Here is a 56,336-nt window from a genome sequence, read left to right as displayed (position 1 = left end):
GCTGGTTGGGGGAGTCCACGCCTGAGAATCCCTTCGGAAGGTGGGGGACAGGGCGGAAGGTGATCACAGCTTCCTTGCGTCGGCGTCCCAGGGCCTTGCCCGAGCGAAGGATGAACGGAACACCCTTCCACCGCCAGTTGTCGATCTCCACCCGGACTTCGGCCAGGGTTTCGGTATTGCGGGAAGGGTCTACACCCTCTTCGGCAGCGTAATCCGGAACTGTCCGTTCGCCGAGTGTTCCCGCCGTGTAGCGGGCGCGGCCAGTGGATTCGCTGTACGGAGCTTTGATGCTGCTGGCCCGCAGGACGGTTGCCACGGCGTCACGCAGGTCCCGTTCCTCGATGGTGGCCGGGGCGTCGATCGCCAGGAATGCCATGATGTGCAGCAGATGGCTCTGGATCATGTCCCGCAGGGCGCCGGCAGTGTCGTAATACCGGGCCCGGCCCTCCAGTGCCAGGTCCTCATCAAAAATGACCTCCACCTTTTCTATGTGGTCCCGGTTCCAGACGGGCTCCAGGAACCTGTTGGCGAAGCGTAGTCCCAGGACGTTCAGTACAGTGGCTTTACCCAGGAAGTGGTCCACACGGTGGATGTGGTCCTCGGGAACCAGCTCAGCAAGTGTTTTATTGAGCTCGTGCGCAGATTCTGATCCCGAGCCAAATGGCTTTTCCATCACCAGGCGCGTTCCAGGGGGTAGCTGATCCCGGTGGAGGACCTCGCAGGCCTTTTGGCTGACGTGCGGGGGCAGAGCGAAGTAGATGGCAATGGGCCCCTCCAGCTGCGCGAGCAGGTCCGCCAAGGGGCCGTCGGCGGTGACATCCACCTGATGGTATTCAGTGCTGGAGGCGACAGCAGCCACGTCAGCGCGCCCCTCGGCATCGGCGGTAGCTGACGCCGCAGCGAAGGCGCCATTGACCCGCTCCTGCCACTGTTCGGGGGACCAGGGGTCAGAACCCGCCCCCACCAATCGCAGGCCGGGCGCCCGGCCGGTAGCCAGGAGTCCGGCCAGGCCGGGCAGAAGCAGCCGGCCCGTCAGGTCCCCGGACGCGCCGAGGATGAGCAACGTTTTTACAGTTGTTTTGCTGGTCACTGTGCCAGCATGCCATCTTGCAGGTGCGACTTGGTACCCTAGATAGTCGAGTCCCGTAGTCGAAACAGAATTGTTGGCTGAGGCAGGTTTGCCGGGGCAAGAATGATCAGGACTATGGCGTGCCGCATTGGCCGCCATTCGTAGACCATCGAAAGAAGTGCACGGCGCGTGTTCAATTCACTCTCTGACCGGTTGACAGCAACCTTCAAGAACCTTCGTGGCAAGGGCCGCCTCACCGAGGCTGACGTCGATGCCACAGTTCGTGAAATTCGCCGTGCCTTGCTGGATGCGGACGTTGCAGTTTCCGTGGTCCGCGAGTTCACAGGCCGCATCCGCGAACGTGCCCTCGGCGCCGAAGTCTCGGGAGCGTTGAACCCGAGCCAGCAGATCGTCAAGATCGTCAACGAGGAACTCAAGGAGATCCTCGGCGGCGAAACGCGCCGTATTCGTTTGGCCAAGACCGGCCCCACCATCATCATGCTCGCCGGCCTCCAGGGTGCCGGTAAGACCACTCTTGCAGGCAAGCTATCCAAGTGGCTCAAGTCCCAGGGCCACAGCCCCATGCTGGTGGCTTGTGATCTCCAGCGCCCCAATGCCGTGACCCAGCTCCAAGTGGTGGGACAGCGCGCGGGCGTCCCGGTGTTCGCTCCGCACCCCGGTGCAACGTCCGAGCTCGAGCACCCTGCGGGCGACCCCGTAGCCGTCGCCAAGGCCGGTGTTGAGGAAGCACGTCAGAAGTTGCACGACGTCGTGATTGTTGACACCGCCGGTCGTCTCGGCGTCGACGCCGAGATGATGGATCAGGCCCGCCGCATCCGTCAGGCGATCATCCCCAACGAAGTTCTCTTCGTTATCGACTCCATGATTGGCCAGGACGCCGTTAACACGGCGATGGCCTTCGATGAAGGCGTTAACTTCACGGGCATCGTTCTGTCCAAGCTCGACGGCGACGCCCGCGGCGGTGCCGCGCTTTCGGTCGCGTCCGTCACTGGTAAGCCGGTGATGTTTGCCTCCACCGGTGAAGGCCTGGATGATTTCGAGCTCTTCCACCCGGACCGTATGGCTTCCCGCATCCTGGACATGGGCGACGTCCTCACCCTGATTGAACAGGCCGAGAGGTCGTGGGACAAAGACGAAGCCGCCCGGATGGCGAAGAAGTTCGCTGATCAGGAAGACTTCACCCTGGACGACTTCCTCGCCCAGATGCAGCAAATCCGCAACATGGGCTCCATGAAGAAGATGCTCATGATGATGCCGGGTGCGCAGAACATCCGTCAGCAGCTGGAGAACTTCGACGAAAAAGAGATCGACCGCGTTGAGGCGATCGTCCGCTCCATGACTCCGCATGAGCGTGTTGCTCCGAAGATCATCAACGGCTCACGCCGTGCCCGTATCGCCAGGGGTTCCGGTGTGCACGTGTCCGAGGTCAATGGCCTGTTGGAGCGGTTCGCGCAGGCCCAGAAGATGATGAAGAAGCTCGCTCAGGGCGGCGGCATGCCGGGTATGCCCGGGATGCCTGGTCTCGGTGGTCCTGGCGGCGGGCGCAAAAACGGGAAGAACGCCCCTAAGAAGAAGGCTCGTTCGGGCAACCCCGCAAAGGCGGCACAGGAACTGCGTGACGCTGAGGCCAAGCGGGCCAACGCGGCCTCGGCAGCACCCACGGGCGCGGCTTTTGGACAGGGTGCCGCGGACTTCGATCCGTCGTCCCTGAATCTCCCCAAGGGCTTCGACAAGTTCCTCGGAAAGTAAGTAGTGCTTCCCAAGGAGCCGGGATTTCCGGCCCTTGGGATGTCAGAGCCGTGGAATAGGCTGAACCAATGCATAAGCAGCGCGTAGTCTTCGTTCACGGCCTGGGCAGTTTCGGTGCTGCGGCATGGCCGAAGCAACATGGCATGGCCCTCGCTTATGATGCCCTCTTCCTTCGGCGGCACGGCTTTGATGCCGTCGCCGAACCAACGGAATCCAATGTGGCGGCGGACGTTGCCATTGTGATCAATGCCTTGATTGACTCCGGTGGAGGCCACATCGTGGCACACGAGCAAGGCGCCATCTCCGCCATGCTGGCAGCAATCGAACGCCCCGAGCTGGTGCATTCACTCACTTTGGTGGAGCCAGCATGTTTGTCCCTGACTGCTGAGCTTCCGGCTACGGGTTCCCACCGGGCACTCATGGAACCGCTGTTCGACGCCCGCACGCAGCTCAATGACGCCGATTACCAGCGTGAATATTTCCGCCGTGCTTTCTCTGCTGAAACGGGTGGGCTGGACACTGCGGAAGCCCGGCGTTCCGCCCGCAGGCTCAGGCTCCAGGCGCCACCATGGGAGGCCCCGCTCCACATTGTTCCCGGGGTTCCCACTTTGGTTCTCACCGGCGGATGGGAGCCGCTTTACGAGGAAATTGCCGGCTACCTCCAGGAAACCGGTGCCCTCCGCCGCGTGGCAGCGGGCGGACACCGGCCCCAGGATTCCGTTGATGGCGACCAGGCTATCCGCTCGTTCATCGCGGATGTGGGCCGGGCGATGTCAGTTCAGGCCTCCTGACCTGCTGCCTTGGTTCGCGGGGACGTGAAGCTCCGGCAGGTACACCTTTCCCCCTGAAGCCAGGAACTCCTCGCTCTTTTCGCGCATCCCGTTATACATTCCTGCGATTGCAGCCTGGGATTCTGCCGAACCGTATTCGTCGCGGATGTCCTGGCTGATGCGCATCGAACAGAACTTAGGTCCGCACATGGAGCAGAAATGAGCGGTTTTTGCCGGTTCTGCCGGCAGCGTCTCGTCGTGGAAAGCTTCTGCGGTGACAGGGTCCAGGGACAAGGCGAACTGGTCCCTCCAGCGGAACTCGAACCGCGCCTTGGACAGCGCATCATCACGTTCATGAGCTCCCGGATGTCCCTTGGCGAGGTCAGCCGCGTGCGCCGCGATTTTGTACGTGATGACGCCAGTCTTGACGTCATCCTTGTTGGGCAGCCCCAAGTGCTCCTTCGGAGTCACGTAACAGAGCATCGCGGTGCCGTAGCGTGCAATTTCCGTGGCGCCGATGGCCGAGGTGATGTGGTCATAGCCGGGGGCGATGTCGGTAACCAGTGGACCCAAGGTGTAGAACGGCGCACCCTTGCACAGTTCCTGCTGGCGCTCAACATTCTCCCGCACCAGGTGGAAGGGAATATGCCCGGGGCCTTCCACCATCACCTGGACGTCGAACTCCCACGCCCGCTGCGTCAGCTCTGCGAGGGTGTCCAACTCGGCGAACTGCGCGGCGTCGTTTGCGTCCGCAATGGAACCGGGACGCAGCCCGTCTCCCAAGGAGAACGCGACATCGTACCGGGCAAAGATTTCGCAGAGCTCGTCAAAGTGCGTGTAAAGAAAGTTCTCCCTGTGGTGCGCCAGACACCAACCGGCCATGATGGACCCGCCGCGCGAAACGATGCCCGTGACCCGGTTGGCGGTCAACGGCACGTACCTCAGCAAAACGCCCGCATGGATGGTCATATAGTCCACGCCTTGCTCGCATTGCTCAATGACGGTATCGCGGAAGATTTCCCACGTCAGCTTGTTGGCCTCGCCGTTAACCTTTTCAAGGGCCTGATAGATAGGGACTGTTCCGATCGGGACAGGTGAGTTGCGGATGATCCATTCACGCGTCGTGTGGATGTCGTCCCCCGTGGAGAGATCCATCACCGTGTCAGCGCCCCACTTGGCAGCCCACTGCAGCTTGTCCACTTCCTCGGCGATGGAGCTGGTGACCGCTGAGTTTCCGATGTTGGCGTTGATCTTGACCAGGAAAGCTTTGCCGATGATCATTGGTTCGGATTCGGGGTGGTTGATGTTGTTCGGGATGATCGCCCTTCCCGCGGCAACTTCGCTGCGGACGAGTTCAACATCGCAGTTCTCCCGCAAGGCGACGAACTGCATTTCAGGAGTTACTACTCCCTGCTTCGCGTAGTACATCTGCGTGACAGTCCTACCTTCCACGGCGCGGCGCGGCACGGGTTGCGCGCCCTTCCACTCCGCTGACGCTGCCCCACGCCGGACCGCGGACTTGCCGTCGTCGAGCAGGCTCCGCTGCCGACCGGAATAGGCTTCCGTATCTCCGCGGGCTTCGATCCACGGTGCACGGAACGGCTCCAACCCCACCACCGGATCGCTGCCCGGGCCTGCTGTTCGGTAAACCTGCAAAGGTGGATTGGCTTGCCCGTTGGGGGAGGGCTCCAAGGCGATCGCGGTGACGGGGACGCGTATGCCGTTGTCCGGATCTTCCAGCCACGCCAACGAGTGGGACTGCAACGATTGCGTGACGGACTGTTTTTGGTCCATGCCGAACTGATTTTGGACAGGGCTGTGCTGTGTTTCTGCGGTGCTCAAGGGAATACTCACTTCCTTCGCCGGCATTACCCGGACAGGTTCAACGGTCGCAGACTGCATCAGTCCGATCTCAGCCCCTGCAAGGGCTCCCGTGTGGTCGTAGACGAAGCTACCACAGCTACGAACCACCGCCCAGTCACATGGTGGGAACCGGCTCTGCCATGCCACCCCGGCTACGCTTTTGCCATGGCCAACATCATCGAATTCAGTGGACCCGTGCTCGTCTCGGCGGACGAAGAGCGCCAGGGGCTATGGTCAGTGGACGGCACCTTGACGTTCCAGCGTCCCGCTTCTGCGCCGGACAGAGTGCTGGACGGTTGGGTCCTGCCGGGTTTGGTTGACGCTCACTGCCATGTCGGACTCGGTGTTGGAGGAGCCGTTGATGAGCACGCCACGCTGGCCCAAGCCCAAGCAGACCTCGACGCCGGGACGCTGTTAATCCGCGATTGCGGATCGCCCTCGGACACCCGCTGGGTACAGCAGCGATCGGACTTGCCCCGCTTGATCCGTTCAGGCCGGCATATTGCGCGGAGCCGGCGGTACCTCCGCGGCCTGGGGCATGAAATTGAGCCCGCTGAACTGGTTGAGACCGTACGAAAGGAAGCCCGGGACGGCGATGGCTGGGTGAAACTAGTGGGCGATTGGATAGATCGCGACGTCGGTGACCTCGCGGTTTCCTTCCCGGCCAGGACCGTGAAGGATGCCATCTCAGCGGCGCATGATGAAGGTGCCAGGGTCACGGCTCACTGTTTCGCTGAGGACACCATTGACGACATGCTCGATGCCAATATCGATTGCATTGAGCACGCTACCGGTCTCCTCCCGAGGCACCTTCCCCGCTTGGTGGAGCAGTCGGTGCCGATTGTTCCAACGTTGGTCAATATCGCTACCTTTCCCGATATTGCCGCGCAGGCAGAGCCAAAGTTTCCGAAGTACGCGGACCACATGCTGCGTCTGTGGGAGCGTCGCCATGAGCGTGTGTTGTCGGCCTTCGAAGCGGGGGTTTCGATCTATGCCGGGACTGATGCCGGCAGCGTCATCAGGCACGGCCGGATTGCGGAGGAGATGAAGGAACTGCACGACGCCGGCCTTCCGCCGGCGGCGGTCCTGAACGCCGCATCCTGGGGTGCCCGTGCGTGGCTGGGAGCCGAGGGCATCAGTGAAGGGGCCAGCGCCGACGTCGTGCTCTGCAGTGAGGATCCGCGGCGTCAGCTGCGGACTATGGACGAACTCCGGCACATCGTGATTCGAGGGAACGTCGTGCGTTAGGAATAAATTGAAGCTTCAAGTAATTTAGATAGGTAAGAAGGTGCCGATAAGCGGCCACCTCGGAACCGGGAGCTTCACATGACCTCATCATCCAGCCAGGATCTTCTGCCTGCCGAACTCACCATGGGCACCGTCATGCTCAAGGTGGGCGACATGAAGGTCATGAGTGACTACTACCAGCGGGCCCTTGGCCTGGACGTGGTGGCCGAGCAAGACGGCGGGCTGTATTTGGGGCGTGTCGGCAAGCCGGTCGTCCACCTCGCTCCCGCGGCTGGCCTGCAGATTCCGGGTCGGGGCGAAGCCGGCCTGTTCCACACGGCCATTCTGTTCGAGGACCAGCCCTCATTGGCCGCCACCATTGCCACGGCAGCCGAATACGAACCCCGCGCGTTCGCAGGCAGCGCCGATCATTTGGTCAGTGAAGCGTTCTACTTCACCGACCCCGAAGGCAACGGCATTGAGCTGTACTACGACAAGCCCCGTGACCTCTGGAAGTGGGATGGCAAGAACGTTGTCATGGACAACGTTGCTCTCCCGCCGCAGCGATTCCTGCAGCAGCACCTGAGTGAAGCTGCCGTGACCGGGCAGCGTGAGTCGGCGGCCGGCGTCGGGCACGTTCACCTGCAGGTGGGTGACGTGGAGACCGCGCAAAAGTTCTACGTTGAAACCCTGGGCTTCGAGCGCACCGCAGGCTGGCACGGCCAGGCGCTTTTCGTCTCCGCGGGCGGCTACCACCACCACATGGCCATGAACGTCTGGAACAGCCGTGGAGCGGGCCCGCGAAAGGACACGCTGGGCCTGGGGGAGGTCCTGATTCAAGTCCCCGGCGCCGATGACGTGGCCGCGCTTGCTGATCGCCTCAAGGTTGCCGGTGTGCAGAGCCACCATACCGGTGCCGAGCTGCGCTTTGATGATCCTTGGCGGAACAAGCTGCGCGTCACCGTGCGCTGAGGACCAGTCCGCGCCCCCGGCTGCACTAGGCTTGGCATGACGGCACGGAACCTCCGGGATCCTGTGCCGCCGCCCCGTCAGCACGAAGGAATGAGAGTACTTTCCATGGGCTTTGCCGAAGTTTTTGTAGCCACCCACGATGAAGCGCTCAAGCGGGCTGCAGCCTTGGAGAAGGGTGCAGGTGTAACCGGCCCGGCCGTTCGGATTGACGGCATCACCGATTTCGAAGTCGAACAACTGGGCGACCTCGCAGGACAGGCTGTTCACGCCGCCGGAGCTGACTACGAGCTTGCCCTGGTTGACGTCACAAGCGACGCCCTCCTGGGTGTCCCTGAAGCCATGGTGCGGGCCCTTGCCGAACTGCTCACCTATGAGAGCGAAGGCGACGCCAACGTTCTTGACGACGTTGCCGCTGCATGGGCTGAACAGGACGATATGCCTTTCGATGCCGCGCAATCGCGCCAGTATGTCCAGCAGTTGGCTGCCCTCGCGACGGACGTCGAGAAGGCGGAGCGCGCCGGGCTTTACGTCTGGTCCGAATGACGCCCCTGTTCGCTTGAGGCTGCAGCATTAACCGCGGGAGTGGGCAAGAACACGCCGGGTAGGGGGACCGGAGTCGTATTTGCTCCGGGCATCTGGCACAATAGACAGGTACTCGATCGGTGCGGCCCCTCTCTCCGTGCTCGTATCTTGTCCTTCGAACCGTCTAGTACGGCCCGCCCCACGGGTGCAGAACGTCGGGTTCAACCTCGTTTCAGAAACAGGAGTGACCACAAAAGTGGCCGTAAAGATTCGCCTTAAGCGCTTCGGTAAGATGCGCGCACCGTACTACCGCATCGTCGTCATGGATGCCCGCGCCAAGCGCGATGGCCGTGCCATTGAAGAAATCGGCAAGTACCACCCCACCGAAGAGCCGTCGTACATCGAGGTCGCTTCCGAGCGTGCCCAGTACTGGCTTTCCGTTGGTGCCCAGCCCACCGAGCAGGTTGCGGCGATCCTCAAGATCACCGGTGACTGGCAGAAGTTCAAGGGCCTGCCGGGCCAGGAAGGCACCCTGAAGACCAAAGCTCCGAAGGAAGCTTTCGTAGCCCCGGAGAAGGGTTCCGTTATCATTCCGGAAGCCATCACCAAGAAGGCCAAGAAGGACGAAGCCGAAGCTCCGGCCGAGGCTGAAGCAGAGACCACCGAGGCTGAGTAAGTTGCTGGCAGAAGCGCTCGAGCACTTGGTCCGTGGGATCGTTGACAGCCCTGAGGATGTCAAGGTCAGTGCCAAGAACAACCGCCGCGGGGAATCCCTCGAGGTGCGAGTTCACCAGGAGGACCTCGGACGGGTGATCGGCCGACAGGGACGCACCGCGCGTGCATTGCGCACGGTGGTTGCAGCCCTGGCCGGTGGCGAGCAGGTCAGGGTCGACGTCGTCGACACCGACCGTCGCCGGTAACGCGCTCAGCACTACTTGTCTTAGATCCGGCCCCTTCACCGAATATGGTGGAGGGGCCGGATTGCTTTATCCACAATTTCCTGTCTTTGCCGCCGCGCGGCGCAGGCACTATAAGAATTCAGAGGAACCCATGCAGCTCCAGGTGGCCCGGATCGGCAAACCGCACGGTATTCGCGGCGAGGTAACGGTGCAGGTACTCACCGACGCGCCTTCCGAGCGTTTCGTCGCTGGAACCGAGTTCGTTGTGGAGCCCGCCTCCGCTGGCCCATTGACCATCCGCAGTGCCCGGTGGAATAAGGACATCCTCCTGCTTGGCTTCGAAGAAATTGCCGACCGCAATGCTGCCGAGGTCATCCGGGGAGCGAAGCTCTTCATCGAAACCGAGGAACTCGACGACGAAGACGACGACGAGGGCTGGTACGAGCATGAGCTGGTTGGCCTGGAGGCCCGCGTTGGCTCGCAGGTAGTGGGCAAAGTAGCTGCTCTCACCACCCTTCCAGTCCAGGACCTGCTGACGGTCGAGGCTGCCGATGGCAAGGAAATCCTCATTCCCTTCGTCGATGAAATCGTTCCCGAGGTCAACGTCGAGGAAGGCTACATCCTCATCACCCCACCATCAGGCCTGTTTGAGATCAACGACGAGAACGTCAAGGAGCCCAAGGATGGCGCCGGGGATGATGCCTAAATGAGGATCGATGTTGTCAGCATTTTTCCTGAGTACCTCGCCCCGCTGGAGCTCTCGCTCATAGGCAAGGCCCGGCAGGACGGGTTGCTGGAGCTGAACGTCCACGATCTGCGCACGTACACGACGGACAGGCACCGGACGGTGGATGACACCCCGTATGGTGGCGGCGCCGGTATGGTCATGAAACCTGAACCGTGGGCGCAGGCCCTGGAATCAGTCGCAACCGTCCGCGAAGGCTCACAACCGGTGCTGATAGTTCCGTCGCCGGCAGGGGAGAAGTTCAACCAAGCCCTGGCGTATGAGCTCGCCGAAGAGCAACACCTGGTCTTCGCCTGTGGCCGATATGAAGGCATTGACGAACGCGTCATCGAGTGGGCCCAGGATCATTTCACCGTCCGGCCTGTCAGCCTCGGCGACTACGTCCTCAACGGCGGTGAAGTGGCAGTGTTGGCCATGGTTGAAGCCATTGGACGCCTTCTTCCAGGGGTGGTTGGCAATCCGGAATCGCTGGTTGAGGAATCCCACTCGGATGGCCTTTTGGAGTATCCCGTGTACACCAAGCCCTCAGCGTGGCGGGACCACGACGTCCCTCCGATCCTGCTCAGCGGCAACCACGGCAAGATTGCCCAGTGGCGGCGCCATGAGCAATTCCGCCGGACGGCGGAGCGCAGGCCGGATCTTATGGAAGGTTTCGACGCCGGCGGGTTGAGTCGCGCGGACCGGCAGGCCCTCGCGGAGCTCGGGTACGACGTCGTCGATGGGCGCCTGCGTGCCAAGCCCGGCGGCAACGCCGGGAACTAAGTCACGTCCCGCCGTCGAAAGGTGCGGGGCGCCGGGCGGTTGGCCGGATGGCAGCACATATGGCAGAATTAACCCTTGTGTCTGCTGGGCTGACACCTGCCACAGGGGGAGTTCAGCCAACAGTCGGACAACCCGGTGACGCCAATCAGTGGCGGAACCGGACACTAAGAAACTTCGGCGGAGATTTCCGGTAGGCCTTTGTGCCCCGGGCTTGTCCGCCGTAACCCAAAGTGAATGACCTGTGGCGTTCACCAGGAGTGGATTAATGCATATCCTCGATAGCGTAGATGCAGCCTCGCTGCGTAACGATGTTCCTGAGTTCCGCGCGGGCGACACCCTCAAGGTTCACGTCAACATCATCGAAGGCAAGAACTCCCGTGTTCAGGTATTCCAGGGCTTCGTCCTGGGCCGCCAGGGCGATGGCGTTCGCGAAACCTTCACCGTGCGCAAGGTTTCCTTCGGTGTCGGCGTAGAGCGTACCTTCCCGGTACACTCCCCGATCATCGACAAGATCGAGGTCGTCACCAAGGGTGACGTCCGCCGCGCCAAGCTTTACTACATGCGCGCACTGCGCGGTAAGGCTGCGAAGATCAAGGAAAAGCGCGACTTCGCCAAGTAAGTCCTCCGACTTACGTAAGGGGTCCAGGATTCGTGCCCGGTTGTTCCGGAGCAATCCGCAACGCAACAGGGATACGAGTCATGGACACATCAGAACGCCAGCCCCGGAAACAGGGCTGGCGTTTTGTTTTGCTCGCACTAGTGCTGGCCGTTGCGATCAGCGGCCTGGTCCGGTCCTTGTGGCTGGATGTGTACTACATTCCCTCCGAATCCATGGAACCCCTTCTTGAAGAAGGGGACCGGATCCTGGTCTCTCGGACGGCCTTCGCCTCTGAACCGATTCGCCGCGGGGACATTGTGGTTTTCGACGGCCGCGGTTCCTTCGACCCCCTGAGCAGCGGACAGGGTCCTTTTGTTGATGCGGTGTCCGCCGCCAGCCAATGGTTTGGGCTCACCGGCAGCGACACCACGTACGTGAAGCGTGTCATAGGGGTGGGCGGCGACCACGTCCAGTGCTGCGACACGGCAGGGCACCTCACGGTGAATGGTCAGGTTCTTGAGGAACCCTATCTGTATCCCGGGGACGAGCCCAGCAAACAGAAGTTCGACGTCGTGGTCCCTGATGGTCGCCTCTGGCTCATGGGTGACCACCGTTCACGTTCCGCTGACTCGCGCGGGCTGCTGGGTGCCCCGGGTGGCGGCATGGTTCCCGTGGATCGGGTTGTAGGCCGACCGGTCCGGATCGTCTGGCCACTTGATAGATTTGCAGAGATGCCTCGCTCAGAGCAGGCCGAAACACCACCGAAGAACGGACAGTAAATGCCGGACAAAGCTCCAGAGAACCCCGAGCGTTACGACGACGACGCCCGGCTCTCGGATGGAACGGCCAGTGCCGCCGGCACGGCTGAGTCCCGCCCGGATGACGACGTGACGCCTCGGCCCGAAGAATCGGACGGGCCTCGTGCCAGGGACTCCGAAGGAGGCTCCCACGCAGCCGAGAAACCACGCAAAAACCCCGTGCTTGTGTGGGTCAAGGAAATCGTCACCGTTGTGGCGATTGCGCTGGTGCTGTCCTTCCTGCTCAAGACTTTCCTGTTCAGGGCGTTTTACATCCCCTCCGAGTCCATGGAAAGCACGTTGGACGTCAATGACCGCATCTTCATCAACCTCCTGGTGCCAGGGCCCTTCGACCTCGAACGCGGGGATGTTGTGGTGTTCAGGGACGCTCAGGCTTGGTTGCCGCCAGTAGCCACGAAGCCGGCCGGACCCATGGACTGGGTGGGAGACGGCCTGGAATTCGTCGGCCTGGCTCCTGACAACAATGATCAGCACCTGGTCAAGCGCATCATCGGGCTCCCGGGGGACCGGGTGTCCTGTTGTGATGCAGAAGGCAGGCTTTCCATCAACGGTGTGCCTGTGAACGAGACTTACATCAATCCGGCCGAGGTGCCGCAGCCGAAGCCCTTCGATATTGTTGTTCCGGAAGGAAAAGTTTGGGTGATGGGGGATAACCGCAACCACTCCGAGGATTCCCGGATGCATCAGGAAGTCAACGGCGGATTTATCAACATCGAGGATGTTGAAGGTAAAGCCACCGTTATTGCCTGGCCGATCAACCGATGGACCATCCTCGATAACTATCAGGACGTTTTCCGTGACGTCCCTGACGGCACCCCGGCTAAGTAAGGCACTTGGGCACAGCAATGGCATCAACGGCTACCGGCTCCAAGGTCAAGGCGCAGAGTAGGACACAGAGCAAGGCAACGGCTAAATCCACTAAGAAGGCCAAGAGCCCTGTGGGTGTCCCCACCCTCGATGTCGAACGGTCTTTCTTATCCTCCGGCGTCCGTTTGCTCGCAGGAGTGGACGAGGTTGGGCGGGGAGCCTTGGCCGGACCGGTCAGCGTTGGCATTGCCGTAGTAGACCTTGCCGAGCATGGCCTGCTGGCTGACGTCAAGGACAGCAAGCTGCTCAAACCCGAGGATCGGGACAGACTGGAGCCTCTTGTTCGACAGTGGGCTGCGGCCTCCGCCGTCGGGCATGCATCGTCCCGGGAGATTGACGAAATCGGCATCATCGCCGCCTTGCGGCTGGCCGGAACCCGTGCTTGGTTTGAAATCCTTGAAGGCGGCATCACTCCGGATGTTGTGCTGTTGGACGGCAGCCACAATTGGCTTTCGCCGGACGTTCAGGCCTCGCTCTTCGACAGTCCCGACCCCGGCCCTTGGTGCGAGGCGCCAGTGCATACCAGGATCAAAGCGGATATGAGTTGTCTCAGTGTTGCCGCCGCCAGTGTCCTGGCCAAAGTTGCCCGCGACCGGATTATGGTGGACCTGCATTCGGAAATTCCCTCCTATGGCTGGAACGTCAATAAGGGTTACGCCACTTCCGCTCACCGTGAAGTCATTCGCTCGCAAGGCCCCAGTGCCCATCACCGGACCAGCTGGAACCTCACCGGTCCTGATCTGGCCTGATGCCTCAGACCCACGCCGCCATCCCATGTGGCGCTTGCTGCCCGGCTGATAGTGCAAGATGGAACTATGAGCGCCGAGGACCTTGAGAACTATGAAACCGATATGGAGCTTCAGCTCTACCGCGAGTACCGGGATGTTGTCGGTCTGTTCAGCTACGTAGTGGAAACCGAGCGGCGTTTCTATCTGGCCAACCACGTGGACCTTCAGGCCCGCAGTGCGGACGGGGAAGTCTACTTTGACCTCACGCTTCAGGACGCCTGGGTCTGGGACGTTTACCGCTCTGCCCGCTTCGTCAAGAATGTTCGCGTGATCACGTTCAAGGACGTCAACGTAGAGGAACTGCCGCGGAGCGAGGACCTGGCTTTGCCGAAGGATGGCGGTCTTGGGGACCTTGGGGATCTCGGAAACTAATCAGGCGCTCCTCAGTATTCCTCCACAGCACTGACTTCCGCAGGTTTACCCACATAGCTAATTGACACCCTGCCGCCGCACCACGCCAGCCTGAAAACTGGTGCTTGGAGGTGGTGGTCATGAGAGCAAAAGACCTGCTTGGCCGTAACGGTGAAGCATTGGCGGCAGATTTTCTGGAGAACCAGGGAATGCGGATCGTCGATCGCAATTGGCGGTGCCCGGACGGTGAGATCGACATCGTGGCGATCGAGGGCGACATCTTGGTTGTTGCCGAAGTAAAGACCCGGAAGAGCCTGGACTACGGTCATCCTTTTGAGGCGGTGGGTGCCGCCAAGCTCGCGCGTCTTCATCGTCTCTCGTTGTCGTGGTGCCGCGAGCATGATCTTGCTGCTCTGCGCACGCGGATTGATGTTGTTTCCGTCATTGACAGCGGCGTCGGTGAACCGCAACTTGAGCACTTGCGCGGTGTCGGCTGATGGGGGTCGGGCGCAGCTACTGCGTTGCCTTGGTGGGGCTCAACGGTTACATCGTGGAGGTAGAAGCTGACATTGGCCAAACGCTCCCGAACTTCGTCATCCTGGGGTTACCAGATGCCGCTCTGAATGAGGCTAAGGAGCGTATTCGTTCGGCCGCTCAAAACTCGGGAATTCCCCTCAGCCGGCGTAAGATCACGGCCAACCTCATTCCCGCTTCTCTTCCCAAGCGAGGCTCTGGATTTGATCTCGCCATCACCATGGCGGTGCTCCGTGCTGCCGACGATATCCGCGAAATTGGCGGAACCGTGTTTATTGCAGAGCTCGGGCTTGATGGACGATTGAGGCCGGTACGTGGCATCCTCCCTGCCGTCATGGCGGCTGTTCAGGCGGGTTACCCGGACGTCGTGGTGGCTGACGCCAACGCTGAGGAAGCGGCGCTGGTCCCCGGAGCGAAGGTTCGCGGCTACAAGACCCTTGCCCGGCTTGCCTACGACTTCGGCGCGGATCCCAAAGACCTCGCCCTCGACTACAGCCCTGTTGACGCCGATGTGCCTGCGGATGACGCGGGCCACGTCCCGTTGATGCCGGATCTCTGTGACGTGTCGGGCCAAGGCGAGGCAAGGCGCGCCTTGGAGGTAGCCGCTGCCGGCGGCCACCACATGTTACTGACAGGACCCCCGGGGGCAGGAAAAACAATGTTGGCAGAGCGCTTGCCGGGCCTGCTCCCGGACTTGGCCGACACAGCGGCCATGGAGGTGACCGCCATCCACTCGTTGGCTGCTGTCCAGTCGGCAGCTGTCAGGCTCATCCGCAGGCCTCCCTTTGAAAGTCCCCACCACAGTGCCACCGCGGCCGCCATCATCGGCGGAGGCTCGGGGCTTCCCAGGCCCGGTGCCGCTTCGCGGGCTCATCGCGGCGTCTTGTTCCTGGACGAGGCTCCGGAGTATGAACGCCGAGTCCTGGATGCCCTCAGGCAACCTCTGGAGAGCGGGGAGCTGGTCATACACCGCTCGGCGGGCACGGCGGCGTACCCCGCCAGGTTTCAGCTGGTACTCGCCGCAAATCCCTGCCCATGCGGCAAAGCCTCAGGGAAAGGCATGGACTGTACGTGCACGGCAATGATGCGCCGGAGATATTTCGGGCGGATCTCCGGGCCTCTGCTGGACCGCGTGGATATCCAGTTACAGGTTGAGCGGGTGTCTTTGGCTGACTTTGGCCATGCCGGCGAGGAAGAAGACACACGCGCTGTCGCTGCACGGGTGTTGGCGGCCAGGGAGAGGCAACTTGAGCGTTTGATGGAGATGGGGCTCGAGACCAATTCGCAGGTGCCGGGGCGCACCCTTCGGGGTGAGCTGCGGCTGGCCCCAGGGACCACCCGGATTCTGGACACTGCACTCGAACGGGGCACCCTCACTGCACGCGGCTACGATCGCGTCCTCCGGCTGGCATGGACGCTGGCAGATCTGGGGCACAGGGATGCGCCGGACATCGACCACATTGGTCAGGCTTTGGGCTTGCGCCAAGCTGCGACTGCCACATGAGTCATCAAGCTGCCACCGGCACATGAGTAAAAGAGACGCGAAAGGATTCACAGCCATGGCTGGTGCAGGGAAGCAAGAGAGAGAACGAATTGCCAGGGCGGCATTGGCCAGGCTCATGGAGCCGCAGGACTCTGTAGGCCTGGCACTGGTGCAGGCAGTAGGTGCAATAGATGCTCTGGGTGTCGCAACCGGTGAACTGCGCGCAGGGCCAAACCTCGAGCGGGAGATCTCAGGGCTGTTGATGGAAGGAGGCGGACCTTCGTCATGGGCAGGGCTACCGGCGAGCCTTCGACGATGGGCACCCCGAATTGCTGATCTCGCGCCGGACCGGGACCTGGAAACCATGAACAGGCTGGGAGGGCGGTTGATCGTCCCGGGCGATGAGCTATGGCCCGAACAATTGGAAGGCTTGGGACTCCAGGAACCTCTTTGCCTGTGGTGGCGGGGAGGGGAACAGCCTCTGCCGTCTGTCGGGCAGGCCATTGCCCTGGTTGGATCGCGGGACAGCACCAGCTATGGAGCCTCCGTCACGGGCGACTTCGCCTACGGCCTGGCGCAGCGCGGATTTACCGTGGTCTCCGGCGGGGCCTATGGCATTGACGCCCATGCCCACCGTGGGGCTTTGAGAGGCGGCGTTGCCAGTGTGCCCACTATCGCCGTCATGGCGGGAGGTGTGGACCGCTTCTACCCATCCGGCAACGAAGACCTTCTCCGGGCCGTGTCCACTCAGGGGGCTGTCCTGTCAGAGGTCCCTCCCGGGTCCGCACCCACCAGGTACAGGTTCCTGCAACGGAACCGGATCATCGCAGCCTTGGCATCAGTAACCGTGGTCGTGGAGGCCCGATGGAGATCGGGAGCCCTCAACACGGCCCATCATGCCGAAACCATCGGAAGGGTTGTTGCCGCTGTCCCCGGATCCATTCACAGCGCCAACTCCGCAGGCTGCCACCGTCTCCTCAGGGACGGCGGAGCCGTCTGTGTCACCGACGTCGGGGAGATTGCAGAGCTTGCCGGCGCCATCGGCGAGAGCACAAGTGAGGGACGGGCCTCCGACACCTCCGTGCATGACGGCTTGTCCTTGGAAGATCTCATTCTCCTGGATGCCTTGCCGCTCCGATCCACCAGCTCGGTGGAGAAGCTGACTGTGGTGGCTGGACTGAGCACGGATGCTGTGCGCGCTGGCCTTGGCCGGCTGGGCCTGATGGGTTTGGCCTGCTCCGAACGGGGTGCGTGGAAACGGGCCAAGACGTCCTAGCCCTGCAAAGGAAGCATGTTGATACTCCTTGTTTGCGACGAGGGCTGGCACAGTGGGAAGGGTGAACGGTCATTCATTGCCAGCTCCCCTTCAAAATGCAGTCGACGGCTTTCGGCGCTACCTGGAGGGCGAACGTGCTAGGTCTGCGCACACAGTCCGTGCCTACCTTTCCGATGTTGAGAGTCTCCTTGGCTTTGCGGTCCAGGAGGGGGTCCGAGAACTCGGGCAACTGGAGTTAGGCTCCCTGCGGCGCTGGCTTGGCACGCAGAGCGAGGCCGGCATATCACGAGCCACATTGGCGCGCCGGGCCGCAACCGCCAGGTCGTTCACCGGCTGGGCCCTCCGGGAAGAACTCATCGCGACGGACCCCGCAGTCCGTCTGCAGGCACCCAAGCGGGAGAAGTCCCTGCCGGGTGTCCTTCAGCAGCAGCAGGTCTCCCGGATGGTGAATGACCTGAATACTGCTGCCGCCGATGGTGGTCCAATGGCATTGCGCAACAGGGCAATGGTGGAGCTCTTGTATGCCACTGGTGTCCGTGTGGGTGAATTGACCGGGCTGGACATCGACGATCTTGATTCCGATCGACGCACGCTGCGTGTGCTAGGTAAGGGCAACAAGGAGCGTACTGTTCCTTTCGGTGTTCCGGCAGCTGTGGCGGTGGATGACTGGCTGAGGCGGGGCAGGCCGGCTGTAGTGACTTCCACGAGCGGGCCAGCCTTGTTCCTGGGATTGCGTGGCAAGCGTGTTGATCCGCGCCAAATCCGAGCTGTGGTGAGTGAGCTGCTGCAGGCATTGGGTGACACCTCTGCCACTGGGCCGCACGCGCTCAGGCACAGCGCGGCCACCCACCTGCTGGACGGGGGAGCGGACTTGCGCGCTGTTCAGGAAATACTCGGTCACAGCAGCCTGGCAACCACGCAGATTTACACCCATGTTTCGGTGGACCGCCTCCGGAAGAGCTACCAGCAAGCGCACCCAAGGGCCTGAGTATCCCCCGCACGTGCGATACTGGCGGAAACGGGCAGGGTACGGCAAAATGAAAGCACCACGGGGAAACCTTCAATTCACGGTTGAGGGTTAAATCTGTGCCAATATCGTCTTTAATACCAAGAAAACTAAATAGCCTGTCAGGGGCCGCATGATTTACATGGCATCCGGCAGCAACAGCAAACATCCAGGCAGAGGTCGTTGGGGAAGACGTACCTACAGCTATGGAGGATGGAATGTCTGTTGCAACAACCCGCGGTGTCTTGTTCGTGCACTCGGCCCCAACGGCACTTTGCCCGCACGTTGAGTGGGCCATTGGATCGGTCGTGGATAAGCGAACCGATCTTGAGTGGACCCCTCAACCTGCCGCGCCGGGAATGTTCCGGGCGGAGTTGTCGTGGACCGGCGCTCCGGGTACGGGGGCCCAATTGGCGTCCGCTCTTAGAGGCTGGGCACACCTGCGCTACGAGGTGACTGAAGAACCCAGCCAGGGGGTAGACGGTGCACGTTGGTCCCACACACCCGAGCTAGGTATCTTCCACGCCGTCACTGATGTTCATGGCAACATCATGGTGACGGAGGACCGCATCCGCTACGCCTACGAGTCCGGCGCAGGAGACCCCTCCGCCGTTTACCATGAGCTTTCCCTGGCGCTGGGCGAAGCGTGGGATGAGGAATTGGAACCCTTCCGTCACGCAGCTGAGGGTGCGCCCGTGCGCTGGTTGCACCAGGTCGGATAACAAAACCGATTTAAGCGCTTCCCCATAGCAAAAGGAAGGGCCCCACCTGCTGGTGGGGCCCTTCTTTTGTCTCATTGGGACGGCTGCGTAATTCCTCGCTCAGACGTTCCGGACAGCGATGACGGCGTTGTGTCCGCCGAAGCCGAAGGAGTTACTCAAGGCCACGATGTCGCCGGCGGGAAGATCGCGAACGGACGTCACGACGTCGAGGGGGATCTCGGGATCCTGGTTCTCGAGGTTGATAGTTACCGGTGCCTTGCGCTCGTAGACGGCTAGTACGGTCAGGACAGCCTCAACGGCCCCTGAAGCACCCAGGAGGTGACCCATTTGCGACTTGGTAGCGGAGACCGCCACGTTGTCTACATGCGTGCCCAGGGCGGCGCGTAGGGCCGTGTACTCAGGCTTGTCGCCAACGGGAGTTGAGGTGGCGTGTGCGTTGACGTGCACCACGTCCTCCGCTTGGATCCGGCCATCGAACATGGCCGCCTTCAGGGCACGGGTTGCGCCCAGGCCCTCCGGGTCCGGTGCCGTGATGTGGTAGGCATCGGCAGTGACGGACGTCCCAGCGAGTTCGGCATAAATGCGCGCCCCTCGTGCGATCGCGTGTTCCTCGGCCTCGAGGACCAAGGCGCCGGCGCCTTCGCCCATGACAAAGCCGTCACGGTCGATGTCGTATGGACGGGAGGCACGTTCCGGCTCGTCGTTGCGACGCGACAAGGCCTGCATGGAGGAGAACGCAGCCAAGGGCATCGGGTGGATGGCAGCTTCAGCACCACCACACACCACAACGTCTGCTTTGCCGGAGCGGATCAGGTCCAATCCGAGGTGGAGGGCCTCGGTGCCGGATGCGCAGGCCGAAACGGGAGTGTGCGCGCCAGCGCGGGCACCGAGGTCGAGGCTGACAGCGGCTGCCACGCCATTGGGCATGAGCATGGGAACAGTCATGGGCAGGACCCTGCGGGGGCCTTTGTCCCTGAGCGTGTCCCACGCATCCAGCAGCGTCCAGACACCGCCGATGCCGGTGGCGAATGCTACGGCGAGCCGGTCGTGGTCGATTTCTTCGATCCCGGAGTCAGACCATGCCTCACGCGCTGCGATGACACCAAACTGCGTGGAGGGGTCCATGCGCTTGGCCTCAACGCGGCTCAGGACCTCGAGTGCCGGCGTCGAGCACCGTGCAGCAAAGTGGACGGGGAGGTCGTACTTGGTCACCCACTCGTCGCCAAGCGTGCGGGCGCCGGAGACCCCTTTCAGCGCGTTCTGCCACATTGTGGGTACGTCGCCGCCGATGGGAGTGGTGGCCCCCAGACCGGTTATGACTACTTTGCGTGCCATGCGATCACTCTCTGTCGGATAGCCGTCCCGCATGCGCGGTTCACAGGGGGAGGCAAGAAAATCTATGGGTGTTACTGCGGCTGTGCCGGGCGCAAGGATAGGGATCCCGGCCCGGCACAGCTGGTGACAGGACTAGGCCTGTGCGTTGGCGATGAAGCTGACGGCATCGCCGACGGTCTTGAGGTTCTTGACCTCTTCGTCCGGGATACGTACGCCGAACTTCTCTTCAGCGTTCACGACGATGGTCATCATGGAGATGGAGTCGATGTCCAGGTCCTCGGTGAAGGACTTGTCCAGCTCCACGGCTTCGGTGGCGAGGCCGGTTTCTTCGTTGACGATTTCAGCCAGGCCGGCCAGGATCTCTTCGTTGCTAGCCATTGTTGGCTCCTTTTCTTGTTGGACCGGCTACTGCCGGAAAGGGGGCAAACCGCGGGTTGCGGCTTGGGTTTGTAAGTCGTATTCAGTTGGGCTGTTGCCAGGTGACCGGGAGGAGGCCCGGCTACGGCAGAACCACTACCTGGGCGCCGAAGACCAGTCCGGCGCCGAACCCGATCTGCAGTGCCAGGCCGCCGCTCAGCTCAGGGTTTTCCTGGAGCAAGCGGTGTGTTGCCAACGGGATGGATGCCGCGGACGTGTTGCCCGCTTGGGCGATGTCGCGGCCGATGACAACAGATTCGGGAAGCTTGAGCTTCTTGACCATCTCGTCAATGATGCGCATGTTCGCCTGGTGGGGAACGAAGGCAGCGAGGTCGCTGGCTTCGATGCCGGCGGCGTCCAGAGCCTGCTGCGCTACCTTGGCCATTTCCCAGACGGCCCAGCGGAACACGGTCTGACCGTCCTGCCGCAGGGTGGGCCAAACATCCTGGGTTGCCGAAAGAATGGCGGGGTCGTCAGTTTCATCGGAGTGCCGCGCGGATTCGCCCAGCTTTTTGACGTCCTCCAGGGAGTGGGTCATGCCGATGGCGTCCCACTTGCTTCCATCGGAGCCCCAGACCGAGGGGCCGATGCCGGGAGTCTCAGATGGGCCAACCACAACGGCACCTGCGCCGTCGCCGAGCAGGAAGGATATGGTGCGCTCGTGGTTATCGATGACATCGGAGAGCTTCTCCGCACCGACAACCAGGACGTACTGGGCTGCACCTGAACGTACCAGGGCATCGGCCTGGGCCACTCCGTAGCAGTACCCTGCACAGGCGGCCGAAATGTCGAAGGCCGGTGCCGGCGTCGCGCCCAAACGGTCGGTGAGTGCAGCGGCGGCCGACGGAGTGGCGTAAGGGTGTGTCACGGTGGACACGATCACGGCGCCCAGTTGGGAGGCTTCGATTCCGGCTTGCTTGAGCGCTTCGCGTGCAGCGCCTTCTGCCATGTCGATGACGCTGACGTCAGCAGCAGCGCGGTGGCGGGTGATGATTCCGGTGCGCTGGCGGATCCATTCATCCGAGGAGTCGATCCACTGGCAGACGTCGTCGTTGGTGACGATGACATCCGGGCGGTATGCACCGATGCCCAGGATGCGGGCATTCTCGTTGACAACAGCCTTGTTCAATACGGGAGTGCTCATGCCTGTCCCTCCAGTTCTGCGAAGAGCGCGAGAGCCGCGGACAGGTCATCCGGGGTTTTCACGGCAACAGTCTTGACGCCAGGCATGCCGCGCTTTGCGAGCCCTGCGAGTGTGCCGGCCGGTGCCAGTTCAATGACGCCGGTGACGCTGCGCTCAACCAGCGTTTCCATGCACAGATCCCAGCGGACCGGCCGTGAGACCTGCGCAATCAGGCTTTCCACGGCTGCAGGACCTGCTGTAACTTCCTTGCCGTCGAAGTTGGACAACAGCGGAACAGCCGGGTTCTGCGGCGACAAGGACGGCTTGAGGGCTTCGAGGGCGCTGACCGCCGGTGCCATGTGGGAAGTGTGGAAGGCGCCGGCAACCTTCAGCGGGATGACGCGGGCCTTCGCCGGTGGGTTGTCCGCCAAAGCCTTGAGCTGTTCGAACGTCCCCGCGGCAACTGTTTGTCCGGCCCCGTTGACGTTGGCCGGAGTGGCGCCCGCGGCTTCAATAGCTGCCAGGACCTCCGCGGGGTCTCCGCCCACAACTGCACTCATGCCCGTGGGCGTCACGGCAGCTGCTGCGGCCATGCTGTTTGCGCGTTCCCGAACGAAGGTCATTGCCTCGGACTCGGTGAGCACACCGGCAAGGGCTGACGCCGTGATTTCGCCGACGGAGTGCCCGGCGAGGATGACGGGAAGTGTGCTGAGTTCGACATCGAACAAGGACTTGGCAGCCACCAGGCCGGCAGCGACGATCAGGGGCTGCGCTACGGCAGTGTCCTTGATGGTCTCTTCATCCGACGTGGTTCCGTGGGCCTTGAGGTCAATGCCTGCGATTTCGCTTAGTGCGGCCAATTGGCCTTCGACGGAGGGGAGTTCCAGCCAAGGGGCCAAAAATCCGGGGGTCTGGGAGCCCTGTCCAGGGCAGACGATTGCAAGCACGTATCCAGCTTTCCAAATTGGCGCGTGATCCACTGGTGTTTTGGTACACCAAGCTCACTGGGTCAGTTTGTAGGAAGTCTACAACGGTTCAGTTCTGTGAACGTGACGCGTGACGTTCGGGAGCAGCTTTTGGTTGGGCTGAAAGACGGCCAACCACCAGCGCCGTTTGCAGCACAAACGCCTCCCGCGGGAGGAGAGGATCCCACCCTGTTACGTCGCAGACGCGCTTCAAACGGTAGCGCACAGTGTTGGCATGGACGAACAGTTCACGCGCAGTGGCTTCCAGTGAGTGCCCCAATTCCAAGTACGTTCCCAAGGTCTCAACGAGGCCATTGGAGGCGGCCAGCAGAGGCCTGTAAATGTTTTTGATCAGTGATCTGCGGGCGGCGTCGTCACCGGATACAACGCGCTCCGGAAGGAGATCGTCGGCAGCTACGGGCCGTGGTGCGGAAGGCCACGCACGGGCCGCAGTGAGCCCTGCGAACGCCGCCTGGGCTGAACCGCTCGCCTCCAGCAAGGAACCTGCTTCCGGTCCGTAGACCACGGCGCCGGGGGCAAAAAGCTCACTGAGCTTGACGTAGGCGGTGTCGCGGTCCTGCAGGCCGCCAAGGATGAGAATGAGCCGATCACCCTGGATTCCTACGAGTGCGTCCTCGGCGAAGCGGCCGGCAGTGCGGCGGAGTTCGCTAACGTAACTTGCGCTTGGTTCCGAGGGCGAATTTCCCACCATTACGGTGAATCGCTCCTGAGCTTTCCAGCCAAGGGCGGCGATTCGGGACCTCAGGGCATCAGTGTTTTCGCCCCGCAGAATAGCGTCAACGATCAGCGCCTCAAGGCGTGTATCCCATGAACCTCGGGATTCGGCAGCCCGTGCATACACATCGGCGGCCGCGAAGGCCACCTCCCGTGAATAGCGCAGGACGGCTTCGCGGAGTGAGGGCTGGTCCGATTCCGGCGCAATGACAGGTACCTGGTCCTCCACGACTTCCACAACGATGCGGATCAGTTGCAGGGCCTTTTGCAGGCTGATGGAGCGGGTCAGCTCAGTAGGGGCGTTGCCAAAGACGTCGGTGAGAATCCACGACGGTGAACTGGGCCTCTCGTACCACGTCACAAAGGCGGCAATGCCGTTCTGGGCCACCAGTCCCAAGGCCGAGCGTTCGTCGGAGCTCAGACGGCCGTACCATGGCAATGATTTCTCCAGTTGGCGCATGGTGCTGGTGGACAATTGGCCCACATTGGCGCGGAGTTGCCGCAGGGTTTCGGCCTTTTCGGGTGACAATGCCTGGGGCGCTGCCTTGCGCTTGGTAGTGGTTTTGCTCGGCTCTGCCATGGAACGAGCATACGGCCCATCCCGGACAAGCTCCATTTGTGCGAAGGCTACAACTCTTGTTGTTGCTGGTCACGTCGTTGCCGGCACGCCCAGCCCGGTTAAAACCCGACGGCGGCCCTCACCTTTCGGTGAAGGCCGCCGTCGCGGTTAGTGCTGGCGTAGCTGGTGACTGCAGGAGTTACCCGCTATCAGTTAAGCGTCGCCGCCTGCTCCGCCGGTGGTGCCGGCGTTCACGTCCAGGAGCCGGTACTTCTCGATCGCCTTTTCCAGCGCACCTGCTTCAACTTCTCCCTTGGCGGCGAGGAGCTGGAGGGTTTTGGCGACGATGGAGTGGGTGTCGTTTTTGAAGTAGCGGCGTGCGGCTTGGCGGGTGTCGGAGAAGCCGAAGCCGTCTGCTCCGAGGGAGGCGAAGTCGTTGGGGATGAATTGGCGGATTTGGTCGGGGACGGCTTTCATGTAGTCGGACACGGCGATGACGGGTCCGGTGGTGTCTTTGAGTTGTTCGGTGATGAACGGGGTGCGGGCGGGTTGGCCGGGGTTGAGGAAGGCGTGTTCTTCGGCGGCGAGTCCGTCGCGGCGGAGTTCGTTCCAGGAGGTCACGGACCAGACTTCGGCGGCGACTCCCCAGTCTTCGTTCAGGATCCGGGCTGCTTCGATGGCCCAGGGCACGGACACGCCGGAGGCGAGGATGTTCGCGGTGGGCCGGTTTGAGTCGCCTTGCGGGGCTTCTGCGAGGCGGTAGATGCCTTTGAGGAGTCCGTTGATGTCGAGGTTTTCGGGTTCCGCGGGTTGGGTGATGGGTTCGTTGTAGACGGTGAGGTAGTACATCACGTTGCGGTCTTCACCGGTTCCGTCAGTACTGTCGGGTCCGTACATTTCTTCGAGGCCGTGGCGGATGATGTGGCCGATTTCGTAGCCGTAGGCGGGGTCGTAGGTTTTCACGGCGGGGTTGGTGGAGGCCAGGACGGGGGAGTGTCCGTCGGCGTGTTGGAGTCCTTCGCCGGTGAGGGTGGTTCGTCCTGCGGTGGCGCCGATGATGAAGCCGCGGGTCATTTGGTCTGCTGCGGCCCAGAAGGAATCTCCGGTGCGTTGGAAGCCGAACATGGAGTAGAACACGTAGATCGGGACCAGGGGTTCGCCGTGGGTGGCGTAGGAGGTCCCGGCGGCGGTGAACGCTGCCACGGCGCCGGCTTCGTTGATGCCGGGGTGGATCAGTTGTCCGGCGGGTGATTCTTTGTAGGCCAGGACGAGGTCGCGGTCCACGGAGAGGTAGTTCTGGCCTTTGGGGTTGTAGATTTTCGCGGTCGGGAAGAACGCGTCCATCCCGAAGGTCCGGGATTCGTCCGGGACCACGGGCACGAACCGGGCACCGAAGTTCTTATCCCGCATGAGGTCCTTCAACAACCGGACGAAGGCCATGGTGGTGGCGGCTTGTTGTTTCCCGGATCCGCGTTTGGCCACTTCGTAGGACTTGGCCTCGGGCAGGGTCACGGGGGTGTGTTGGCGGCGGCGTTCGGGGACGAACCCGCCGAGCTCTGCCCGGCGGTCCATCAGGTATTTGATTTCGGGGGCGTCCATGCCGGGGTGGTAGTACGGGGGACGGTAGAGGTCAGCGTCGAGTTGGTCATCGCTGATGGGGATGCGGAGGTGGTCACGGAAGGCTTTGAGGTCTTCCATGGTCAGTTTCTTCATCTGGTGGGTCGCGTTGCGGCCCTCGAAGTGCGGGCCCAGGCCGTAGCCCTTGACCGTTTTGGCCAGGATCACGGTGGGTTTGCCCTTGAACTCGGTGGCTGCCTTGTACGCGGCGTAGACCTTGCGGTAGTCGTGACCGCCGCGTTTGAGGCCCCAGATCTGCTCGTCGTCCAGGTCCGCGACCATGTCTTTGGTCTGCGGGGATTTGCCGAAGAAGTGTTCCCGGACGAAACCGCCGGACTCGGCCTTGTAGGTTTGGTAGTCACCATCGGGGGTTTCGTTCATGATTTTCACCAACGCCCCGTCCTTGTCCGCTTCCAGGAGGGAATCCCACTCACGGCCCCAGACGACCTTGATCACGTTCCAGCCCGCACCGCGGAAGAACGCTTCGAGTTCCTGCATGATCTTGCCGTTACCGCGGACCGGTCCGTCCAGGCGCTGGAGGTTGCAGTTGATCACGAAGTTCAGGTTGTCCAGGTTCTCGTTCGCGGCGAGCTGGAGCAGGCCACGGGACTCGGGCTCGTCCATTTCCCCGTCCCCCAGGAACGCCCAGACCTGCTGATCCGAGGTGTCTTTAATGCCACGGTTCTGCAAATACCGGTTGGACTGGGCCTGGTAGATCGCGTTCATCGGGCCGATACCCATGGACACGGTCGGGAATTCCCAGAAATCCGGCATCAGGCGCGGGTGCGGGTACGAGGACAGGGCGTGGCCTTCTTTGGACTTTTCCTGACGGAACCCGTCCAAGTCCTCTTCCGTGAGGCGGCCTTCCATGAACGCCCGGGCGTACATGCCCGGCGAGGCGTGACCCTGGAAAAACACCTGATCCCCGCCCGAGGGGTGGTCCTTGCCGCGGAAGAAGTGGTTGAACCCCACCTCATACAGGGTCGCAGCACCGGCATAAGTGGAAATGTGCCCGCCCACACCAATATCGGAACGCTGCGCACGATGGACCATCACCGCAGCGTTCCAGCGCATATAAGCCCGGTACCGGCGCTCGAACTCCTCGTTCCCCGGGAACTGTGCTTCCTGGTCCACCGGGATCGTGTTCACATAATCAGTGGTCGTCACCATCGGCACACCCACCGACCTCGCACCAGCACGCTGCAACAACGAACGCATAATGTACTGGGCACGCTCGGTACCCTGCTCCGCGATCAACGCATCAAGGGACTCAATCCACTCCGCGGTCTCTTCCGGATCACGATCAGGCAGCTGGGCAGTCAACCCGCTGAGGATGTGTGAGGTCTCTTCTCCTGCAGCCACGTCCAACCTTCCTTTAGGCGCATGCATCGGCGCCTCAAGTCCGGCAGGGTATCTGCCCGTCGTGAACGCGTCGTGTGCGACATCTCTGTTTCAACAGCCCGGTCGGATGCGCCGGGCAGGTCTTGTGAGCGCGTGGCTGCCTTTGGGAACTTCCCGGGGCGGTCGCCCTGCAGCCGTAGCACTCATGGCCACTCTAGCTTTCGCGGCGTCGCGATGCGTAGCCGCGGGACCTGAGGAGCGTTGTATGTCACAGTCCGGGCCCCTCCGTGACGCAAAGCACGCGATCTTCGAGGACCCAAAACACCGTGTGGAATGCGGAATATGGCCGCTGGCTGGGACAATGGCTTGAAGCACACGCCCAAAGGGTGTTGGCTGTTAGTAATGGAAGTCACTGCAAAAGGAGGAAACGTGAGCGAGGCCGACGCCGCCACATCGGTAAATGTGGCGGAAAGAATGGGTTTCAAAGATGGGGATCTGATTCAGGAACGCGGCTACGACGACGACGTCGATTTCGACTTGCGTGAGGACATCGAAGATGTCACTGGCTCCGAGTTGTTGGATGAAGATGATCATGATGTCGTGGATGCTGTTGTTTTCTGGTGGCGTGACGGCGACGGTGACCTTGTTGATGCCCTCATGGACTCTCTCACCAACCTGAAGGAAGGCGGAGTTGTTTGGGTGCTGACGCCAAAGTCAGGCCGTGACAACTACGTATCTCCGGCAGACATCCAGGATGCCGCACCCACCTCCGGGTTGCACCTGACTACATCGGCAGGGGTTTCAAAGGACTGGAGCGCCACGCGTTTGGTGCCCAAGAAGAACAAGTGACCGAAGTCCAACAGGTAGCTGCCTCCATGCTCGCTCCCCAAGTAGGGCAGCTCGCACCGGATTTTGAACTGCTGAACCAGTACGGTGAGCCTGTGCGCTTGACCGACTTTCAAGGCCGCAACGTTGTTGTCGTGTTCTTTCCTTTTGCCTTCTCCGGGATTTGCACGGGGGAACTTTGTGAGATTCGCGACAACATCGCTGCCTTCAAGGATTCGAACGCCACGGTATTGGCCATTTCCGTTGACAGTAAGTTCGCCCAGCGGGCCTACGCTGAGCACGAGCAGTTCGGCTTTGATCTCTTGGCAGACTTTTGGCCACACGGGGCGGTAGCAAGAAACTACGGTGTCTTCGACGAAGCGAGTGGCATGGCGTTGAGGGGGACGTTCATCATCGACGCTTCGGGACTCGTCCAATATGTGGTTATCAACCCTCGCGGCCAGGCAAGGGACTTTGCCGAGTACCGTCGGGCGTTGTCGGCGTTGGCAGGGCAGTAGTCGTGAGCCGTCACAGCCCCGGGGTGGGTATGACTGGATTTGCCAGCATGGCCCCTGCGCCGGCCGCGCAACTGAGCCCCAAGGAACTGGAAGAACTGAGGGCTGCCTTGGATCTCCTTGGGGGGAAGCGCTTGGCTGTTCTCACGGGGGCCGGGTTGAGTACCGATTCCGGAATTCCTGATTACCGAGGACCGGGTTCTGCGCCTCGGAACCCCATGACCTACCAGGAGTTCATAGGAAGTGAGCCGAATCGTCGCCGTTATTGGGCGCGGAACCACCTTGGGTGGTCCCATCTCAGGCACGCCGATCCTAATGCCGGGCATGTGGCCGTCGCCCTTCTGGAGCGGCGAGGTTTGCTGACAGGTCTTATCACCCAAAACGTTGACAGGTTGCACGAGGACGCCGGAAGCCTCAACGTGGTGGACCTGCATGGGCGCTTTGACCAGGTCATTTGCCTGGATAACGGGCACACCTTCAGCAGGCGCTTGATCGCAGCAATCCTTGAAGAAATCAATCCCGGTTTCCTGGAAGCCGCGTTGGAATCCGGAGTGGTGGAAATGGCTCCGGATGCCGATGCCACGGTGGAGGATTCTGAGCTCATCACCTCGTTCGTTATGGCTGTGTGCCCCATCTGCGGCGGGACGTTGAAGCCGGACTTTGTGTACTTCGGAGAGAACGTCCCCAAGGACCGTGTGGCCCGCGCTTACGGGATGGTGGATGATGCGGAGGCACTCCTCGTGGCGGGGTCGTCACTGACGGTTCAGAGTGGACTGCGGTTCGTGCGGCACGCTGCTAAAGCGAAAAAGCCAGTGGTTATCATCAACCGCGGAACTACCCGTGGGGATGACTTTGCACAGCTGAAACTGGAGCTGGGTGTGAGCGGCGCTTTGGACTACCTGGCACGCACTTTGCCGGATCTTCCCCGGGCTCATGAGCCGATTGGTGTTTCCGGCGGTTGATCATGTAGAGTCATTGTTCGTTGGTCGAAGCGCGGAGGAAGTTGCGAAGCGCGGAAACAGCACATTGGGTCTTTAGCTCAGCTGGTAGAGCGCCACGTTTACACCGTGGATGTCATCGGTTCGATCCCGGTAGGACCCACCAAGGAAAACCCCGCTGTTCGAGTCATAAGGCTTGGGCGGCGGGGTTTTTTGTGCCTCCGAATCCCGGCTCGGATCGATAGCTTCCGCAAACCTTAAATGTCAGAGCCACCCCCTACGGTTCTTTGCATGGAGCAGGTATACATCCCCACAGTTGAGCAAGGTGCCCCGGCAGTAATAGTGCGGGGAGGTAGGGAGTGGCCCATGGTTGTGGAACCTGTCCGCTGGTTTGAGCGGGTTGCCTGGTGGGAGGATGCCCGGCGGATGCCGCGGGGGCAGGGGCGGGTAGATGTTGAAGTCTGGCAGGTTCAGATTCGCTTGGGAGACAACCCGGAGTCTGGCATCGTCACCTGGGAATTGGTGCGGGACGGTTCCGGTGGCAGCTGGTCCGTACGGGGTGAGGAACTCGCTGCTGCGTAGAACTGGTCGGGGAAATGGATGAGCTCTCCACCACGACTATTGGGGGATGCCGCGGTGGAGAGCTCGAAGATGAATATACAGAGAACTTTTGGGTTTGAAAAGTATGGCCCATGACCAGGGGTTAGGGCGGTCGGGTTGCAGCCCTTCTCGCGGTCCTCATTCCACTATGATGAGTACTGTTCAGCAGAATGGACACCGAATTGCGATGTTGAAGGAGAATCATGGCCGATTCCCGCTCCTCCCGTTCCGAAGGGCTGGGCGCCTCATCGCCGGCGCCCGCCGTCACTCGTGCCGCTGCGGTGCTGGAGGCGCTTGCGGAGTCGCCTGCAGGCCGCTTGACGCTCAGCGACCTCTCGCGTGAACTCGGCATCCCCAAGTCTTCTACCTCCAATTTGCTGTTGGCGCTCGAAGAGGCCCGCCTCATCACCAGGCAGGGCGCGGATTTTGCCTTGGGTAGAAAGCTCGTTGAACTCGGTGCTGCTTATCTCAGTCGACTCGACGAGGTCCAGGAGTTCTATAAATACTGTGAGCAGGCCCCTACGCTCTCCGGGGAGACCGTGAGGATTGCGATGCTCGACGGTGATCACGTCATCTACCTGGCCCGGTACGAGGGTCACCCGGCCGTTAGGTTAACGTCCAATATCGGCGACAAGATGCCTGTATCGCTCTGCAGCGTAGGTAAGGCGCTCATTGCGCAGCTGCACGATCACGATATCGACTCCATGTTCCCTGATGGCATGGCGCTCCCCACCATGACTGCCAACTCCCTCAAGACTGCTGAGGAGCTCAAGGCGCAGATTTCCGCTATCCGTAAGCAGGGGTACGCGTTCGAAGACGAAGAGTCCACCGTGGGGGTGGTGTGCCTGGCCGTTCCTGTCCCCACTCATGGAGCCCATGGTCCCAGCCTCGGTCTGTCCGTGACAGCACTGAAGGCTACGTATTCGGACGAGCAAGGCGCGCTCATGGTCAAGGAACTCAAGGAGTTGGCACGGTCATTGGGCAACCCCATGGGCTAGTCTGACCGGCCGAATTAATAAATCTGATTACAACCTTGGCAGCGCGTTCAACAAGCTGTACGCTGTTCATCATAGTGATCTTGGCGGTGATGCCATCACTATCTCACTGGGCCAACGGGGGCCCGGGGTGATTTTGAGGGAGTGCTTGTGATAACTCGTGCAAATGAAAAGCTCGCAGCCGAGGCTGACGACGCCGTAGTTGAGCCGGAACAGCTCCGCAGGGCTACACTGGCCAGCTCTGTGGGATCGGCGCTGGAGTACTACGACTTCTACATTTACGGCTTGGCGTCGGCGCTGATCTTTGGTCCACTGTTCTTTTCGCCGCTGGGCCCCGATGGCGCACTGATTGCTTCCTTCGCAACCTACGGCGTTGGCTTCGCCGCACGGCCGTTTGGTGGTTTGATCTTCGGCTACATCGGGGACAGGTTTGGCAGGAAAATGGTGCTGATCCTGACCATCGCGTTGATGGGGACGGCGAGCTTTGCCATCGGCCTGCTCCCTACGTTCGAGCAGGCCGGAATGCTCGGCGCTGTTCTGCTGGTGACGCTGCGAATCGTTCAGGGACTGGGAGCCGGGGCGGAGCAGGCCGGCGCAACAACTTTGATCTCGGAAGTGGCTCCGCGTCGCCGTCGTGGGTTCTTCGCTTCGCTGCCGTTCGTCGGCATCCAGTTAGGCACGCTCCTCGGTGCCGGAACTTTTGCTCTTATTGCGATGGCGGATAAGTCCGTCCTGCAGGGCTGGTTGTGGCGAGTGCCCTTCCTTGCCAGCTTCATCCTGATCGCAGTAGCCATCTTCATCCGCCTCAAGCTCAAGGAAACCCCGGCCTTCCAGGAGCTGGAGAAGCACAAGAACGTGGTCAAGAATCCGATTGGCGCGCTCTGGAAGCACTCAAAGAAGAATGTCCTGCTGGGCATTGGTCTTCGCATGGGAGAGAACGGCAACTCATCGATCTACTCCGCACTGCTGGTGTCATTCATGAGCATGCCGGCAGGTGTTTTTGCAGGCAACAACTCGATTGGTCCTATTGGGTTGTTGATTGCGGCCGGGTTCGCCGCCGTTCTGGTGGTCACGTTCGGCGCGCTATCCGATAGGTTTGGTCGAGTGCCTGTCTACCGCTATGGAGCTCTCTTCCAGGCGATCATCGCGGTTCCCGCCTTCTATCTGGTCACTCTCGGAAACGTCACTCTGGTCTGGGTAGTCATGGCGGTGGGCATTGCAATCGGTGTCCAGTCGATGCTCGGCCCACAGTGCCCTCTGCTCCCCGAACTCTTCGGATCGCAATACCGTTTCACCGGCGTGGCCATGAGCCGCGAAATTTCAGCGGTTCTGGCTGGTGGCTTGGCGCCGCTGCTTGGCGCGCTCATGTTGGCTGCTACAAACCACTCATGGCTGGTCCTGGCCATCTACTCGCTGGTCCTGGCTCTTATCTCCTTCGTGACCACGTTCTTCACGCCTGAAACTGCAGGCAGGGACCTCGTCAGCACGGAAGACGCTAAGTAGTTCCCCAACGAACAACCGGGCGCAGGAATACCTGAAAACCAACAGAAACAGCGCGGCACCTTCCTTGTGGAGGGTGCCGCGCTGCTTTGTCTTGGACACAAAAACGCGTCCGAGGAGTGTGATGGCAAAACCCCGGTGGCAGTGCAGAATTGGTGCAGCGAATGAGGAGCGTGTCCATGACGGCTACCAAGGGCCTCACATCACCGGAAAGTCCTGGTCAGGTCCGGGCGGGCGGACGGGGTACAAAGTTTAGGCCTGAGATTCAGGGCCTTCGATCTTTGGCCGTGCTCATGGTCGTCACCTACCACATCTGGTTTGGCCGGGTTTCCGGTGGGGTGGATGTCTTCCTGCTGATTTCGGCGTTCCTCATGACCCTGCAATTCGTGAGCCGTTTCGAGGATGCCCGGCCGGTATCACTGGTGCGGCACTGGTTGCACCTGTTCTGGCGACTGCTGCCCGCCGTCGTGGTGGTGCTGCTTGGCACGTTGGCGGCCACGTATGTGGTCATTCCCCGCACGCGATGGATTGAGATAGTCAACCAAGGCTGGGCGTCCCTCTTCTACGTTCAAAATTGGCTGCTTCAGCGCCAGGTGGTCAACTACTACGCAGCAGACCACAGCGTGGCAAGCCCTTTTCAGCACTTCTGGTCCCTGTCCATTCAGGGGCAAGTGTTCATCCTGTGGCCTGCCATTTTTGTTGCTACGGCTTGGGCGTGCCGCCGGTTCAGCTTGCGGTATCGGGCCGTGCTGCTAGGAGTGTTCGGACTGATTTTTGTAGTTTCGCTGGCCTATTCGGTCTATTTCACGGCCGCCCATCAGGAACTTGCATATTTCGATACGTTTGCCCGGCTGTGGGAGTTTGCGTTGGGAACCCTGGTGGCGCTGTTGCTTCCCTATCTTCGGCCCGGCCGCGGGCTGAGGGGCGTGCTGGGGTGGGTGGGCATAGCCGCCATGCTGAGCTGTGGTGCTGTCCTGCAGGTACAGACCGCGTTTCCGGGTTTCGTGGCGCTGTGGCCGACCCTCGCGGCCGTGGCTGTCATCGTCGCGGGGCAATCTGGAAGCCGCTTCGGAGTTGACAGGATCCTGTCGTCCAAGCTGCTGGTGGGGCTGGGCTCCACCTCATATGCCCTTTACCTGTGGCATTGGCCGCTGTTGGTGATCACCTTGGTGTGGATCGGCCAAGACCACGCAGATGCGATCACCGGCACCTTGATTGTGGGTGCGTCCTTGGTGTTGGCGTTTCTCACCACCAGGTTTGTAGAGCAGCCCCTGCGTGCATGGAGGTGGCCGGAAGCAAGGAAACGTCGTCTGGCTGTGGCTGTGCTGGTTTGCCTGGCAGTGGCTGCAGCCCCGATGGCGCAGTTTGGATTCCAGCAACAGGCGGAGAAGAACCTTATTGCCAAGCAAAGTGATGATGACAACCCCGGAGCGCGGGCCTTGCTACCTGGCTACGTTGACCGGGTTGGCGACGGCGCACGGACACTGCCCACCCCTGAGCAGCTTCCGGAAGATTGGGGAAAGCTCGATGGCCCGTGTACCGGTGAGCTCCGCCCCACGGATCCGGTGCTTTTTGCAGAGTGCCAGCAGAACGACGTCGGCGCTGACGCAGAGAAGACCGTCTTTGTGGTGGGTCAGTCCCATTCGCTGCAATGGCTCGGAGCGATCGGTCCGCTGGCCAAGGAGAACCGCTGGCGTGTCCAGGCAGTCACCTTCGGTGCCTGCCCTTTCATGACTGAATCCGATGAGGTAGGGGACGAATGCAATGCGTTCAACAGGAACGTCAGGGAACACATCCGTATCCATCGGCCCGATGCTGTCTTCCTGGTAGGAACAGCGGCAGTTCCCGACTCACCTGACGAGGACCTCACGTGGGGGCTCGACGAGTTGGTGGGTGAAATTACTGATCAGGGCGTGGAAGTCATCGCCATGCGGGACAACCCGCGTTTCTCCTTTAGCCCCAGCGAATGTGCCATGGCCTCCGGAGTGGATGATCCGCGGTGCCGCCCTGCCCTGTCTTCGGTGCTCGCCGAGACCAATCCTTTGGATCAGTTGGAAGGGACTTTCACGGGATTGTCCATCCTGGACATGACGGACCTGATCTGTGACGGCACGGCCTGTCCAGGCATTGTGGGCAACGTTTATGTTTACCTCGACGACAACCACCTCTCGAGCACTTATGTCAGGACCATGACCGACACGTTGTCCGAGAGGTGGCTTGACGCCACGGGCTGGTAGCAGGCCTAGTAGAAGTGAACCGGATCCACCACGTGCGGGAGTTCTCCACCGTCCAGGAATGAACGCAGGTTGCTGCAGAAGCGTTCCGCGATGAGCCGGTTTTCGGCAGCACTCAATGCAGAAGTGTGCGGGGACACCAGGACCTTGGGGTGGTTCCATAAGGGGCTGTCCTGGGGGAGCGGTTCCACCGCGAAAACGTCCAGGCAGGCGTATGAAAGCTGGCCGTTGTTCAGCGCCTCCAGCAAGGCGTCTTCATCCACCACGGTTCCGCGGCCCACGTTCACAAACACGGTGCCCGGTTTCATGGCGGAGAAAATGTCACTGTTGAAAAGATTCTCCGTGTACGGCGTGCCGGGAAGTGTATTGATCACGGCATCGGCATCAGCCACCAGGCGGGGAAGACCATCATTGTTGGTGACCTCCTCGATTCCCTCGATGGATTCCACAGTGCGCTTGGTTCCGCTGACTTTCATGCCCAGCGCCCGCACGATTCGGGCAGTTTCCATGCCAATTTCACCGAGGCCGGCGATAACCACTTTCGAGCCGTTGGCCAGTTTGGTGGGTGTTCTCAGCTCTGGCCAAACCTTGGCGGCTTGATCCTGCGCCATTTCGGCGCTGCGCTTGAAGCCGTTGAGGATGCCGAAGGCTGAAAACTCTGCCAGCGGCAGCGCGTGGACACCTGCGGACGTGGTCACGCGGAACTTCTGCAGGGTTTCGGTGTCGAGCCCTGAAGCCTTGACCGCGCCACCGGCTCCTGCCGCCATGGCGTGAATCCACTGCAAGTGCGGGTTGCTCGCAGCGATGCGCGCTAATCCGGCTGGACTTTCATTGGGGAAGCCGTACAGGACCTGTGCCCGGTTGAGCATGTCCCAGTAACGTTCCTCCTGCTCGGGTGTGCGCGTGAATTCCGGATCGCCGGCGTGATCGGCCGGGAAGCGTTCCGGCGGCAGGAGCTCGGGTTCGTAGAGAACTGTTATGGAAGGATCTACGGCGCGGATCAGCTCTACATGCTCGGCTTCGAGGGGTACAGCGATGGCGATGGTAAGTTCATCAGTCGTCATAGTGTTCATCATACTGAATGACGGCTAGGATATTGAACAGAATTTCTATAGATGACCAAAAAGAAGTGAGGTTACCCACCATGACAAGCAAACGCGTAGGCTTCGTAGGCTTAGGTCTCATGGGAGCCCCCATGGCATCAAACATCGCCATTGCCGGTTGGGACGTCACTGCCTGGAATCGCTCCGGGGCCGCCTTTGAAGGCCTCTCCGGCGTGCGGCGCGCAGCAGCCGTGGCGGAGCTGCGGGACGAAGACACCATCATCTTTATGCTCCCCGATCTGCCCTTCATCGAGGAAGCCGCCGCGGACCTTCTCGAATCATGGCGGAACAAGGCACCCCGGCCGGGTACCGCCGTCGTCGTCATGAGCAGCGTTTCCCCCACCGCGGTCCAACTGTTTGGCGACACCGTTCACGAGGCATCCGGCGGTAACGCCGCGGTGGTGGACGCGCCGGTCAGCGGCGGTACCGCCGGGGCGCACAGCGGAAGCCTTGCCATCATGGTGGGCGGCACCCAAAGCCAGTTCGAAGCGCTCAAGCCGCTTCTGGAAACCATGGGGACCACGGTCCGGCGCATGGGGCCGCTGGGTTCGGGGTCGCTCGCCAAAGCCTGCAACCAACTCATCGTAGGGACAACGACGGCGGCCCTCGCCGAAGCGGCTGAACTCGCGGAACGCTCCGGTATGGACGTGCGGGCACTCTTTGAGGTCCTTTCCGGAGGGCTGGCCGGAAGCCGGGTGCTGGAGAACGTTGGCCCACGCCTGGCCGCCAAGGACTATGCGCCCACCGGGCCGGCAAAGTTCATGCACAAGGACCTCGGCTTCGTGCTCACCAGCGCACAAGCCGTTGGTTCCGCGGTCCCCATGGCATCGGCAGCAATCGACCTTTACGCCGAACTCAAACGCCAAGGACTCGGTGATCAAGACCTCGCCGTTGTCCGTCAGGCCATCGCAAACCTCAGCCTTTCACCAGCCGCGACGTCGAACAGCAACTGAACCGGCGCAACACCAGAAGGAATGAAGAACAAAACTATGAATGGACTTTTTGATCTGACCGGGCGGGTTGCCTTGGTCACTGGTTCAAGCCGCGGTATCGGCAATGCCCTGGCCAGGGGCCTTGCCGATGCCGGCGCGACGGTGGTGCTCAATGGCATCAGCACTGAACGCCTGGAGAAAGCCCACCAGGCCATGGCCGCTGACTATCCGGTGGAAAGGGTCCATAGCCGGGCTTTCGATGTCACCGACGCAACGGACGCTGCTGAGGGTGTGGCTTGGATTGAACAGAACGTGGGGCCTTTGGACATCCTGGTTAACAACGCCGGAATTCAGCACCGTGTCCCCATGCTGGAGCTCGACGTCAAGGACTGGGACCGTGTCATCACCACGGACCTCACCAGCGCCTTCCTGGTAGGCCGGGAAGCGGCACGGCATATGATCTCCCGGGGACACGGCAAGATCATCAACATCTGCTCGGTCCAAACGGACCTGGCGCGCCCCACCATCGCCCCCTATGTGGCTGCCAAGGGCGGACTCCGCAACCTCACCCGCGCCATGACGGCAGAATGGGCCGCCTCCGGTTTGCAGATCAACGGAATCGCGCCGGGGTACATCCACACGGAAATGACCCAAAACCTGGTGGACGATGCTGACTTCAATTCCTGGATCCTTGGCCGGACCCCGGCCAATCGCTGGGGCACTACGGCAGACCTTGCCGGGCCCACCGTATGGCTCGCCTCCCAGGCCTCGAACTTCGTGAACGGCCAGACGATCTTCGTCGACGGTGGAATGACGGTGGTGGTCTGATGAGCATTATTCTCCCGGCCTCAGGCCCCGCCGTGGTTGCCCATGGCAAGGGCGACCTGAGGATTGAAGACATCCCCTTGGCAGTGCCGGCTACGGATGAAGCGATCGTGGAGATTGCCTACGGCGGGATCTGCGGATCGGACCTTCACTACTGGCTGCACGGAGCAGCAGGGGAGTCCATCCTCAAAGAGCCCATGGTCCTTGGACACGAAATCGTGGGCGTAGTGGTCCAGCAGGCAGCCGACGGTACCGGCCCCGCCGAGGGAACCCCCGTGGCCGTCCACCCGGCAACCCCGGCACCCGGCGATGTCAGATACCCCCAGGAGCGGCCCAACCTCTCCCCGGGCTGCACCTACCTTGGCAGTGCTGCCCGGTACCCCCACACAGACGGCGCGTTCAGCCGCTACGCCACCCTTCCCTCAAGGATGCTGCGCCCGCTGCCGGAGAACCTGGACCTGAGGACGGCCGCACTGGTTGAGCCCGCCAGCGTCGCTTGGCATGCCGTAGGCCGCGCGGGAGACGTCAGGGGAAAGACAGCCCTGGTGATTGGCAGCGGTCCGATCGGTGCACTCGCCGTTGCCGTCCTGAAGCGTGCCGGCGCGGCCCGGATTGTCGCCGTCGACATGCATGACAAGCCCCTGGAAATCGCCCTTGCCGTTGGCGCCGATGAGATCCTGAAAGGCGACAACACCGAGGCCATCGCGGCAGTGGACGCCGACGTGGTGATTGAATCCTCTGGAAGCCATTTTGGCCTTGCCTCGGCCATCAAGGGCACTACTCGCGGCGGCAAGGTGGTGATGGTGGGACTCCTGCCGTCCGGACCCCAGCCGGTGTTCATCTCCCTCGCCATCACCCGCGAGCTGGAACTCCTTGGCTCGTTCCGCTTCAACGACGAGATCGATGAGGTCATTGCTGCACTGGCCGATGGTTCGCTGTTCGTCGACCCCGTGGTAACCCACGAGTTCGGCCTTGCCCAGGGCCTGGAGGCTTTTGAGGTGGCGAAGAACTCCGCTGAATCCGGAAAAGTGCTGCTGAACTTTCAGGGATAAAGACTAGTTCCTGGCGACGGGGACGAACACGCGGGGCTGGTCATTCCAACTGGGTGCCAGCTCCGCAATGGTCTGCTTCATGATTTTTGCTGCGGCTTCGCGCGCAACGGACCCGTCGCCCGCATCAATCGCGTGGGCGACGTCCATGTGCCACTGAAGCGCTTGCTTCTGGGGATGTTCCGGCATAAGTCCGTGCACAGTTCTACCTGTGAGGGTCTCCGTGACCTGGCCAATCAGGTTGGCGAACATTTCGTTGCCGGAGCCGGAGAGGACCAACGCGTGGAACCTGATGTCGAGGTCAAGGAACCGGGCCATGTCACCGGCATCGCCGGCTTCCTTCATGGCAAGGGAGATGCCCACCAGCTCCTTCCGAAGACTTTCCGGGGCGTTCCCGGCGGCCAGTTCCGCTGCTACAGGTTCGACGGCGGAACGCAGCTCAGCGAGCGACCTCAACTGGGCGCCGCGCCCTTCGCCGGCCAGCCGCCAACGAATCACCAGAGGATCGAAAGGGTTCCAACGATGTGCCGGCAAGACCCTGATGCCTACTCGCTTGATGGTCTCCACAAGTCCCAGCGACTGCAGCACACGGACGGCTTCACGGACCACTGAACGCGAAACTTTGAGTTCGTCTTCCAAGTGCTCGGCCAGCATGACATGGCCCGTGGGCAGGGCGCCGCCGACGATTTTGGTGCCCAAGTGCTCTACGGCGCGGTGGTGGAGGCTGGTTGACATAGTGGTAAGCATAGTGGCGCGGCGACCTCAGGTGCGCAGAGGAATCCGGGGCGGCATCATAGACTGTTTATGACGCGGCACCGTTCCAAAACGTGGGCGCCGCTTTCCCGCACCTGGCTTAAATACGTATGGTTTATTACAGCCCCTGGTTTTGAAATCGCTTCCCGCGTGCCCCATTGGGTATCGGGCGACTGTTTGTACACGAACTTGTACAAGAACGAAATGGAGTTTTGATGTCAGCACACATCGGTGTCACCGGCCTTGCGGTGATGGGCGCCAACCTGGCCCGCAACCTTGCCCGCAACGGCTTCACCGTGGCTCTCCACAACCGCTCCGTGGAAAAGACTGACGCCCTGCTGGAAAAGCACGGCACGGACGGCGACTTCATCCGCACGGAAACACTGCAGGAACTCGTCGACTCCCTTGAAAAGCCCCGCCGCGTCCTCATCATGGTCAAGGCAGGCGCTCCCGTTGACAACGTGATCGAGCAGCTCGAGCCGTTGCTTGAAGCCGGGGACATCATCATCGATGCCGGTAACTCGCACTACGAGGACACCCGCCGCCGCGAAGCTGCCCTGGCCAAGAAGGATCTGCACTTTGTCGGCGTCGGTGTCTCCGGTGGCGAAGAAGGCGCCCTGAACGGCCCGTCCATCATGCCCGGCGGCTCCAAGGAGTCCTACGACGCCCTCGGACCCCTGCTGGAGAAAATCTCCGCCAAGGTGGACGGCGAACCGTGCTGTGCATGGATCGGCACCGACGGCGCCGGCCACTTCGTCAAGATGGTCCACAATGGCATCGAGTACGCCGACATGCAGGTTATCGGTGAAGCATTCGACCTCCTCCGCTCCGGTGCAGGCATTGAGCCCGCCGAGCAGTCCAAGATCTTCGCTGAGTGGAACAAGGGCGATCTGTCCTCCTTCCTGATCGAAATCTCCGCAGAGGTCCTGGGCCACGTTGATGCCAAGACCGGCAAGCCGTTTGTTGACGTCGTGGTGGATGCCGCAGGTCAGAAGGGCACCGGACGCTGGACGGTCATCTCCGCTCTGGAACTGGGTTCCCCGGTCTCCGGCATCGCTGAGTCCGTTTTCGCCCGCGCACTGTCCTCCCAGACAGAGCAGCGCAAGCTCGGCCAGGAACTGCTCGCCGGTGAAGAAGCTTCCGTGGAAATCCCCGAAACCTTCGTCGAGGACGTCCGCCAGGCTCTCTACGCCTCCAAGCTGGTCTCCTACGCCCAGGGCCTGGACATGCTGACCTCCGCCGCCAAGGAGTACGGCTGGGACCTCAAGCTGGACGAGATCGCTTCCCTGTGGCGCGCCGGCTGCATCATCCGCGCAGAACTGCTCAAGGACATCACCAAGGCCTACGCTGCCGATGAGAAGCCCGCCAACCTGCTGTTTGCGCCGGCCTTCACCAAGGCCATCGCTGAAGCGCTTCCGGCTTGGCGCCGGGTTGTAGCCACGGCTGTCCAGCTGGGCATCCCCGTTCCGGTGTTCTCGTCCTCCCTGGCGTACTACGACGGCCTGCGCCGCAAGCGCGTTGCCGCCGCCCTGATCCAGGGCCAGCGCGACCTCTTCGGTGCACACACCTACGGTCGTGTGGACACCGAGGGTACGTTCCACACCCTCTGGGGCGAAGACAAGTCCGAGATCTCGGCCGTCGACACCCACTAGCAACACCCTTCCCGCAAGGCCGGTTCCTCCCAGTTACTCTGGGATGGACCGGCCTTTGCCGTAGTGAATTGTTTTCCGTTCCTTACCGAACTCAAGGAGACCAGCCATGGCACCCCGTATCGCGTTTGTCACCGGGGCGTCCACCGGGATCGGTTTCGACGCGGCCATAGCACTCAGGTCAGCTGGTTTCACTGTCTATGCAGGCGCACGACGTGTGGGCAAGATGGAGCCGTTGAAGCAACACGGCATTAGTGTTCTGTCTTTGGATGTCACGTCGGAGGAATCGATGGCGTCCGCGGTGGCGCTGATCGAAGCTGCCCATGGACCAATTGACGTGCTGGTCAACAACGCGGGCTACGGTTCCTATGGCTCACTGGAGGAAGTTCCGTTGGCTGAGGGCCGGCGGCAATTTGAGGTCAATGTCATGGGTCTGGCGAGGATGAGCCAACTCGTCATACCCGGGATGCGCAGGGCCGGATCAGGCCGGATCATCAACATCACCTCAATAGGCGGCAAAATATATGAGCCGTTGGGCGCCTGGTACCACGGCACCAAGTTTGCGGTGGAGGGCATGAGTGATTCGTTGCGGCTTGAGTTGAAGCCACACGGAATCGACGTGGTCATTATTGAACCATCGGGAACAGACAGTGAGTGGGGCGGCATTGCGGGGGAGGGCCTGCTCATGGCCTCGGGCAGCGGGCCCTACAGGCAACAAGCGCACGTTGTGGCTGCCGCGTTGGCATCCACCTCCGGAACCGGCCATGTGTTGTCTACGCCGGCGGGGGTTGTGGCCAGAACCATTACTCGCGCCGCAACGGCAAAACGCCCCAGAACCCGTTACCCGGTGGGCAGGGGCGCCTGGGGCGTCCTGGCGATGCGTAAGATTCTTCCGGACCGCGCCTTCGACATTGTCTTCTGGAACTTCTACCGAAGGCTTGCCGGTTAGATCCGGTATTCGATGTAGTACTCCGCCGGATCCACCGCCGGTTTGGTTTCGGACCGGGCATCACGGTGCCGCCACGTGGCGGGGATGCCTGTGATGATGGACTCCGGTGGTGCGTCCTTCACCACCACGGCGTTGGCGCCGATAGCGCTGCCGGCACCGATGGTAATGGGACCCAAGACCTTTGCACCGGCTCCAATGGTGACGCGGTCGCCGATGGTTGGGTGACGCTTGACCTTGGCCAACGATCGTCCGCCGAGCGTTACTCCGTGATAAATCATCACGTCTTCGCCGATCTCGGCTGTTTCACCAATCACCACTCCCATGCCGTGATCAATGAAGAACCGCCGGCCAATGGTCGCGCCGGGATGGATTTCGATGCCGGTGAGGAATCGAGCCAACTGGGATATCAGGCGCGCAGGAAAACGGAGCGCCGGATTCTGCCAGAGCCGATGAGTTATCCGATGCGCCCAAATGGCGTGCAGTCCGGAGTAGGCGAAAAAGTTCTCAAAAGAGCCTCGAGCCGCCGGGTCGTGGGACCGGGCGGCATCGAGGTCTTCCTTAAGCCTTGCGAAGAAGCTCACAAAGACCTTTCTACAGGAAATGAAGGCGTGCCGGCGTGGTGTTAGCCGCGGATGTCGTCGAACAGCACCGTGGAGATGTAACGCTCCCCGAAGTCGCAGACCACGGCCACGATCAACTTGCCGGCATTCTCAGGGCGCTTGGCCAACTCGAGGGCACCCCACACAATGGCGCCGGAGGAAATGCCGCCGAGGATGCCTTCACGTGCGCCGAGTTCACGGGCTACGCGGACCGAGTCTTCCAGGGTGGCGTCAAGGACTTCGTCGTAGACGTTGGTGTCCAGGATTTCCGGAACAAAGTTGGCGCCGATGCCCTGGATCTTGTGCGGGCCAGGGGCTCCACCGTTGAGGATCGCCGAATCTTTGGGCTCGATCGCAACAATCTGCACACCGGGCTTGCGTTCCTTGAGGACCTGGCCAACACCGGTGATGGTGCCACCGGTGCCTACGCCGGCCACAAAGATGTCTACTTCGCCGTCGGTGTCTTCCCAGACTTCCTCGGCAGTGGTGGCGCGGTGGATAGCTGGGTTGGCCTCGTTGGCAAACTGCTGGGCCCAGATTGAGTTCTCCGTGTTGGCAACGATTTCCTGTGCCTTCTCGACGGCACCTCGCATGCCTTCGGATCCGGGCGTCAGGACGATTTCGGCACCGTAGGCGCGCAACATGACGCGGCGCTCGGTGGACATGGTCTCAGGCATGGTCAGGATGACCTTGTATCCGCGTGCTGCGCCCACCAGCGCAAGTGCGATGCCGGTGTTCCCCGATGTACCTTCGACGATGGTTCCGCCCGGCTTCAGGGCGCCGGACTTCTCGGCAGCATCAATAATGGCCACGCCGATGCGGTCCTTGACGCTGTTGGCCGGGTTGTAGAACTCGAGCTTGACGGCAACCGTGGCGTCGAGGCCTTCGGTGAGCCGGTTCAAACGAACCAGCGGGGTGCGGCCGACCAGCTGCGTGACGTCGTCGTAGATCCTTGCCATGAAAATTACGCCTATCTCTGAAGAGGGATTGCTGAGGTCAGCCTAACCAGCGGGATCGAAACCTCGCTAAGCAGTAAGCCATGCAGAGTAATATTTCCGGGCCTTTGCCAACTTCGGGTTGATGATCACCTGGCAATAGCCCTGATAAGGGAACTTTGCATAGTAATTCTGGTGCACTTCCTCGGCCTCGTGAAACTCGGGAAGTCGGCTGACCTCGGTCACAATCGGATCGGACCACAGGGACTGGGCACGCTCGATGGCTTCCTCGAAGAGGACCTTTTCTTCCGTGGTTGTGTAGAACATTGATGAACGGTACTGGGTGCCGACGTCATACCCCTGGCGATTCAAGGTGGTGGGGTCGTGGAGGGCAAAGAACATGTCCAGGATGACTTCTTCGGGAATTACGGTTTCATCGAAGGTCACCGCAACGACTTCTGCGTGGCCGGTGGTCCCGGAGCATACCTCGTAGTAATCAGGATTGCGGACGTGGCCCCCGGTGTAGCCGGATACCACAGAGCTGACGCCGCGGGTCTTCTGGTAAACGGCATCAAGGCACCAGAAGCAGCCGCCGCCAAGTACGAAAGTTTTCATGTTCTCTTCAATGGATCGGAGGGCCTGATGATTCCCGCTTCACCTTACGGGAGAATTACGGCACCAGGGAGGTGCCACGGAGTGGCGGCTACTTGATGGGGGCTCAGTAGGGAAGAAATCTGGCTCAGTAGGGAAGAATAAGAGCATGGAAGCAGTAAACACCCACATTTCTGATGTGGATTCCGTCGAAGAGGACGAAACAGAGGACGGCAACGCTGATCCTACGCTGGGTCAGGTGTTGCTGGCTGTGGAGGAACTGTGGCCGGAGTCCCTGGCTGAAGACTGGGATGAGGTTGGCCTTGTTGTTGGCCGGCCCAATGTTCCCGTCACCAAAGTTCTCTTTGCCGTGGATCCCACGCTGGCCGTGATCGATGAGGCCGTGGAGTGGGGAGCGGACCTGCTGATCACCCATCACCCGCTTCTTCTCAAAGGCGTGAACTCTGTTGCGGCCACCTCAGCGAAGGGCCTAGCGGTGCACCGGCTGATAGAGGCAGGGACAGGGCTGTTGACCGTGCACACCAATGGAGATTCAGCCGTGGGTGGAGTTTCAGATGTTCTGGCTGATGCCTTCGGCCTGGAAAACGTCACGCCCTTGACGCCGGCAAGCAACGGTTTGCCTGAGGAGGGTATTGGCAGGGTAGGAGACCTCCCTGACCTTGAGACACTCGGTGACTTCGCTGCCCGCGTCTTTGAAATGTTGCCGGCCGTCGCAGGCGGTGTCCGGGTAGCTGGAGACAAAGACGGCCTGATCCGGCGCGTTGCGGTGTGCGGCGGAGCCGGTGACAGCTTGTTCGACGCAGTTCGAGCCGCCAACGCTGATGTGTACGTCACAGCAGACATGCGTCACCATCCAGCATCCGAAGCCCGTGAGGGCGCCACCAATGGCCGGCCCTATTTGATTGACGTTTCGCACTTCGCCAGTGAGTGGCTGTGGCTGCCTGCTGCCGCTGAAGCGTTGGGCAACGTGCTGGCGGACCAGGGCTACGACGTCGAGATCCGCGTCAGCGGCACCAACAGTGATCCTTGGGACTTCATACTCACTCCCGGCGGGGACTAGAGTCTAGAAAGATATGGACAGCCCTGACAGTCAGAGGCGGTCCGGCCGGACCTGATCCCCAGGCCGGCAGCTAATAGCGGAGGTAAGCGTGGCGAAAGCAGCACCGGCAGAACAATTGAAGTTGCTTGAACTGCAGGGACTGGATGCCAAGCTCAGGTCGCTTGCGGGCCGCCGGAAGGTTCTGGAAACGGATCCACGCATCACTGACCTCACGGATGCGCTGAGCGTGGCCAACGGCGAGCTCGGCTCGGCCAAGGTTGCCGTTCACGACGCCGAAGCCGAGCTTCGCCGCGCGGAAGCGGATGTGGAACAGGTAGCCACCCGTATCCAACGCGACGAGACCCGGCTGAACAGCGGCACCGGGCTGTCCAAGGATCTTGTGGCGCTGCAGAGTGACATTGCCTCCCTCAACAAGCGTCGCTCGGACCTTGAGGACGTTGAACTCGAAATCCTGGAGCGCCTGGATACTCTGCGCGAGCGGCAGGCAGCCCAGCAGTCGATCGTTGACGACATCCAGGGTTCCTTTGGCAGCATCCGGGCTGAACTGGATGAAGCCATTGCCGAGATCGCCGCCGAGGAAACAGTGGTACGGGGGCAGCGCGCCGCCTTCGCCGAATCCTTGGACGCGGGCATTCTCTCCATCTATGAGAAGACCATTGCCAAACGTGGAGTCGGGGCAGCACGGCTGTTCCACGGAAAGTCCGAAGGCTCCGGCATGATGCTCAGCCCTGGCGACCTCGCCGAAGTCAAAGCCGCCGCTGAGGACGATATTGTCTTTTGCCCGGATTCAGGTGTCATCCTGGTCCGTTCGGCGGAGTGGAACTGACGCAGCCCAACATCAGTTGGACGCTCAGGTGGTGAGGATGATGTTGAGCGCGTGCGGCTTGCGGGCCATGCCTTCAACGAGTTCAGCAGTCCAGATCTCCCGGGCAGCCTTCAAGAGCTGATCCGGGGTTGCCGGGGCCTTACCGCGCCGGGTCAGCAGGTGGCGGGCCAGTTCGCCCCGGGTGTGTTTGGCGAAGTGACTGACAACCGTGCGCTTGCCGTTCGCTTCGTTGAACACATTGACGTTAACCGTCTGCGTCGCCGGGGGAGACCAGGCAGCAGCGTAGGTACTGGAGCGGCAGTCCACCAACAGTTCGCCGTCGGCGCGTGAGGCGAGGGCAGCGTTAAGCTGCGGCTTCCAGTACGTGGCGAGGCGGCCGACGTCGGGCAGTGCCGTTCCCATGGACAGGCGATAGGCAGGCACGTGGTCGCCGAAGCCTATGGCGCCCCACAGGGCGGAAACCACCAGGACGGATTCGTTCGCCTTGCGGCGCTGCGTTGGCGTCATGCTGTTGTAGCCCAAGGCGTCGTAGAGGACTCCGGAATAGACCTGATGTGCGGGAGCGGCTGGTTCGGCATGCAGCCGGGTATTGCGTTCGACGTCGTCCCGCAACGAGGCGCCGACCCCCAGCAGCGCCAGTGCATCCTCGTGCGCGCTCACCGTACCCAGTGCTTCGAGTACTTTTGCACGGTAGGGGTTCAGTTCGGGGAAGCTGAGCGATTCCCAGTTAATGGCGGGACCGTTGGCAGCGGGGGTCTTGCCTTCGGAAGGCGGCAGCAGAATCAGCACCAGTCGATATTACCGGGGACTTTGGTAGGCCCCAACGCCGGTAGACTGGACGGCGGATGGGTCGACCAGGCGGTCGCGCGTCACGGAAGTGGCTCGAGGAACGTCCGGGCTCCGAAGAGCAGGGTGGTGGGTAACGCCCACTCGGGGTAACCCGCAGGCCAGTGCCACAGAGAACAGACCGCCTGCGCGCTGTGATGTTTTGCATCGCGGGGCAGCAGGTAAGGGTGAAACGGTGGTGTAAGAGACCACCAGCTCCCTGGGTGACCGGGGAGGCTAGGTAAACCCCACCCGGAGCAAGGCCAGACAGGACACGCTTGAGGGCTGCTCGCCCGAGTGTCCGGGTAGGCTGCTGGAGGGCGTCGGCAACGGCGTTCGTAGATGGATGGCCGCCACTCCCTTGCCGGTAACGGCAGGGGATGACAGAACCCGGCGTATCGGTCGACCCATCCATTTATGACTCCCGGATTTGTCCCGTGTGAGTGATTTCACGCCCCGGGGCGGCCTGCAGCCCTTCCTTCCGCCCTAGAATGGTTACTGAACGTAGATGTTCTGCCGCCGGGACTGCGTTCGCAGCCGGCGGATTTTCTTTGCTCTCGTTCAAGGCGCTGTGGGTGGACCGAAGCCCGCCGGCGCATGTGCCGCAGGACTACTCCGGGCGGCCGCTGCCATCTGCATACGAGGACGTATGTGGTTGACCCAAGGAAGGTAGTTCTGTGAGCCAGACGTCAGATTCTTGTCTTGATAAGTGGATGGGCCGGGAGGCTCTCGCCGAGGCCATGATTCCGGTGATCGGCCGGTTGTACCGGGAAAATAATGTGGTCACGAGCATCCACGGCCGGAGCCTGATCAACAAGTCCACCATGAACATCCTCAAGGCCCACCGTTTTGCGCGCCGGATGAGCAACCACGAGCTGCTGCTCGAAGAGACGGCGCCGCTGCTGAACGCGCTGTCTGAGTTGGAGCTCGGCGCAGCCGCCATTGACATTGCACGCTTGACTGAGAAGTTCCGGGCCGAAGGCAACGGTGCCTCCCTGGATGAATACCTGCGCTCCGAGCTCGCGGAGATCGTGGGAAAGCGTGGCGCTGACGACCGCACCAGCACCGACGTCGTTCTCTACGGCTTTGGCCGTATCGGCCGTCTCCTGGCCCGCATCCTCATTGAAAAGGCCGGTGGCGGACACGGCCTGCGGCTCCGCGCCATCGTTGTTCGCAAGGGCGCTGAGAACGATCTTGTGAAGCGTGCCAGCCTGCTGCGCCGCGACTCCGTTCACGGTTCCTTCGAGGGCACCATCCGCGTGGACGAGGAAGCCAACACCATCACCGCCAACGGCGTGCAGGTCCAGGTCATTTACTCGGACAACCCCGCCACTGTGGACTACACCGCTTATGGCATCAAGGACGCCTTGGTGGTGGACAACACCGGCCGCTGGCGCGATGCCGATGGCCTCTCACAGCACCTGCAGAGCAAGGGTGTTGCCCGCGTCTTGTTGACGGCACCGGGCAAGGGTGACCTCAAGAACATCGTCCACGGCATCAACCACAAAGACATCTCCGATGACGACAAGATCGTTACCGCGGCGTCCTGCACCACCAACGCCATTACGCCGGTGCTGAAGGCTATCAACGACAAGTTCGGCATCATTCACGGCCACGTGGAAACGGTTCACTCGTTCACCAACGACCAAAACCTGATCGACAACTTCCACAAGGGTGACCGCCGCGGCCGTTCGGCAGCACTGAACATGGTCATCACGGAGACCGGTGCCGCCAAGGCTGTAGCCAAGGCATTGCCCGAGTTGCAGGGCAAGCTCACGGGCAATGCCATCCGCGTGCCCACCCCGGACGTCTCCATGGCCATCTTGAACCTCAACCTTGAGAACGGCACCACGCGCGATGAAGTCAACGACTTCCTCCGCGAAATGTCCCTGCACTCGGATCTTCGCAAGCAGATCGACTACATTGACTCTCCCGATGTGGTGTCCACTGACTTCGTTGGCTCGCGTCGCGCCGGCATTGTTGATGGCCTCGCAACGATTTCCAACGACAAGAACCTGGTTCTTTACGTCTGGTACGACAACGAGTTCGGCTACTCCTGCCAGGTTGTGCGTGTCATGGAAGAAATGGCCGGTGTGAACCCGCCGTCGTTCCCCGCGCGTGACGTGATTGCTCCCATCGCAGTACTTGAAGGGGCAGGAGCCTAGGCGCTCCGAAGTATTCGCGGGTTTCCCGGCTGAGTCACTGGTATCAGCCGGGAAACCTGATCAAAATGGGTTCATGGAAAACGAATCAACGTTGGAACATGAGACCACGCTTGAACACGCCTTGGACGTAGCCAAGGCCAACCACAAACAAGCGCAGAAGCTTCTGGACCAGGCGGTGGCGGGAAACGCCGCAGGTGATGTGCCGGACGAACGTGTAGAACAACTACGAGGACTCCTCGCCCTGGCAACCGAGGACCTGCAACGCGTGACACGGGAGCAATAGACCCGGTCACGCGCCACCTCACTGCAGTGTGACTTCTCCTACACACTGTGGATATCGACTCTGATGTCGGGGCTTTGTCCTACGCTCGAAGGACGTCGCCAGTCCCACTGAACGGAGTCCCTTGAGTACCACTTGGTCTGCCTACAAACGCGCCCGGCGGAGGTCACGTCAAGCGTGGGCCATTCTTGGATTGGCAGCTGCAACCGTCGTTGCAGGGCTTTCCTGGTACTTCACCGCCGGCCAATTCAACGCCGCAGAACCGTGGGCGGCCGGCCCCAGCGAAGCACCCGTCTTCAATCCTGATTGGATGAAACCCCTTCGCGGGGCGGCACTTGTTCCGCCCGAGAAGGCAAGCGATGCTTTGGAACATCTCCCGGTCAAAGGACGTGCGCAGAAGTCGGACTACAACAGAGCCGCCTTCGGCCAAGCCTGGGCAGACGCTGACCGCAATGGATGCGATACCAGAAATGACATTCTGCGGAGGGACCTCTCCGCAGTCGAGTTCACGAAGGGTTCATCGTGCAAGGTCTCTGGAGGTAGCTTCCACGAACCTTACACAGGGGCGCAGGTAACATTCCAAAGAGGCCAGGACACCAGCGCCGCCGTTCAAATCGATCACGTGGTGGCCCTCGCCGACGCCTGGCAGAAAGGCGCCCAGCAGCTCACTGTCCAACAGCGGCAAATGTTTGCGAACGACCCCCTGAACCTGATCGCCGCGGACGGACCCGCCAACGTCAAGAAAGGTGCAGGAGACGCCGCCACGTGGCTGCCGGCCAACAAAAATTTCCGCTGCCATTACGTCGCGCGGCAAGTCTCGGTGAAGGCGGCGTATCAACTGTGGATTACGCAAGCCGAAAAAGACGCCATGAAGCGGGTCCTTTCCTCTTGCCCGGACCAGCAAACCATCTACAGTGCCAGGTGACCGTGCCCCAGCTGCCAGGTGCCGCCGTCGTCGATCCGCTCCAGGACCACGCGCTGAAGTGAGGTTTCCCGCGGAAGCCTATCCAGGTTGTCCAGTCCCCGCTGCCTGAAGGTGAAATAGATGGCATCCGTAGGAGCATCAGTGCAGCGATCCAAGGTGAAGCGACGAGCAAAGGACGCGATGTTGCTCATAGGCAGGCGCTCCACGAGGTACGGGTCCAGCATCCAGGAATCGCATGTGGCTTTGTGGGCAGGCTTGTCCGGAAAATACCGGGTGAAGAAAGCCCGAGCCTGCGAGAAGCTGGCATCCACCAATTCGGGGGAGAGTGAGCCATCCTCGGGAATGTGGACCCCCAGAACCCACTCTGAGCTTGGATCTGCGGCGGGCACCAAATGGAACTGTAGCCGTCCCAGCCGGAATAGATTTCCTGCCATGTGCAATGTCAGCCAGGCCCAGGTATCCAGTCCAAACCGTCCATGGACCCGTCGGTTGATGCGGAGCTGTAGACCCAGGTCTGCCAAGGAAGCAGCCGAAACCGCCGGACTGATTCCGAGACCCACATGATACGCGTGAACTGACGGGGCAAAACGGAGCAGGGCTTCGATCCAGACCGCCTCCACGGCGCCTTCTGCCCGGATGCTGTCTACCGGAAAGGCACCAAGCCTCTCCTGCATCGCCTCCATAGCCTGAAGAACGGGCTCATCCGCAGGCGTGTCCAGAAGGTGCGCGCATTCAGCGGCATCGTCGCCGGTGATATCCAAGAGCTCGAAAAGCTCCGTGTACGGGCTGGCGGCCACGGCTCAGTGCCCGAACGGATCTGGATCTACGCCAGGCATCCAAGTCAGTCCAGGAACACCCCAGCCGTTCTTCTTGGCCTGCTTCAACGCCTTCTTGGAGTACCGGTCCACAAGGCGGTTGACATACAGTTTGCCGTCCAAGTGGTCGAATTCGTGTTGCAGGATTCTGGCGAACCACCCTGTCGCTTCGAAATCCAAGGGGTTGCCGTTGCCGTCAAAACCCTGAACCCGTGCCCATTCTGCGCGTTGCAACGGGTAGTACTCGCCCGGGAAGGACAAGCATCCTTCAACATGTTCGTCGGGATCCGGAAGTGCCCCCGAGACCTTGGAAAGTGTCAGCACCGGGTTGACCACCACGCCCTGCTCCGGCACGTCGTCATCGTTGGCGTACTTGTAGACAAAGAGTCGCTTACCCACGCCGATCTGAGGAGCGGCGAGTCCAACCCCGTTGGCGGCATCATTGGTTTCGAACATGTCCGCGATCAAGCCGCGGAGTTCATCATCGAAAACCTCCACCTCGCTTGCCCGGCGGTGCAACACAGGTTCGCCCCAGATAGTGACTGGCAGGACGGTCATCTCAGCATTTCCTTCGTTTAGCGCGGTAGTCCGGTGGCGGTCCGGCCGCGGCCTCGGACGTGGCCGCGTGACCCGCTCCGGGTTAAAAGCAAAGGCCGCACCGGATAACCGGTGCGGCCTTTGTGGAAACCGGCTCTGGAGCCAATCTCGGTGGGGTGAGCTACGGGGGTTGAACCCGCGACCTCCTGGACCACAACCAGGCGCTCTGCCAACTGAGCTAAGCCCACCATGCGCCTTATCGGGACTGAACCGTTTGACCGGCTTTCCTCCAAGGCAACGACAAATAGCTTACCTGCTGTTTTGGGGTGCAAAGTCCACTTTTGCCGTTTTTGGCGAAAAAACCTTGAAAAATGGTGCAGATCACACCCGTTCGCTGGATCCCAAGGTCTCAGCGGTGGCCATGATCTCCTTGGAAATGCGCTGTGCTGTGGCGGTGTCCGGTCCCGGCGTAGGAACGAAAACAGCCTGGCGGTAGTAACGCAGCTCGTCGATCGAGTCCTTGATGTCGCCCAATGCACGGTGGCCGCCATGCTTGGCGGGGGACTGGAAGTACGCGCGAGGGAACCAGCGGCGTGAGAGTTCCTTGATGGTGCTGACATCGATCACGCGGTAGTGAAGATGTTCCACGATGTTGGGCATATCCCGGGCCAGGAACATCCGGTCAGTTCCCACGGAGTTGCCGCCCAAGGGTGCCTTGCGGGGATCCGGGACCCACTTTTCGATGTATTCGAGGACCTGTGCCTCGGCCTCGGCCATGGTCTTTCCCCGGGGAAGCTCATCCAGGAGCTTGGAGCGGGTGTGCATGTCCCGCACAAAGTCGTTCATTTGCTCCAGCGCGGCATCATCGGGCTTGATAACCACATCCACGCCTTCGCCCAGGATATTGAGTTCGGAATCTGTCACCAGCGCAGCGACCTCAATCAAGGCGTCGTTGATGAGGTCCAAGCCGGTCATTTCGCAGTCGATCCAGACGATGCGTTCATTAGTAATAGGCACTCGCCCAGCCTATCGCTCAGTGGCTTCCAAGTGCTCCGATGGTACGATTTTTGAGCGCGGCAGCGTCGTTTATTCCTGTTGCCGAACGCCCCCATGACGCAGAACTTTGACCCGACCGCAGCGGGTGAACGATTGGATGACGACCACATGACGGTGCCAATACCCGCCGCCCAGTTGGCAGGGGCAGCAACGCCGTCAGCCAACGCTGTAGCCGGCGAGGTAGATAACGCACGTTCGCCTTTGATCGCCGGCTTCATTGGTTCCATGTTCATGGTGTTCGGCTCCTTGGGCGTTGGCTGGCTTGCCCCGGTTTCGGAACTGCGTAGGTTGCCGCTCTTTATCTGGATGCGCACCGAAGGTGTTGGCGTTGGTCTGTCGATTGTGCTGTTGGCCATCGGTGGCATGCTGCTTGTCCGCGCCTGGCTGCGATTGGGCCAGCGCGTCCGGGTGTGGGGATTGGAAGCCCGAAAGGCGACGTTGCAGGCCGTGGCGGCCTGGGGGCTGCCCATGATGTTCACTGTTCCGCTCTTCAGCAGGGACGTCTACGCCTACATCGGTCAAGGCCGGTTGATGGTGGAAGGCATAAACCCTTATGAGAACGGGATTTCAGCCCTGCCCAACTACTTCCAGCTTGGCGCCGACAAGATGTGGACCGAGGCGCCTGTTCCTTACGGCCAGTTGTTCCTGTGGATAGAGCAGTTCGTGGTGTGGGTGACCAACGTACAGCCCGAAGCAAGCATTATGCTTTTCCGCCTTGTTGCTGCGGCGGGCGTGGTCCTCTGCATCATCTACGTGCCCAAGCTTGCGGAGCTTCACGGAGTGAATCCGCATAGGGCACTGTGGCTGACAGCGGCCAACCCGCTCTTCCTCACCAACTTCATTGCCAGTGTTCACAACGATGCTTTGATGATCGGGCTGGCACTGGCTGGCCTGTACTACTGTGCTACCCGTCGCGTCATTCGAGGGCTGGTGCTTGTCACTCTCTCCGTCTCCATCAAGCCGATCACCGTGGTGTTCCTGCCCTTCATCGGACTCCTGTGGGCGGGCAAGCTTGCCTCGTGGCCGCGCAAATTCCTTTATTGGTTCCTCACGGCCGCGCTGAGCTTCGGTCTCCTCTACGCCTTGAGCCTGGTCAACGGTTTTGGATTCGGCTGGATCAACGGTCTGTCGGCTCCTGGCAGCGTGTGGATTTGGTACGCGCCAGTCGGTCTCATCGGCATGGTTGTTGCCCTGATCTTCAATGCCTTTGGCTTGGACGGCTGGGCTTTGGCGAAGTGGGTTTACGACGCCGGCAAGGTGCTGATGGTTGCGGCCGTGGCATGGCTGATTTTCCGAGGCGAGTACGATCGCCTGATGCGACGGCTTACCTTGGCTTTTGCTGTTATTGTCATGCTCGCCCCCATGATCCAGTCGTGGTACGTAGTGTGGCTGATACCGCTGTTTGCCGTGACGGGTATCCGCAACGACTGGCAGGTCAAAGCGCTCTATTTCATCGTGTCGTTCTTTATGGTTTACGCGATCTCGGACCAGTTGGACGTGTTCCCTTACCTTCAAAGCGAAGACCTGGGACTGGCCCTCATTCTGGCCCGTTACGGTGCGGCCCTCATTGCGCTCTTGTTCGCGGTCTATCTGATCTTCGTGGATCCGAAGACAAAGGGTTTGTTCCGGGTCAGGGATGAAGCCGGTCTGCGTCCCATCATCTGAGCAGTTCGTGGGTCGAGCCCTGCCGCTACCGGCTTAGCCGTCCGGCAACAGCCGCAGTGCTTCGCGGGTGGAGAGTGGACTCAGAGCACCCGCGTTATTGGAAACGAAAGCCCTGACCCAGGCGGGGTCGGTTTTGCTGTACTCCCGTAGCGCCCATCCGATGGCCTTGCGAATGAAGAACTCGTTGTCGGAGAAGTTCGAGGAGATGACCGCTGCCAGGAGGTCGGTGTCAGTTTTCGCTTTGGCTCCAAGTTGGGCAGTGATAGCGGCCCGCCGGACCCATATGTCGCCGTCTGTGGACCACTGACGAAGGACCGGAGTCAGGGTGGCTGGATGGGCGAGCAGGAGTCCGCCGATCCGATGCGCGACTCCATCGACGAGATCCCACCAAGCGCCGGTACGAATGATCTCTTCGTAAATGGGCAACATCTGCAGGTCGTCCTTGACCATTTGCAGGCCCGTCAGATCGATGGCTGCGTACCGCTCTTCCCGGACCCCAGCTTCGCGCCAGAGCTCAAGAACGGCTTTTCGCAGATCATCCGGAGACGCCACAGGGTACTGCTTCGCCGCTTCTTTCACGATCTTGCGTACCTCGGGAACCCGGACACCCAAAGAAGGCATCTCCGATTTCATATACGCCTGGGCACCAATTCCCCGCTCGGAGTCGGCCGAAGATCGGAGGGTAGACCGGATTGCGTGCACCAGGACATTGTTGGTCATGCCACAACTCTAGAGCGGGTATTGCCGCCCGCAGTGTCCAAGGGTGGCCAGGGACTGTGGGCCTCGCTCCCGCTGTGGGGCCGCCGTAGAGTGGGGAGATGTCAATGCTGAAATCACCGGACCAAATCTCGATGATGCGCGAGGCCGGTCGCGTGGTGGCCAACGCCCTGTCCGCGGTGCGGGAGCGAGCTGATGTGGGCGTTTCACTGAAGGAGCTCGACGACGTCGCAGCATCCGTGATTTACGACGCCGGCGCAAAACCTGCGTTCCTCGACTACCACCCACGCTGGGCGGCCGTGCCGTTCCCCGGGGTGATCTGTACCAGCGTCAACGACGCCGTGGTCCACGGGATCCCGAATGGATACGTACTTGAGGACGGCGATCTGCTCAGCGTTGACTGTGGCGCCTTCCTGGAAGGTTGGTGCGGTGATTCGGCCGTCAGCTTCGTCGTCGGGACCGGCGACCCGGTGGATCAGGAGCTGGTGGCAGCTACAGAGGCAGCACTGACGCGCGGCATCGAGGCAGCGCGGGTAGGCAGCAAGATGGGCGACCTTGCCTATGCAATCGGCGGTGAGGCCAAACGCGCAGGCTTCGGGCTGTTAGCTGATCACGGTGGGCATGGCATCGGCCGGACAATGCACGCCGAGCCTCCCGTCCCCAACCTCGGGCGGCCTGGCAGGGGCATGAAGCTCGAAGAGGGCCTGGTCATTGCCATTGAGCCCATGTTGATACTGGGCGGCAAGGACGACTACTACCATGACGAGGATCAGTGGACTCTTCGTTCAGCAAACGGCCGACGCGCCGCCCATAGCGAACACACTGTGGCCATCACGGCTGAAGGGCCGGTCATCCTGACGCTGCCTTGATGACGGTTCCGGTTACTGAACCGCATTATTGTTTGCGGAGCCGCACAACTGGCCGGCCTGGAGCAGATTCGGGCACTTTTCCGGCAAGGGCGAACCACCGGCACCAGCACCGGGACGGTTCGCCCTTGATTCCGAACAATTCCTCAACGGCCGCCCAGGTAGCAGGAGCCGTTTCGATCCTCGAAGGAGCATGGTCGTGTGGCATGGGCCCAGAAGAGGCCCGGCATGCAGGGCTGGTCCCGCTGGCCTCCGGGTCTTGGCGCGCCGATCAAACGCCGGCACCCACCAGTTCCCCCGTTGTGGTGTTGACCAGTAGGGGGCCGGTGCCGTCAGGGTTCTCTACGGTGCTTGAGATGGACTCGTCTTCGGGAGGATCTATCTCCTGGCCTTCGGAGTCCCACTCATTGTTGCGGTCAGGGGTCCCAGGCGCTTCCACAGCAGGTGCGGAG

At 61.3% G+C, this 56,336-nt stretch carries 57 protein-coding genes, 2 tRNA genes, 1 other RNA gene and 1 riboswitch (2 of these 61 only partly in view); of the genes, 40 read left to right on the top strand and 20 right to left on the bottom strand.

Annotation, left to right across the window (positions count from 1 at the left end):
• Window positions 1-1,090 carry the 5' portion of a glucose-6-phosphate dehydrogenase gene (locus LDN70_RS12545; RefSeq protein ID WP_223940459.1) on the bottom strand. The gene continues 311 nt to the left of window position 1, outside the view, so only the first 1,090 of its 1,401 coding nucleotides appear in the window; it begins with the start codon at window positions 1,088-1,090; the stop codon falls past the left edge of the window.
• Between the two features lie 168 nt (window positions 1,091-1,258).
• Between LDN70_RS12545 and ffh the strand changes: the two genes are divergently transcribed.
• Window positions 1,259-2,839 (top strand): signal recognition particle protein, encoded by a 1,581-nt coding sequence (gene ffh / locus LDN70_RS12540; RefSeq protein WP_142938764.1) that lies wholly within the window; start codon window positions 1,259-1,261, stop codon window positions 2,837-2,839.
• A gap of 68 nt (window positions 2,840-2,907) precedes the next feature.
• On the top strand, window positions 2,908-3,630 hold the full coding sequence (locus LDN70_RS12535; protein ID WP_223940458.1) for an alpha/beta fold hydrolase: 723 nt from the start codon (window positions 2,908-2,910) through the stop codon (window positions 3,628-3,630).
• Here LDN70_RS12535 and thiC read toward each other — a convergent pair.
• Complete coding sequence (thiC, locus tag LDN70_RS12530) at window positions 3,613-5,451, bottom strand: phosphomethylpyrimidine synthase ThiC (RefSeq protein ID WP_502773744.1); 1,839 nt, start codon at window positions 5,449-5,451, stop codon at window positions 3,613-3,615. The two genes, LDN70_RS12535 and thiC, sit on opposite strands and share 18 nt — an antisense overlap.
• Window positions 5,447-5,554: riboswitch (TPP riboswitch) on the bottom strand. (Overlaps the previous gene by 5 nt.)
• An 83-nt stretch (window positions 5,555-5,637) precedes the next feature.
• On the opposite strand from thiC, the gene LDN70_RS12525 reads away from it, so the two are divergent.
• From LDN70_RS12525 to LDN70_RS12445, 17 genes are all read left to right on the top strand, one after another.
• Window positions 5,638-6,720: an amidohydrolase family protein gene (locus LDN70_RS12525; RefSeq protein ID WP_223940457.1), complete on the top strand. Its 1,083-nt coding sequence runs from the start codon at window positions 5,638-5,640 to the stop codon at window positions 6,718-6,720.
• A 78-nt stretch (window positions 6,721-6,798) separates the two neighbouring features.
• On the top strand, window positions 6,799-7,671 hold the full coding sequence (locus LDN70_RS12520) for a VOC family protein (protein ID WP_142938768.1): 873 nt from the start codon (window positions 6,799-6,801) through the stop codon (window positions 7,669-7,671).
• A 90-nt stretch (window positions 7,672-7,761) separates the two neighbouring features.
• Window positions 7,762-8,214 carry a hypothetical protein gene (locus LDN70_RS12515; protein WP_142938910.1) on the top strand — a complete coding sequence of 151 codons (453 nt, stop codon included), beginning with the start codon at window positions 7,762-7,764 and terminating at the stop codon, window positions 8,212-8,214.
• A 235-nt stretch (window positions 8,215-8,449) separates the two neighbouring features.
• A complete protein-coding gene (gene rpsP / locus LDN70_RS12510; protein ID WP_017199647.1) occupies window positions 8,450-8,869 on the top strand; it encodes a 30S ribosomal protein S16 in 420 nt (139 codons plus the stop codon).
• A gap of 1 nt (window position 8,870) precedes the next feature.
• Window positions 8,871-9,113, top strand: a complete 243-nt coding sequence (locus tag LDN70_RS12505) for an RNA-binding protein (protein WP_011775119.1) — start codon at window positions 8,871-8,873, stop codon at window positions 9,111-9,113.
• 130 nt (window positions 9,114-9,243) lie between these two features.
• Entirely contained in the window at window positions 9,244-9,798 is a 555-nt protein-coding gene (gene rimM / locus LDN70_RS12500) for a ribosome maturation factor RimM (RefSeq protein WP_223940456.1), read from the top strand.
• Entirely contained in the window at window positions 9,799-10,599 is an 801-nt protein-coding gene (trmD, locus tag LDN70_RS12495) for a tRNA (guanosine(37)-N1)-methyltransferase TrmD (protein WP_223940455.1), read from the top strand. It abuts the gene before it with no gap.
• A 265-nt stretch (window positions 10,600-10,864) separates the two neighbouring features.
• Window positions 10,865-11,218 carry a 50S ribosomal protein L19 gene (gene rplS / locus LDN70_RS12490; protein WP_014922079.1) on the top strand — a complete coding sequence of 118 codons (354 nt, stop codon included), beginning with the start codon at window positions 10,865-10,867 and terminating at the stop codon, window positions 11,216-11,218.
• 80 nt (window positions 11,219-11,298) lie between these two features.
• Entirely contained in the window at window positions 11,299-11,976 is a 678-nt protein-coding gene (gene lepB / locus LDN70_RS12485) for a signal peptidase I (RefSeq protein WP_142938771.1), read from the top strand.
• Window positions 11,977-12,843, top strand: coding sequence for a signal peptidase I (lepB, locus tag LDN70_RS12480; RefSeq protein ID WP_142938772.1), 867 nt, complete (start codon window positions 11,977-11,979; stop codon window positions 12,841-12,843).
• Window positions 12,844-12,860: 17 nt separating this feature from the next.
• Window positions 12,861-13,631 carry a ribonuclease HII gene (gene rnhB / locus LDN70_RS12475; RefSeq protein ID WP_223942643.1) on the top strand — a complete coding sequence of 257 codons (771 nt, stop codon included), beginning with the start codon at window positions 12,861-12,863 and terminating at the stop codon, window positions 13,629-13,631.
• Between the two features lie 66 nt (window positions 13,632-13,697).
• On the top strand, window positions 13,698-14,042 hold the full coding sequence (locus LDN70_RS12470; protein ID WP_018776202.1) for a DUF2469 domain-containing protein: 345 nt from the start codon (window positions 13,698-13,700) through the stop codon (window positions 14,040-14,042).
• A 110-nt stretch (window positions 14,043-14,152) separates the two neighbouring features.
• Complete coding sequence (locus tag LDN70_RS12465) at window positions 14,153-14,518, top strand: YraN family protein (protein WP_142938912.1); 366 nt, start codon at window positions 14,153-14,155, stop codon at window positions 14,516-14,518.
• The gene (locus tag LDN70_RS12460) at window positions 14,518-16,059 is read left to right on the top strand and encodes a YifB family Mg chelatase-like AAA ATPase (RefSeq protein WP_223940454.1); all 1,542 of its coding nucleotides are present in this window, start codon (window positions 14,518-14,520) and stop codon (window positions 16,057-16,059) included. The genes LDN70_RS12465 and LDN70_RS12460 overlap by 1 nt, the downstream gene beginning before the upstream one ends.
• 22 nt (window positions 16,060-16,081) lie before the next feature.
• Window positions 16,082-17,314, top strand: a complete 1,233-nt coding sequence (gene dprA / locus LDN70_RS12455) for a DNA-processing protein DprA (RefSeq protein WP_223940453.1) — start codon at window positions 16,082-16,084, stop codon at window positions 17,312-17,314.
• Window positions 17,315-17,366: 52 nt separating this feature from the next.
• Window positions 17,367-18,302, top strand: coding sequence for a tyrosine recombinase XerC (locus LDN70_RS12450; RefSeq protein ID WP_502773743.1), 936 nt, complete (start codon window positions 17,367-17,369; stop codon window positions 18,300-18,302).
• Window positions 18,303-18,538: 236 nt separating this feature from the next.
• On the top strand, window positions 18,539-19,042 hold the full coding sequence (locus LDN70_RS12445; protein WP_018776197.1) for a DUF3145 domain-containing protein: 504 nt from the start codon (window positions 18,539-18,541) through the stop codon (window positions 19,040-19,042).
• A gap of 99 nt (window positions 19,043-19,141) precedes the next feature.
• Here LDN70_RS12445 and LDN70_RS12440 read toward each other — a convergent pair whose 3' ends face one another.
• The 6 genes from LDN70_RS12440 to aceE form a co-directional block, all read right to left on the bottom strand.
• Window positions 19,142-20,377, bottom strand: coding sequence for a beta-ketoacyl-[acyl-carrier-protein] synthase family protein (locus LDN70_RS12440; RefSeq protein ID WP_142938953.1), 1,236 nt, complete (start codon window positions 20,375-20,377; stop codon window positions 19,142-19,144).
• A gap of 132 nt (window positions 20,378-20,509) precedes the next feature.
• Complete coding sequence (locus LDN70_RS12435) at window positions 20,510-20,755, bottom strand: acyl carrier protein (RefSeq protein ID WP_011692310.1); 246 nt, start codon at window positions 20,753-20,755, stop codon at window positions 20,510-20,512.
• A gap of 121 nt (window positions 20,756-20,876) precedes the next feature.
• The gene (locus LDN70_RS12430; RefSeq protein ID WP_142938954.1) at window positions 20,877-21,938 is read right to left on the bottom strand and encodes a beta-ketoacyl-ACP synthase III; all 1,062 of its coding nucleotides are present in this window, start codon (window positions 21,936-21,938) and stop codon (window positions 20,877-20,879) included.
• On the bottom strand, window positions 21,935-22,864 hold the full coding sequence (locus tag LDN70_RS12425; RefSeq protein ID WP_223940451.1) for an ACP S-malonyltransferase: 930 nt from the start codon (window positions 22,862-22,864) through the stop codon (window positions 21,935-21,937). The genes LDN70_RS12430 and LDN70_RS12425 overlap by 4 nt, the downstream gene beginning before the upstream one ends.
• Window positions 22,865-22,952: 88 nt before the next feature.
• Window positions 22,953-24,197, bottom strand: coding sequence for a PucR family transcriptional regulator (locus LDN70_RS12420; protein ID WP_142938956.1), 1,245 nt, complete (start codon window positions 24,195-24,197; stop codon window positions 22,953-22,955).
• A 192-nt stretch (window positions 24,198-24,389) separates the two neighbouring features.
• Window positions 24,390-27,182 carry a pyruvate dehydrogenase (acetyl-transferring), homodimeric type gene (aceE, locus tag LDN70_RS12415; protein ID WP_223940450.1) on the bottom strand — a complete coding sequence of 931 codons (2,793 nt, stop codon included), beginning with the start codon at window positions 27,180-27,182 and terminating at the stop codon, window positions 24,390-24,392.
• A gap of 381 nt (window positions 27,183-27,563) precedes the next feature.
• On the opposite strand from aceE, the gene LDN70_RS12410 reads away from it, so the two are divergent.
• The 8 genes from LDN70_RS12410 (at window position 27,564) to LDN70_RS12375 (ending at window position 34,744) form a co-directional block, all read left to right on the top strand.
• Window positions 27,564-27,983, top strand: a complete 420-nt coding sequence (locus LDN70_RS12410; RefSeq protein WP_024817136.1) for a DUF3052 domain-containing protein — start codon at window positions 27,564-27,566, stop codon at window positions 27,981-27,983.
• On the top strand, window positions 27,980-28,477 hold the full coding sequence (locus LDN70_RS12405) for a peroxiredoxin (RefSeq protein WP_166840463.1): 498 nt from the start codon (window positions 27,980-27,982) through the stop codon (window positions 28,475-28,477). Before LDN70_RS12410 ends, LDN70_RS12405 begins: the two co-directional genes overlap by 4 nt.
• Before the next feature lie 29 nt (window positions 28,478-28,506).
• Window positions 28,507-29,436, top strand: coding sequence for an NAD-dependent protein deacetylase (locus tag LDN70_RS12400; protein WP_502773818.1), 930 nt, complete (start codon window positions 28,507-28,509; stop codon window positions 29,434-29,436).
• 66 nt (window positions 29,437-29,502) lie between these two features.
• A tRNA-Val gene (locus LDN70_RS12395) sits at window positions 29,503-29,578 on the top strand.
• 125 nt (window positions 29,579-29,703) lie between these two features.
• Window positions 29,704-29,994, top strand: a complete 291-nt coding sequence (locus LDN70_RS12390; protein ID WP_223940448.1) for a hypothetical protein — start codon at window positions 29,704-29,706, stop codon at window positions 29,992-29,994.
• 221 nt (window positions 29,995-30,215) lie between these two features.
• Complete coding sequence (locus tag LDN70_RS12385) at window positions 30,216-31,010, top strand: IclR family transcriptional regulator (RefSeq protein ID WP_142938961.1); 795 nt, start codon at window positions 30,216-30,218, stop codon at window positions 31,008-31,010.
• A 141-nt stretch (window positions 31,011-31,151) separates the two neighbouring features.
• On the top strand, window positions 31,152-32,510 hold the full coding sequence (locus LDN70_RS12380) for an MFS transporter (protein WP_142938962.1): 1,359 nt from the start codon (window positions 31,152-31,154) through the stop codon (window positions 32,508-32,510).
• Window positions 32,511-32,686: 176 nt separating this feature from the next.
• Window positions 32,687-34,744: an acyltransferase family protein gene (locus tag LDN70_RS12375; protein ID WP_223940447.1), complete on the top strand. Its 2,058-nt coding sequence runs from the start codon at window positions 32,687-32,689 to the stop codon at window positions 34,742-34,744.
• A 5-nt stretch (window positions 34,745-34,749) separates the two neighbouring features.
• Here the strand turns inward: LDN70_RS12375 and LDN70_RS12370 are convergent, their stop codons facing one another.
• The gene (locus tag LDN70_RS12370; protein WP_223940446.1) at window positions 34,750-35,817 is read right to left on the bottom strand and encodes a D-2-hydroxyacid dehydrogenase; all 1,068 of its coding nucleotides are present in this window, start codon (window positions 35,815-35,817) and stop codon (window positions 34,750-34,752) included.
• Between the two features lie 68 nt (window positions 35,818-35,885).
• On the opposite strand from LDN70_RS12370, the gene LDN70_RS12365 reads away from it, so the two are divergent.
• The 3 genes from LDN70_RS12365 to LDN70_RS12355 are packed head-to-tail and all read left to right on the top strand — an operon-like array spanning window position 35,886 to window position 38,653.
• Entirely contained in the window at window positions 35,886-36,797 is a 912-nt protein-coding gene (locus LDN70_RS12365; RefSeq protein WP_223940445.1) for an NAD(P)-dependent oxidoreductase, read from the top strand.
• A gap of 36 nt (window positions 36,798-36,833) precedes the next feature.
• Window positions 36,834-37,604, top strand: a complete 771-nt coding sequence (locus LDN70_RS12360) for an SDR family oxidoreductase (RefSeq protein ID WP_223942642.1) — start codon at window positions 36,834-36,836, stop codon at window positions 37,602-37,604.
• Entirely contained in the window at window positions 37,604-38,653 is a 1,050-nt protein-coding gene (locus tag LDN70_RS12355; protein ID WP_223940444.1) for an L-idonate 5-dehydrogenase, read from the top strand. The genes LDN70_RS12360 and LDN70_RS12355 overlap by 1 nt, the downstream gene beginning before the upstream one ends.
• Window positions 38,654-38,656: 3 nt before the next feature.
• Here the strand turns inward: LDN70_RS12355 and LDN70_RS12350 are convergent, their stop codons facing one another.
• On the bottom strand, window positions 38,657-39,385 hold the full coding sequence (locus LDN70_RS12350; RefSeq protein ID WP_142938967.1) for a FadR/GntR family transcriptional regulator: 729 nt from the start codon (window positions 39,383-39,385) through the stop codon (window positions 38,657-38,659).
• 233 nt (window positions 39,386-39,618) lie between these two features.
• Here LDN70_RS12350 and gnd point away from each other — a divergent pair, with 233 nt between their 5' ends.
• Window positions 39,619-41,055, top strand: a complete 1,437-nt coding sequence (gene gnd / locus LDN70_RS12345) for an NADP-dependent phosphogluconate dehydrogenase (RefSeq protein WP_142938968.1) — start codon at window positions 39,619-39,621, stop codon at window positions 41,053-41,055.
• Window positions 41,056-41,161: 106 nt separating this feature from the next.
• On the top strand, window positions 41,162-42,001 hold the full coding sequence (locus tag LDN70_RS12340; protein ID WP_223940443.1) for an oxidoreductase: 840 nt from the start codon (window positions 41,162-41,164) through the stop codon (window positions 41,999-42,001).
• On the opposite strand, the gene epsC is transcribed toward LDN70_RS12340, so the two are convergent.
• The 3 genes from epsC to msrA all read right to left on the bottom strand — a co-directional run bounded on the left by epsC (window position 41,998) and on the right by msrA (window position 44,150).
• Window positions 41,998-42,582 carry a serine O-acetyltransferase EpsC gene (gene epsC / locus LDN70_RS12335; RefSeq protein WP_062069163.1) on the bottom strand — a complete coding sequence of 195 codons (585 nt, stop codon included), beginning with the start codon at window positions 42,580-42,582 and terminating at the stop codon, window positions 41,998-42,000. The genes LDN70_RS12340 and epsC overlap by 4 nt on opposite strands.
• 41 nt (window positions 42,583-42,623) lie before the next feature.
• A complete protein-coding gene (gene cysK / locus LDN70_RS12330; protein ID WP_024817121.1) occupies window positions 42,624-43,559 on the bottom strand; it encodes a cysteine synthase A in 936 nt (311 codons plus the stop codon).
• A gap of 66 nt (window positions 43,560-43,625) precedes the next feature.
• Entirely contained in the window at window positions 43,626-44,150 is a 525-nt protein-coding gene (gene msrA / locus LDN70_RS12325) for a peptide-methionine (S)-S-oxide reductase MsrA (protein WP_223940442.1), read from the bottom strand.
• Between the two features lie 145 nt (window positions 44,151-44,295).
• Between msrA and LDN70_RS12320 the strand changes: the two genes are divergently transcribed.
• Both LDN70_RS12320 and LDN70_RS12315 read left to right on the top strand, forming a co-directional pair.
• Complete coding sequence (locus tag LDN70_RS12320) at window positions 44,296-45,207, top strand: Nif3-like dinuclear metal center hexameric protein (RefSeq protein WP_223940441.1); 912 nt, start codon at window positions 44,296-44,298, stop codon at window positions 45,205-45,207.
• Between the two features lie 88 nt (window positions 45,208-45,295).
• A complete protein-coding gene (locus LDN70_RS12315) occupies window positions 45,296-46,033 on the top strand; it encodes a zinc ribbon domain-containing protein (RefSeq protein WP_223940440.1) in 738 nt (245 codons plus the stop codon).
• A 24-nt stretch (window positions 46,034-46,057) separates the two neighbouring features.
• On the opposite strand, the gene LDN70_RS12310 is transcribed toward LDN70_RS12315, so the two are convergent.
• The gene (locus tag LDN70_RS12310; RefSeq protein ID WP_223940439.1) at window positions 46,058-46,822 is read right to left on the bottom strand and encodes a YaaA family protein; all 765 of its coding nucleotides are present in this window, start codon (window positions 46,820-46,822) and stop codon (window positions 46,058-46,060) included.
• A 57-nt stretch (window positions 46,823-46,879) separates the two neighbouring features.
• Here LDN70_RS12310 and rnpB point away from each other — a divergent pair.
• The 4 genes from rnpB to LDN70_RS12290 all read left to right on the top strand — a co-directional run bounded on the left by rnpB (window position 46,880) and on the right by LDN70_RS12290 (window position 50,228).
• An RNA gene (rnpB, locus tag LDN70_RS12305) (RNase P RNA component class A) lies at window positions 46,880-47,272 on the top strand.
• A gap of 299 nt (window positions 47,273-47,571) precedes the next feature.
• Window positions 47,572-49,023, top strand: coding sequence for a glyceraldehyde-3-phosphate dehydrogenase (locus LDN70_RS12300; RefSeq protein ID WP_208096151.1), 1,452 nt, complete (start codon window positions 47,572-47,574; stop codon window positions 49,021-49,023).
• 73 nt (window positions 49,024-49,096) lie between these two features.
• The gene (locus LDN70_RS12295; protein WP_142938976.1) at window positions 49,097-49,306 is read left to right on the top strand and encodes a hypothetical protein; all 210 of its coding nucleotides are present in this window, start codon (window positions 49,097-49,099) and stop codon (window positions 49,304-49,306) included.
• Window positions 49,307-49,427: 121 nt separating this feature from the next.
• Complete coding sequence (locus LDN70_RS12290; RefSeq protein ID WP_223940438.1) at window positions 49,428-50,228, top strand: HNH endonuclease family protein; 801 nt, start codon at window positions 49,428-49,430, stop codon at window positions 50,226-50,228.
• On the opposite strand, the gene LDN70_RS12285 is transcribed toward LDN70_RS12290, so the two are convergent.
• From LDN70_RS12285 to orn, 4 genes are all read right to left on the bottom strand, one after another.
• Complete coding sequence (locus LDN70_RS12285) at window positions 50,213-51,025, bottom strand: acyltransferase domain-containing protein (protein ID WP_223940437.1); 813 nt, start codon at window positions 51,023-51,025, stop codon at window positions 50,213-50,215. The two genes, LDN70_RS12290 and LDN70_RS12285, sit on opposite strands and share 16 nt — an antisense overlap.
• 3 nt (window positions 51,026-51,028) lie before the next feature.
• A complete protein-coding gene (gene def, locus LDN70_RS12280) occupies window positions 51,029-51,601 on the bottom strand; it encodes a peptide deformylase (protein ID WP_142938979.1) in 573 nt (190 codons plus the stop codon).
• Between the two features lie 151 nt (window positions 51,602-51,752).
• Window positions 51,753-51,828 (bottom strand) — tRNA-His (locus LDN70_RS12275).
• A 133-nt stretch (window positions 51,829-51,961) separates the two neighbouring features.
• A complete protein-coding gene (gene orn / locus LDN70_RS12270) occupies window positions 51,962-52,555 on the bottom strand; it encodes an oligoribonuclease (RefSeq protein WP_208096157.1) in 594 nt (197 codons plus the stop codon).
• Between the two features lie 189 nt (window positions 52,556-52,744).
• On the opposite strand from orn, the gene mptB reads away from it, so the two are divergent.
• On the top strand, window positions 52,745-54,301 hold the full coding sequence (gene mptB / locus LDN70_RS12265; protein ID WP_502773817.1) for a polyprenol phosphomannose-dependent alpha 1,6 mannosyltransferase MptB: 1,557 nt from the start codon (window positions 52,745-52,747) through the stop codon (window positions 54,299-54,301).
• A 33-nt stretch (window positions 54,302-54,334) separates the two neighbouring features.
• Here the strand turns inward: mptB and LDN70_RS12260 are convergent, their stop codons facing one another.
• Window positions 54,335-55,021, bottom strand: coding sequence for a DNA alkylation repair protein (locus tag LDN70_RS12260; protein ID WP_142938981.1), 687 nt, complete (start codon window positions 55,019-55,021; stop codon window positions 54,335-54,337).
• 98 nt (window positions 55,022-55,119) lie between these two features.
• Here LDN70_RS12260 and map point away from each other — a divergent pair, with 98 nt between their 5' ends.
• Window positions 55,120-55,887: a type I methionyl aminopeptidase gene (gene map / locus LDN70_RS12255; protein WP_223940435.1), complete on the top strand. Its 768-nt coding sequence runs from the start codon at window positions 55,120-55,122 to the stop codon at window positions 55,885-55,887.
• 268 nt (window positions 55,888-56,155) lie between these two features.
• Here map and LDN70_RS12250 read toward each other — a convergent pair whose 3' ends face one another.
• A protein-coding gene (locus tag LDN70_RS12250) for a single-stranded DNA-binding protein (protein ID WP_142938983.1) crosses the window boundary here: on the bottom strand, window positions 56,156-56,336 show its 3' end. Its footprint extends 374 nt past the window's final position; only the last 181 of its 555 coding nucleotides appear in the window; its start codon lies beyond the right edge, outside the window — the gene reads right to left on this strand; it ends in the stop codon at window positions 56,156-56,158.

Source organism: Arthrobacter sp. StoSoilB22 (genome assembly GCF_019977315.1).
Classification (GTDB): Bacteria; Actinomycetota; Actinomycetes; order Actinomycetales; family Micrococcaceae; genus Arthrobacter.
Note: the sequence above shows the minus strand (reverse complement) of the source record. Positions and strands in the feature narration are given on the sequence as shown.

Bases quoted from the DNA above. Each gene is read 5' to 3' on its own strand.
- gnd (WP_142938968.1), top strand. From the start codon at position 39,619: ATGTCAGCACACATCGGTGTCACCGGCCTTGCGGTGATGGGCGCCAAC.
- LDN70_RS12440 (WP_142938953.1), bottom strand. From the start codon at position 20,377: ATGGCACGCAAAGTAGTCATAACCGGTCTGGGGGCCACCACTCCCATC.
- LDN70_RS12435 (WP_011692310.1), bottom strand. From the start codon at position 20,755: ATGGCTAGCAACGAAGAGATCCTGGCCGGCCTGGCTGAAATCGTCAAC.
- LDN70_RS12365 (WP_223940445.1), top strand. From the start codon at position 35,886: ATGACAAGCAAACGCGTAGGCTTCGTAGGCTTAGGTCTCATGGGAGCC.
- LDN70_RS12420 (WP_142938956.1), bottom strand. From the start codon at position 24,197: ATGGCAGAGCCGAGCAAAACCACTACCAAGCGCAAGGCAGCGCCCCAG.
- LDN70_RS12320 (WP_223940441.1), top strand. From the start codon at position 44,296: ATGGAAGCAGTAAACACCCACATTTCTGATGTGGATTCCGTCGAAGAG.
- rimM (WP_223940456.1), top strand. From the start codon at position 9,244: ATGCAGCTCCAGGTGGCCCGGATCGGCAAACCGCACGGTATTCGCGGC.
- aceE (WP_223940450.1), bottom strand. From the start codon at position 27,182: ATGCATGCGCCTAAAGGAAGGTTGGACGTGGCTGCAGGAGAAGAGACC.
- LDN70_RS12535 (WP_223940458.1), top strand. From the start codon at position 2,908: ATGCATAAGCAGCGCGTAGTCTTCGTTCACGGCCTGGGCAGTTTCGGT.
- LDN70_RS12340 (WP_223940443.1), top strand. From the start codon at position 41,162: ATGGCACCCCGTATCGCGTTTGTCACCGGGGCGTCCACCGGGATCGGT.
- LDN70_RS12370 (WP_223940446.1), bottom strand. From the start codon at position 35,817: ATGATGAACACTATGACGACTGATGAACTTACCATCGCCATCGCTGTA.
- lepB (WP_142938772.1), top strand. From the start codon at position 11,977: ATGCCGGACAAAGCTCCAGAGAACCCCGAGCGTTACGACGACGACGCC.
- trmD (WP_223940455.1), top strand. From the start codon at position 9,799: ATGAGGATCGATGTTGTCAGCATTTTTCCTGAGTACCTCGCCCCGCTG.
- cysK (WP_024817121.1), bottom strand. From the start codon at position 43,559: ATGGCAAGGATCTACGACGACGTCACGCAGCTGGTCGGCCGCACCCCG.
- map (WP_223940435.1), top strand. From the start codon at position 55,120: ATGTCAATGCTGAAATCACCGGACCAAATCTCGATGATGCGCGAGGCC.
- LDN70_RS12400 (WP_502773818.1), top strand. From the start codon at position 28,507: ATGACTGGATTTGCCAGCATGGCCCCTGCGCCGGCCGCGCAACTGAGC.
- LDN70_RS12375 (WP_223940447.1), top strand. From the start codon at position 32,687: ATGACGGCTACCAAGGGCCTCACATCACCGGAAAGTCCTGGTCAGGTC.
- msrA (WP_223940442.1), bottom strand. From the start codon at position 44,150: ATGAAAACTTTCGTACTTGGCGGCGGCTGCTTCTGGTGCCTTGATGCC.
- LDN70_RS12385 (WP_142938961.1), top strand. From the start codon at position 30,216: ATGGCCGATTCCCGCTCCTCCCGTTCCGAAGGGCTGGGCGCCTCATCG.
- LDN70_RS12350 (WP_142938967.1), bottom strand. From the start codon at position 39,385: ATGTCAACCAGCCTCCACCACCGCGCCGTAGAGCACTTGGGCACCAAA.
- LDN70_RS12445 (WP_018776197.1), top strand. From the start codon at position 18,539: ATGTCTGTTGCAACAACCCGCGGTGTCTTGTTCGTGCACTCGGCCCCA.
- LDN70_RS12515 (WP_142938910.1), top strand. From the start codon at position 7,762: ATGAGAGTACTTTCCATGGGCTTTGCCGAAGTTTTTGTAGCCACCCAC.
- LDN70_RS12470 (WP_018776202.1), top strand. From the start codon at position 13,698: ATGAGCGCCGAGGACCTTGAGAACTATGAAACCGATATGGAGCTTCAG.
- dprA (WP_223940453.1), top strand. From the start codon at position 16,082: ATGAGTAAAAGAGACGCGAAAGGATTCACAGCCATGGCTGGTGCAGGG.
- orn (WP_208096157.1), bottom strand. From the start codon at position 52,555: ATGACCGGCTTGGACCTCATCAACGACGCCTTGATTGAGGTCGCTGCG.
- LDN70_RS12460 (WP_223940454.1), top strand. From the start codon at position 14,518: ATGGGGGTCGGGCGCAGCTACTGCGTTGCCTTGGTGGGGCTCAACGGT.
- LDN70_RS12525 (WP_223940457.1), top strand. From the start codon at position 5,638: ATGGCCAACATCATCGAATTCAGTGGACCCGTGCTCGTCTCGGCGGAC.
- def (WP_142938979.1), bottom strand. From the start codon at position 51,601: ATGACCGTCCTGCCAGTCACTATCTGGGGCGAACCTGTGTTGCACCGC.
- LDN70_RS12260 (WP_142938981.1), bottom strand. From the start codon at position 55,021: ATGACCAACAATGTCCTGGTGCACGCAATCCGGTCTACCCTCCGATCT.
- LDN70_RS12300 (WP_208096151.1), top strand. From the start codon at position 47,572: ATGGGCCGGGAGGCTCTCGCCGAGGCCATGATTCCGGTGATCGGCCGG.
- LDN70_RS12360 (WP_223942642.1), top strand. From the start codon at position 36,834: ATGAATGGACTTTTTGATCTGACCGGGCGGGTTGCCTTGGTCACTGGT.
- LDN70_RS12520 (WP_142938768.1), top strand. From the start codon at position 6,799: ATGACCTCATCATCCAGCCAGGATCTTCTGCCTGCCGAACTCACCATG.
- LDN70_RS12355 (WP_223940444.1), top strand. From the start codon at position 37,604: ATGAGCATTATTCTCCCGGCCTCAGGCCCCGCCGTGGTTGCCCATGGC.
- lepB (WP_142938771.1), top strand. From the start codon at position 11,299: ATGGACACATCAGAACGCCAGCCCCGGAAACAGGGCTGGCGTTTTGTT.
- LDN70_RS12295 (WP_142938976.1), top strand. From the start codon at position 49,097: ATGGAAAACGAATCAACGTTGGAACATGAGACCACGCTTGAACACGCC.
- LDN70_RS12430 (WP_142938954.1), bottom strand. From the start codon at position 21,938: ATGAGCACTCCCGTATTGAACAAGGCTGTTGTCAACGAGAATGCCCGC.
- LDN70_RS12390 (WP_223940448.1), top strand. From the start codon at position 29,704: ATGGAGCAGGTATACATCCCCACAGTTGAGCAAGGTGCCCCGGCAGTA.
- mptB (WP_502773817.1), top strand. From the start codon at position 52,745: ATGACGGTGCCAATACCCGCCGCCCAGTTGGCAGGGGCAGCAACGCCG.
- rnhB (WP_223942643.1), top strand. From the start codon at position 12,861: ATGGCATCAACGGCTACCGGCTCCAAGGTCAAGGCGCAGAGTAGGACA.
- rplS (WP_014922079.1), top strand. From the start codon at position 10,865: ATGCATATCCTCGATAGCGTAGATGCAGCCTCGCTGCGTAACGATGTT.